The following is a 57,671-nucleotide window of genomic DNA, read 5'->3' as shown; positions in this document are numbered from 1 at the left end:
ATTCAAGCTGCTTCCGATGACGCTGATTATTACGCTGGCCATCACGTCTCATCCAGGGAGGACGTCGCGTGTGTATAAGGGACTTGTCGTCACGGGACTGATCTTCAGCATCGGCGGAGACGCGTTTCTGCTCATGTCCGGCGATAAGTGGTTTACGATGGGACTCGCTTCTTTCCTGACTGGGCATCTGTTCTATACGGTTGCGATGCTGACACGTCTGAGAAGCTCGTTGCTAGGTTGGCTGGCTGGCATTCCGATCGTATTGTATTGCATCTGGATGGCTAACAAGTTTCATACGGCCCTTATCGCTGACGATTCGAGGAGCGGATTATGGATTCCGGTTCTATGCTACATCATTGTAATTGGCCTCATGTTCTGGACGGCGATCCTAAGCGGGAATGCATATGCAGCCATCGGGGCTCTGCTCTTCGTTATTTCGGATTCGGTACTGGCGTGGAACAAGTTCGTGGAGTCTGTGCCGTCTGCCGGGCTGCTGATCATGTCCACCTATTTTGCCGCTCAGCTCTTCCTCGCAGGCAGCATCTCCGGCAGCTTGCTCCGAACAGATACAACGTCTGCTCCTGGTTTGAAGGCCAACATATAAAATCGATGCAGAGGGGCGCCAATCTGGCGTCCCTTTTACAATTTCATTACCAAACCTCAATAATCGCTTAATATGGGGGTGACACAGGACAAACAAAGCCTTGTTAAGATGAGTTGTCTTATTCCGTTACTAGGAGGAATCGACAACAATCTTTTAAACGAGGTGGTAGACTTGTTGTTCAGAAAATGGAGAAAACAGCAATGGTTACTGGTAGTATTGGCCATCGTTGTCATGTCAGGCGCGGTCGTACCGTCTGCTGGCGTTTCTGCCGCAGAGGGGACAGAAGCAGGCGATGGCAAGGTAACAATTGTAGATAAAGGATCGACGTGGAGCTACAACGATGAAGGCATCGACTATAGCGACGCTATGAAAAACGTAGCTTTCGACTATGCGGCGTGGAAGGTTGGCGTTGCGCCATTTGGCTATAAAGTATCCGGCGGCAAGACTACGAATGAGGTAGCCCCGACTTCGGTATTCGATAAGGTGGCTACGATTACGAGCTTCGGCGATGATGCATCGAAGAAGCATCTGACGTCGTATTTCAGCAAAATCATTCAAATTGAAGATGTGAATGCTTTTGCCAGCTATGAAGCGACGCTGGGCGTAGACGACGGCATCGTACTGTATGCCAATGGCGTGGAAGTGTACCGCGCGGGCATGGCAGAAGGCGAGGTCGGCTATGATACATTGGCGACATCGGGCAAGGACAAGCCAGTTGTCTATACGGCGGACCTGACGAGTGCGCTGAAGGCAGCGCTGCGCAATGGCGACAACAAGCTGACGGCAGAGGTGCATAACCAGAGCCTGAGCAGCTCTGATCTGTATTTTGACATGATGCTGACAGGGGTGAAGGGTTCGGTAACAGAGCCTGTAGAGCCGCTGGAAGTGGTGAAGAAAGGTGCAAGCTGGAGCTATAGCGACAAAGGTATCGATTATAGTGCGGCGATGAAAGATGCGGCATATGATTTCACTACGTGGGACATCGATCTGGCGCCATTCGGCTACAAAGTGAAGAGCAACGTCCCGACGAATGAGGTGGGACCGGATTCGATCTTCGATAAGGTCGCTACTATTATCAGCTATGGCGGGGATGCGAGCAAGAAGCATATCACGTCATATTTCAGCAAAAAAGTAACGATCGACGATGTGAGCCTGTACGACTCTTACGAGACCGTATTCGGCGTGGATGACGGTATGGTGTTCTATGTGAATGGGGTTGAAGTGTTCCGCGCCGGCTTGCCTGAAGGCGAGATTGGTTACGATACGGTGGCGACCACATCCAAGGATCTGCCGATTATTTATACGCCTGATCTGACGGATGCGCTGAAGGGTGCGCTTCGCGATGGCGAGAATGTGCTTGCTGTTGAAGTGCATAACCAAAGCCTGAGCAGCTCTGACTTGTATTTTGATATGATGATGACTGCGCTGCCTCCAGGCGAAGACGGGGGCGAAGGCGGCGGAGAACCGCCAGTAGAAGAGGGCAAGAACATTGCGTTATTGCCGAAGAACTCGGTCTGGAAGTATCTCGACAACGGCTCTGATCAAGGTACGGCTTGGAGAGCTGTGAGCTTCGATGATGCGGCATGGAATGCAGGGCCAGCGCCGCTGGGCTATCCGGTGAGCGATGCGACAACCCTTTTTGGCAGCATGAAGACGGTGGTCAGCTTCGGCGGAGACAGCTCCAAGAAGCACCGGACGACTTACTATCGGACAACGTTCCAAGTAGAGGATTTGACTTTGATTACGAAGCTGTTCGGTCAGTTTGGTGTTGATGATGGTGTCGTGCTGTATGCGAACGGAGTAGAAGTGTACCGTTTCAATATGCCGGAGGGCGAGCCGGACTACCAGACGCTGAGCGCTACGACGCTTGGCAGTCCTACGACAGAGACGGCTGATCTGACAGGGAGCATGCTGAGCGTGCTGAAGGAAGGCACGAATGTGCTAGCGGCTGAAGTTCACCAGCGCAGCGACAGCAGCTCCGACTTGTATTGGGATATGCAGCTGATCGGCAATCCAGTTGGCCTCACGCCGGAATCGTCCGGCGACCTAATTCCGACGGCGATCGCACTGACGTATAACGGTGATCCGAGCTCGGCTCAAGGCTTTGCTTGGTATACCGATTCCAGCATTACGGGCACCAAGCTGCAAGTAGCGGAAGCCTCGAAGGTAGCGGGCAACACGATGCCTGTAGCGGATACGATCACGTTTAATGGAACCTCGACGGAAATTTACGTCTTCCAATCCAGAGAGGACAAGAGCGCGGGCAAACGGATTTCGTATGCAAGCCACAAAGCGACAGCAACAGGACTTAAGCCGAATACAACGTACAGCTACCGCCTTGGAGACGGTCAAGAGGGGCATTGGAGCGAAATTCGGACATTCAAAACGGCGAATCCGAGCGCCGATGCATTTCAGTTCCTGTATATGACGGATACGCAAGGCACGACGTCATCCGATTATGTGACATGGAAGCATACGCTGGACGAGGCGATGAAGACGTTCCCGGCATCTGAATTTTTTACGCTGACGGGCGACTTGGTTGATCATGGGGACATTGAAGATCAATGGATGTGGCTTTTGAATACGCCGCAGGATACACTGCGCAGCCTGCCCTTTGTTCCGGCGCTTGGCAATCACGAGAGCAAGCTGAACAACAACTTCTGGTACCACTTTAATGTACCAAATGTGTCGTATACAGGTGCCAAGCCGGATGGTTCGGTCTACTCCTTCGAATACGGCGATGCTCAGTTCATGATTATTAATACGGAATATAACGAAGTCAATGGCGTTGATGTGGTGTACAAGAAGCAGGAAGAGTGGCTGAAAGCGGAGGCGGCGAAATCCAATAAGCCTTGGAAAATCGTCCTGTTCCACAAGTCGCCTTATTCCGTAGCGAGCCATACGAACGACTCCGATGTACTGTTCTTCCGCGACAAGCTGACGAAGCTGTTCGACGAGATCGGCATCGATGTGGTCCTGAGCGGCCATGATCACACGTATACGCGGACGTATCCAATGTACGACAATGCGCCGCAGAAGGATACGGTCAAGGATGCGGACGGCAGCATGCTGAATCCGCTGGGCACGATGTATCTGGTGAGCAATGCGGCGGGAGATAAGCGTTATACGCCGAAAGCAGGCCCGTTCCCGTTCGCGGAGAAATATGGGCAGCCGGGAACGGAGATGTTCACGGGCATTACTGTAACCGACAATGCCATGTCGTTCCAGGTGTATACCACAAGTGAGAGCGGCTCCACAGAGCTGTATGATGAATTCAGCATCAAGAAGACGACACCGCAGCCGAATAAGGTCCGCAATGCGACGATTAGCGCGATCAAAGACGGCAAGGCGACCTTGACGTGGAATGCGCCGCAAGGCAATACGGCAGTGGATGCTTACCGCATCTATGAAAAGACCGATAAGCTGGGTCCGAACTGGAATGCGCGTGTCGTCCCTGCTGGCGGCGCAAGCTCCTTCACTTATGAAGTGACGGGTCTGGACGCAACCGCCAAATATGAATTTGTCATCAAAGCGATGGTCGGCAAGAGCAATTCCGAGCCGGTTGTAGCAGTGGCCTCTTCTGGAAATGGCGGCAATAACGGCGGCGGTAATGGCGGCAACAACGGTGGAGATAACGGGAATGGCAATGAGGGCAATAACGGCGGCAACAACGGCGGCAGTGAAGGCTCTAATGGCGGTGAGTCTGGAGGCGGAGAAGGCAATGGGCCGGGAACGCCTGCCCCAACGGTCACAGATATCGCGAATCATTGGGCAAGCTCCTCCATTGAACGCGCGCTGAAGAGCGGGATTGTGACCGGTTATGGTGACGGTACGTTCCGTCCGGATCATGGGGCTTCACGTGCGGAGTTCGTTGCGATGCTGGTCCGCGCGCTGGAGCTTCCGGCAGCACAAGCAGGATCTGCATTTGCGGATCAGGAGCGCATTTCGGCTTGGTCGCACCAGGCCATTGCGCAGGCTGTGGAAGCGGGGCTGATCGGAGGTTATGACGACGGTACATTCCGTCCGTCGGGACGAGTGAAGCGCTCCGAGCTGGCAGTCATGATTGCCAGAGCAGCGGCACTTAAGATTGATCCAGCGGCGAAGCTGAGCTTCTCCGATGCAGGCGAAGTGCCGCAATGGGCAATTCCTTATGTAGCGGCAGTATATGAAGCGGGCCTGATGCAAGGCAAAGGCAACAACCGCTTCGACCCATCCGCGGGCATGACCAGAGCGGAAGCGGTAACGGTTCTCTTGAAGCTGCAAGAGCTCCAGGAGAAGAAGTAGTCTTCTTCGGGCGAATATTTATATGTAAGTAAAGACGAAGCCTCCCAATCAACTGACGGGAGGCTTCTTTGTTGTACTGTGGTTGAGCAATAACATCTAATTGCTGTGGATCGGCATAAATCCAGAATTAATGTCGTGACAAACACTTAAATACACCAACTCGGCGCAAACCCGGAAATAGTGGTGCGAGAAACGCTTAAATGCTCCGAATTGGCGAAAGTCCGGAAATAGTGATGCAAGAGACGCTTATTTGCTCCAAATGGGCGGAAATCCAGAAATAGTGTCGTGATAAACGCCTAATACTGCCGATATCTGCTGCGTGGCGGCTGGGAAGCTGAGTCTGGATATGCAAGTGAATGCACTCCACCAGACAGCGCCTGGCTCAACGAAGCCAATGACTCACGAATCATGAGGCCGACCCCAAAAGATCGCCTTCACAAGCCGAATACGGCATTGCGAGGCGATCCCTCAAGAAAACGCTATTGGCGTTAAGCCTTCTCTTCATACAAGCGGACAATCTCCACGATCGTCTTGACGGCCAGCTCCATATGATCGACCGAGACATATTCGTAGCGGCCGTGATAGTTCATACCGCCTGTGAAAATATTCGGCGTAGGCAGCCCCTTGAAGGAAAGCTGGGAGCCGTCCGTGCCGCCGCGAATCGGCTCGACGATCGGCGTGATGCCGAGATTGACCATCGCTTCATGCGCGATGTCGACGACTTCCTTCACCGGCTCAATTTTTTCGCCCATATTGTAGTACTGGTCCTTCATTTCCAGTTGAATGCGTCCCTCGCCATATTTGGCTTGCAGCTCTTTTACGATGCTGGTCAAGAGCTCTTTGCGTCCATTGAAGAGATCGCGGTCATGGTCGCGAACAATATATTTGAGCGATGCTTGCTCCACATCACCTTCCAGATTCATCAGGTGGAAGAAGCCCTCATAGCCGTCTGTATGCTCGGGCGCTTCGCCTGCCGGCAGCTTGCTGTTCAGCTCAATGGCGATTTTGATCGCGTTGATCATCTTATCCTTCGCCGTTCCGGGATGGACGTTTTTGCCCTGAATCGTAATTTTGGCTCCGGCGGCATTGAAGCTTTCATATTGCAGCTCGCCGAGAGGGCCGCCATCCATCGTATAGGCATAGGTAGCGCCGAAGGCATCGACGTCGAAGCGGTGCGCGCCGCGTCCAATCTCCTCATCAGGCGTAAAGGCAACGCGGATTTTGCCGTGCTTGATCTCCGGGTGGGCGATCAGATAGGCCATAGCCGTCATAATCTCAGTCATGCCGGCTTTATCATCGGCGCCGAGCAGCGTCGTGCCGTCGGTAGTGACGAGGGTTTGTCCCTTGTAGCCGGGCAGCTCAGGGAACTCCGACGGGGACAGGATGATGCCCTGTGCTTCATTCAGTACGATGTCGCCTCCGTCATAGTTCTCGACGACCTGCGGATTGACGCCTGCACCAGTCATGTCCGTCGCGGTATCGAGATGGGCCATGAAGCCGATCGTCTTCACGTCCTTATCCGTATTGGCAGGCAGTGTCGCCATGACGTAGCCGTTCTCGTCTACGGTCACATCGCTCATGCCAATCGCCTTCAGCTCCTCGACCAGCATGCGGCCAAGCGTCAGCTGCCCGGGCGTGGACGGGCATTGTTCATTGCTTTCATTCGACTGGGTATCGACTTTTACATATGTGAAAAACCGGGAAAGCAGCTCTTGTCTCATCGACATAGTTGTTTCATCTCCTATATTCATCTTCAAGCAAAGTATAATATAAAGCAGGGATCAAATGAAAGGCAACCGCATGGCAGCCGAAAGCGAGGAACATGATGACGAAAAGCAAGGAGTACACAAACGAGCCATTCGTTCAAATTGCACGGAAGCTGAATCCGGCAGGGGAGCTGCGTGAAAGCCGAACGTTGGCGGGAGGCGTGTCGGCCTCCACCACTTATATAGAAGTCGCAACAGAAGATGGCGCGATTAGCCGTTACGTCGTGCGCCAGCACGGCGAAGCGGATCGGAGAAGGGACCCCGACATTGCCAGACATGAATTCGAGCTGCTGCAATTGTTGAAGCAGCATGGCGTTCCGGTTGCGCAGCCCCTGCTTTATGATCAATCCTGCGGCATTCTTCCTGGTCCGTACATCGTTGCCGCATATATTGAAGGCCGCGCCGAACTTCAGCTCACCAGGCAAGCTGTGCCGTATGCCGAGCTGTTAGGCAGCCAGCTTGCGGCTATTCATCGAGCGGCGATCAGCCGCTCAGACCTCCCTTTTTTGGCAGACATGTATGCCGTTATTGCTGATAAGCTGCAAGCGACACCCGTACGGCTGGACGATTCGTTAAATGAAGGGAGCATTCGCGAGGCTCTCGATCAAGCGTGGCCGGATTTGCAACGGAACAGAGAGGTCATTCTGCACGGCGATTATTGGCCTGGGAATGTCCTATGGAAGGATGGCTCCATTGCCGCGATTCTCGACTGGGAGGACGCGGCTTGGGGCGACCCGATGTCGGATGTCGGCAATGCCAGGCTGGAGCTGCTCTGGGCGTACGGGGAAGAAGCGATGGAAGTCTTCACGCGGCAATATCGGGCGGAGATGCCTCACTTAGCGTACGAATGCTTGCCTTATTGGGATTTGTGCGCGGCGCTTCGGCCTGCATCCTGCTTGTCCGGCTGGGGATTGGAACCGGATGTGGAGCGCATCATGCGGGAGCGTCATACCGGCTTCGTCGCTCAGGCGCTGGCTAATCGGCATCATGAATAGGAGAGGGGAGACGATGCGATTCGGCTCCCCTTTCATGTGATGCTATGATCAAGCCTGCTCGCGCATTGTTTTATTGCGGGCGTAGATCATCCCGATCGTCCTCTCCAGCTCCGGCTCTCTCAGGCGCAGATCGCGGAGATTATGCTGCCTCGTGACCAAGCTGACGGCCTCGCCTAACGAGACGTCACTCCGATCGAATTGATACGTGACGTTATGGCCGGAATGCGCCACGACCTGAATTCGGGCATCCTCCAGAATAGCGTCATTCCCTCTATACTCTACTTCGAGCAAGGTTCCTCCGCCATATTGACGGCTGAACGATTGCAGTCCGCCATCATAGATGATCTGTCCTTCATCAATCATCATAAGGCGATCACAGACTTCCTCGATATCGTCCATATCATGCGTGGTCAGGATAACGGTTGTTTTTTTCTCCGCATTCAGTTCCTTCAGAAATCGTCTGATATTGGTTTTGGCGATGACATCGAGCCCGATGGTGGGCTCGTCCAGATACAGGATTTTGGGATCATGGAGCAGGGAAGCGGCAAGGTTCGCCCGCATTTTTTGCCCCAGACTGAGCTGCCTGATTGGTGTCCGATAGAAGCCCTTCATCTCCAGCAGCTCCACCATAAATTCCACATTGCGGCGAAAGACGGAGGGCTCGATACGGTACATGCGCTGAAACAGCCGGAACGTATCCTCCATAGGCAGATCCCAATACAGCTGCGAGCGCTGGCCGAATACGACGCCGATATGCATGGCGTTCCTCTTGCGGTCTCGGCTTGGTTCGATTCCGTTGGTCAGAATGCGGCCAGAGGTAGGCGTGAGCACACCGGACAACATCTTGACCGTCGTGGACTTGCCGGCCCCGTTCGGCCCTATGAAGCCGACGAGCTCCCCTTCTTCGATATGGAAGGAGAGGCCGGATACCGCAGTCTTCCACTCATATGCGCGGGAGAACAGGGATTGGGCAGAAGCGAGCCAGCCGCTCGCACGCGGGCGGTTCACTCGATAGGCTTTGGATACGTCATGAGCTTCGATCATCGTAAAGTCTCCTTTTCTAAGAACCTGTGCTGTGATAATGCTTGATTCCCCAGCGCCATAGCAGAATCGCGCCGGTGAACAGCACGGCTCCGACAGCTAGCGTCAAATATTGAAAGACGGGATGGAACAACAGGAAATCTTGTTTGTTCAAAAAATATTGCGCCGGATAAAAGTTAATAAAGGCATACGGCACGACCAACGTCAGCACGATCTGGATCGATGCCGGATAGATGGATACCGGGTAACGAATGAAGTCTTTAAAGTCGTATAGAAACAGCTGGGCAAGGCTTGTATTGCGCACCATTCAGAAGGACGGGATCGCGGTATAGATGAAGGCAGCGGCTTGAATCAGCATACCGCCAATAAGCGTGATGAACAGGAAAACAAAATCCCATAAGCCCAATGACAGATCCAAATGATAGATGCATATGCCAATGAACAGCAGTCCGAAGGCGACGTTGGAGAAGTAGGAGGCGGTGAATTCGCGGCTCATCAGATAGAGCAGCGGATTCATCGGCTTGGTTAACAGCTCGTCGAACTCACCGGATTGGACCTTGGCGGGCAGCTTGGTGAAGGGATGGAAGCAGAAGAACGCCGCCATGGAGTAGGAGGTCAAATTCAAGGCATACAGAAACATAACCTCGTATTGTCCCCAACCGGCTATCGATTCGAATCGATAGAGCAGCACCCAGATCAACGCGAATTCAGTGCTCCATACAATGCCGCGAGACAGAAAGGTCAGCAGAAAGGCTGCCCGGTATTCAGTCTTGGCCTTAATGTTGATACGAATGAAGGTCCAATACAGCGATGCGTATTCCATAGCTAGCCTCCTTGAACGAATATTTTGTGCTGAGCCCTGGACCATGCCCATTTCTCCAGCAGCAGGAGAAGGGCAATCCAGAAGCCCTGCAAGGCGATAATGCCGAGCGCTCCCGCCATGTCCGTCTTCCCGGCCAGGATAGCGATGGGCTCGAAAGTGACGAGTCGGAAGGGCAAGAATGTGCCTACGTGCAGCAGCCATTGCGGATAGAACCATAATGGAACGAAGGTGCCGGCGAACAGCTCATAGAAGGCCTTCATGAACCAATCGATATAATAGGCATTGCCTGTCCAGAAGCTGGTAAGGCCAAGCAAGTAATGGATATGGTAGATGATCACGATGCCGCAGATGACGCTAATGGCAAAAAGCAGCATTCGCAGAGGTGCGGCAGCAATCGTCGGGACGCTCATGAAGGCGAAGTAGATCACGCAGGCCGGAACGGCGCTGAACAGGAAGCGGAACATATTCTCTCCCCATTGGTCCGCAATCATATACGACTTGAAGGATACGGGCTTGATGAGATCGGTGCTGATCGAGCCGCTAATGACCTTGTCTCCAATGGTCGAGCCGATGCGGGAGTACGTCAGGGTGCCAACCAGCAGATTGATGAGGACGAAGAGCATCATATCGTCGTAGGTAATGCCGCCTATCGCTTCCTTTCCGCGGAATAAGCCTTGCCACACGCTCATCAGGACGAATAGCTTCAGGAACGAGCCAAGAGCAAGGATGACTGTGTTGCTGCGGTAAACGCTATTCATGCGGAACGCGGTCATGGCGAACATGGCAAACAAAGAGAAAGGTGCCATCATACAGGTAGTCCTCCCTTCCAAGTGGAAATTTTCTATAATATGGGTCTAATCATAGCCCAGCTCTATGCTATAGTGATAATTAATAATAGATATAGCAGCTATAATGGAGGGATATAGCAATGGTGAATTTGGAGCTGTACCGCATCTTTTATTACACAGCAAAAGCCGGGAGCATCTCCAAGGCGGCCCAGCAGCTGCATATGGCTCAGCCTAGTGCGAGTCTTGCCGTCAAGCAGTTGGAGGATTCGCTCCAGACGAACCTGTTCCACCGGACGCCACGGGGCGTGTCGCTTACCAGCGAAGGTCGGACCTTGTTCGCTTACATCGAGCAAGCTTATGAGCTCATTATGTCTGCGGAAAGCAAGCTGGACGAAGTAGCGAATATGGGTGGCGGGGAGATTCGCATCGCTGCCAGTGTGTCGGTTATTCAATATGTGCTGCTGCCCCATCTTGAACGGTTCCACCGGGAATACCCGACAATTAATATGAAGGTATCCCCCGGTAGTACCCAAGCTTGTCTGAAGATGCTGAAGGAAGGGAAAATCGATTTTAGCATCGTTCGACTGCCGATTGAAGACGAGTTGTTGACGACAACGAGTCTCCTGTCGATACAGGATTGTTTTGTCGCAGGCGAGAAGTACAGGCATTTGTCGGAATTGCCCATTTCGCTGAAGGAGTTGGCGGCGAACTATCCACTCGTTGTATTTCCTCCGCATATGACGTCACGCCAAACGATGAACCAGTTGATGGCCTCCTTTGGCGTTACGCTTGCCCCGAAGTATGAGATCGGCAGCTTGCATGTACTCATCGGACTTGCCCAGGCGAATTTGGGTCTCTCCTACGTGGTTAAGGAGTTCGTGAAGAAGGAGCTGGAGGAGGGCAGCCTGTTCGAGGTGAAGCTGGAAGAGCAGATCCCCCGCATTGAATTTGGCATCGTACGAATGAAGCATCTGGCGATTCCGGTCGCGGCCCAGCATTTTATTGACGGGATGCTGGAGGAGGCAGGCGAGAAGGCGGGAAACTAATCCAGCTTCGACATAGCCGACCGCATCGGCAAACAGCGATTAAACGCCCGTTAACATCCATTGTGACAGGCGTTTTTTTGTTATATGATAGGAGGGTGAATCGGGGGTAGTCCCGTTCATGCCTATTATGGATATGATAATGGAGGACAAGATGAATCCTAGAGATTTGAACTATAGAATGCCTGCGGAATGGGCGAAGCACGAGAGAACCTTTATGTCCTGGCCTGTGCAGGATTCGATGGTCTATCCGGAGCATTATGAGGAAGTAACGGCGGGGTACGCCGAAATTATAACGGCGATTGCCGAGTTTGAGCCGGTAACGGTTATCGTCAACCCGGATGATCTGGAGCGTGTAGGTGCTCGCTTCACGGGCAATGGCAATGTGGAGCTGCTGCCGATCCAGCACAATGACGCCTGGTTCCGCGACAACGGACCGACCTTCTTGCTGGGTGAACAAGAAGAGCTAGCTGGTGTCAATTGGGGCTTCAACGCTTGGGGCGGCAAGTATTCCCCATGGGATCTGGACGATGCGGTAGCGCCGCAAGTGCTGAAGCATGTCGGCGTTCGCCAGTTCGACGCACCGCTTGTCATGGAGGGCGGATCGATTCATGCAGACGGAGAGGGTACGCTGCTGACGACGGAGGAATGCCTCCTGAACGAGAACCGCAATCCGGAGCTGACTCGTGAGCAGATCGAAGCCCATGTGAAGCAATTCGTGAATGTGGATGAAATCATTTGGTTGAAGCGCGGTCTGAGCGGCGACGAGACAGACGGTCATGTCGACAATATCGCTTGCTTCGCAGCACCGGGCAAAGTCATTATCCAAGTATGCGACGAACCGTCGGATGAGAACTATGCGATCACGCAGGAGAATTTGCAAATTCTTCGCGATGCCGTCGATGCGAAGGGACGCAAGCTGGAGATCATTGTGATCCCGCAGCCTCCGTATACCGAATATGAAGGCCAGCGTCTGACGCTGAGCTACTTGAACTTCTATTTTGTGAATGACGGTATCATTCTGCCGGTATTCGGCGGCGCGGCCGAAGAGACGGACCGCAAGGCAGAGGAGATTCTTGCCGCAGCATTCCCTGACCGCAGAATCCGCAAGGTGAACGGCATGGCGATTATCGCCGAGGGCGGCAACGTTCACTGCACGACGCAACAAATGCCGGCAGGCCGGGCATAATCGAATAGGGAAGAGGAGGTAACACCATGAGAAAAGTAAAAGTAGCGGCTACCCAAATGAGCTGCTCTACCGATAGAGACGACAACATCCGCAAGGCGGACGCTTTGGTGCGTGAAGCAGCCAAACAAGGCGCACAGATTATCCTGCTTCAGGAGCTGTTCGAGACGCCGTACTTCTGTCAGAAGGAGAAGGCGGACTATTACGTGTACGCGACGGAGCTGGAAGAGAACGCAGCAATCAATCATTTCCGTCAAGTAGCGAAGGAATTGCAGGTTGTGCTTCCGATCAGCTTCTACGAGAAGAAGAACAACGCGCGTTACAACTCGCTGGCTGTCATTGACGCAGACGGCGAAGTACTGGGCAAATACCGTAAGAGCCATATTCCGGACGGTCCGGGCTATGAAGAGAAATTCTACTTCAACCCTGGCGATACAGGGTTCAAAGTATGGCATACACGTTATGGCAAAATCGGCATCGGCGTATGCTGGGATCAATGGTATCCGGAAGCTGCGCGCTGCATGGCACTCATGGGCGCCGAGATTCTGTTCTACCCAACGGCTATCGGCTCTGAGCCTCAGGATGGATCGATCGATTCCAAGGATCATTGGCAGATGTGCATGCTGGGTCACGCCGCATCCAATTTGATGCCTGTCATTGCCTCGAACCGCGTAGGCTTGGAATCCGATGAGGATTCCAGCATTACGTTCTATGGTTCGTCCTTTATCGCAGGACCACAAGGCAATAAAATTGCCGAAGCGGGCCGCAGCGAAGAGACGGTGCTGGTAGCGGAGTTTGATCTGGACCAACTGGAGACGCAGCGCATCGAGTGGGGCATCTTCCGTGACCGCCGTCCGGATCTGTACGGCATTATCGGATCCTATGACGGCGAGCTTCGCATCAAACAATAATGTTCATGAGAAACTTCCGGATATTCTCCGGAAGTTTTTTTGTTGATCTGGGGTCAGCGGGATTAGACATTTGAATATCATCAAGCAGATAGGAGTGAAAATCCATGGACTAGCGGGGTACCGAGGGTGCTTTGTCCGGTCTGACTCTCTCGTGCCTGCTTTCCTAAGAAGAATGAATTATTCCGGTTATTTACAAACCGCAAGAGGGTGCGATAAGCTGTGAGCAGACTTAGGAGCTTCGAACGGGAGAGTGAAGCGTTATGAAGATTAAAGTATTAATCGCGGATGATAATTCCTTTGTAAGAGAAGGCATGAAAATCATATTATCAACATTCGAAGAGTTCGAGGTTACTGCAACGGTACAGAATGGCCGGGAGGCTGTCGACTATTGCGAGTCCCATGAGGTGGATGTTGCGCTGCTTGATGTGCAGATGCCGGTCATGAGCGGAGTGGAGGCGACCAAGCTGATTACTGAGCGAACACGAACCAAAGCGCTAATACTAACGACCTTCGACGATGACCAGTTTATTCAGAATGCCATTCGCAATGGCGCGAAGGGTTATCTGTTGAAAAACAATGATCCAGAGCGAATTCGGGATGCGATTCGTACCGTGTACCACGGACATCATGTGCTGCAGGACGTCGTGCTGAACAAGCTGGCATCCGGCTTGATGACGGCAAGAGAGCAAGAGCAGGCGCCAGCGGCTGGAGAGAAAATCGACAAAACCCTGTTCACGGCAAGAGAGCTGGATATTTTGGCGCTTATTGCGAAGGGCTTGTCCAATAAGGAGATTTCCAAGCAGCTGTACATATCGGAAGGTACCGCAGCCAACCACATCACCTCCATCTTAAGCAAGACGGGACTGGAGCATCGGACACAGATTGCGATTTATTATTTGACGGGCGAGGGCAAATAAGTGAGGGAGCGCGAGATACGGCCGGAGAATTGGACGCTCATGTTCAAGCTGGTGTTGCTGCTCTACGTGACGGGTTCCATCTACCTGTCCGAGAGCGGGCTAACCGGGTGGTATACGGCTGCTGTTCTGCTCTATATCAGCCTGGATCTATTCACTCATATTATGCGCTCCGTCACGATGCAGGGGGTAGGCGCCGCGGTATCCATCCTGTTCATCATCGCCATCTCCTATGAGCTGAATCCGCTCCTGGCGCTGTTGTTACCCGTGAACCTGCATCGTCTTGCCGTACCTCTGCTGCGGCATCCTGCGCCTGTTCTGCTATTGATGCTGGCTCCGATTCTTCTGCTTCCCAAGGAGCTGTATACCAGCTATGGGCTGGCAGCAGCTTTAAGCTATCTCTTTCTCACAGTTCTGTCAGCATACACCGACAAGAGCAGGGCTTACCGCAGCATGCTGGAAGCGATGCGTGAGGAGCAATACCGACTGAAGAAGCAGCTTCAGGAGAGCATGGAGCACCGGAGACAGTCGGAATATATGTTCAAGCTGGAGGAGCGCAACCGGCTCTCGCAGGAAATTCATGACCGGATCGGCCACTCTATGACCGGAGCGCTGATCCAGATGGAAGCCGCGAAGCGGCTGTATGCGACAGATGCCGTAAGGTCGGCTGAGCTGCTTCAGAATGCCATACATATTTCCAAGGACGGCATTGAGCAGATTCGCCAGGTGCTCAAGAGCATGAAGCCGCTTAATGAGCAGCTCGGCATGAATCGGATGCGAGTGCTGGCGGATGAATTCGCCGCGACGCATGAGATGGAGACACAGCTGACCCATGAGGGGGATCTCGATCGGATTGAGCCGCTCCACTGGCGCATCCTTCAACAGAATGTAACCGAAGCGCTGACGAATACGGTCAAGTATGCCGAGGCTACAGTTGTATCGATTCATATCCAAGTGCTCCATACGATGATCAAAGCAAGCGTAAGCGATAATGGCGCAGGCGCGTCCAAGGTAATCAAAGGGCTTGGCATCGTGGGTATGGAGGAGCGGACGGCAGCCGTAAGCGGCAAGATTATTGTCGACGGATCCAAGGGCTTTGCCGTCACGACGCTTATTCCCTTAGCAAGCGCATGAATGGTTCATATGTGGACCATGAAGATTCTCATGGATAAAGGATGAACTTGTGCACTACTCAGGTTCGTCCCTTTTTTATATGATGAACGTAAGTTGAAAACGAAGCGGGAGGATAAGCGATGAACGTATTGCAACTGAAAAAGCTGACCAAAAAATACGGGGAATTCGCTGCAGTCGATCAATTGACGCTCGCAGTTCAAGAGGGTGAAATCTTCGGTCTGCTGGGCGCGAATGGAGCGGGGAAAAGCACAACGATTAACATGATTGCTTCACTCATTCCAATTACGAAAGGCGAGATCGAGCTACTGGGCAAAAACATCGCCAAAAACGGCAAGTTCGCGAAGTCTAATATCGGCATCGTGCCGCAGGAGCTGGCGATTTATGAGGATATGACGGCATATGAGAATGTTCATTTTTTTGCCGGACTATACGGACTAAGAGGCGCGGAGTTGAAGCGCAGAGCGGAGGAGGCGCTGGCGTTCACAGGCTTGAGCGACAAGCATCGCAGCTACCCGAGAGATTTCTCCGGCGGCATGAAGCGAAGGCTGAATATTGCCTGTGCGATTGCCCACCGTCCGAAGCTGATCATTATGGATGAGCCGACGGTTGGTATCGATCCCCAGTCCCGCAATTATATTCTGAATTCGGTGCGGAAGCTGAACGAGATGGGCAGCACCATTATCTACACCAGCCACTACATGGAGGAAGTCGAAGAGCTGTGTACCCGAATCGCCATTCTCGATCACGGCAAAGTGATCGCGGAGGGAACGAAGGCACAGCTGAAATCTATCATTACTGACCAGAAGGATATCCGCATCGACGTTCGTTCTATCGAGGGACTCGATACGGGTAAGCTGCGTGAGATTGCCGGTGTACGGGCTGTCATCGTCAATGACGAGCAGAATAGCGTAAGCATCAGTACCGATGCAGAAGTAAACAGTCTGAACCGCATTATTCAGGGGCTGCTCGCTGCGAACATCGAGATACGCTCGGTAGAGGAAAGCCAGCCGAGCCTGGAGACGGTATTCCTGACGCTGACGGGCAGAAGCCTGCGGGATTCATAACGGCGAAACGGGAGAGGAGGGACGAATTCATGAACATATGGCGGATAGCAGTCAAGGAGTTAATGACGTTTCGTGATGTGAGGATGCTTGTATTCATGCTGGCTACGCCTGTTCTGCTAATGCTGATTATGGGGTCGCTGTTGTCCAGCGCTTTTAACGCCAGCGTTGCGATCGGCGATATTCGAGTCATCTATTCGGATCATAGCGAGGATGGCGCGATCGGTGCGAATTGGGAGCTCTGGTTGAGCCAATACGGTACAGAGCATATGGTTTTCGAGAAGTTCGAGGGGAACGATTCGGAAGCGATGGAGGGGGTGCGAGACGGCAGCTACTCCGGATATGCAGCATTGAATCAATCCGGCGTTCACTATTATGGCAATAGCCGAAGCAGCGTGGAGAATAGCATGGTAAGCGGTATCCTGTCGGCATTTGCCGATCGCTATAAGCTGAGCCTTGCCGGGGCTGCGCCGGAACCGGAGAGCATGGTGCAAGGGAGCTATGTGAAGGAGACTTTGCTTCAAGGCTCACACATGCCGGGAGCGATGGACTATTTTGCGATTGCCGTTACAACAATGATTATCTTATATAGCGCTGCAACGGCAGGGAATCTTATTGACAGCGAGAGAACGCGCAATACGGCTATTCGTTTGTTAGCCTCTCCGATTTCCAAGGGCGAGATCTTTGTGGGCAAGATTTTGGGCACGATGGTGCTCCATGCAGCATTTGTCGCGCTAATTCTGCTGATCAGCAAATATATGTACGACGCGAATTGGGGCGACAATCTCCCTATGGTCTGGCTCGTGCTGCTCTCGGAGATCGCCTTTGCGCTAAGCTTGGGGCTTGGAATCAGCTATATCGTTAAAGGCAAGGCTTCCGGCATTGTCATTATGACGATCATCCAGTTGGCATGCTTCTTCGGCGGTTCGTATTACCGCATTGAAGATAACGGGGATTTTGTCAGCAAGCTGGCTCCCTATTCCCCGCTTACTTGGTCCAATGAAGCATTGATGGACATTATATACGGCGGCGAGACTGGAACGGCTTTAACCGCGTCTGCGCTTAATCTTGGCGTTGCCGCGGCGATGCTCCTTATAGCGGCTGTCATGATGAGAAGAAGGGAAGGGCTGTAGCAATGAGAGATACGATATGGTTGATTCGAAGAACGGCCCTGACTATGCTGCGGAGTTACAAGAGCTTGCTGCTGTATTTGCTCACGCCGGTCGTCGGCATCGGGCTTGCCTTTCTTATCTATAGCGGGCCAGGTGAAGTGTCGGTACGGATTGGCGTAGTGAACCAGGATGGCGAACAAGTGGTTGCGTCGGATGTCGTTCATTTTCTGGATGGCATCAGTCATGTGGAATGGAGTGACGTTCAGGAAGAAGAGGCGCGCGAGCTCGTGCTTGCGGGAGAACTGGATGCGGCAGTTATTCTGCCAAGCGGCTTCTCCGCAGGGGTTAAGGCTGGCAAGGCGGAATCCCCTATAGAGCTGGTCGCTCTTGAAGGTTCCGCGGCGGCATCTTATATCCGGTCCTATCTGGATTCTTACATGGGGAATCTGACGACAATCGGCATGATGGCTCAAAGCGGCGGAGATAGCTTTGATACGGTCTACGTCAAGTACAAGGCGGCGGAATTTGGGCTGCTGTCGGAAGAAGTGACAGACACATCGGCCCAGCGTGATATGGCAAACCGCGCGATCGGATACTTGATCATTTTCATGATGTTCTCGGCCGTCAATTTGTCGGCATTCATGATCAAGGAGAAGGAGGATCGTACGTACTTCAGGGTGTTGGCTTCTCCCGTCTCGGCCAAAGCTTACGTAACGTCCAATGTGGCCGTGAATATGCTTGTGCTGCTGGTGCAAATAGCGATTATGCTGGTTGTGATGATTGTCGGCTTTGGCATTGAGCCTGGCCTTCCAATTTGGCAGCTGGTTGTCGTCTTGCTAATGTTCGCTTGGGTTGCCGTTGCTTTGTCACTGGTTATCGTCGCTTTCGCAAATAATTCCATGTCGGCAAGCGCGATGCAGAATTCATTGATCATTACTTCATGCCTGCTAGCCGGCTGCATGTTCCCGATTGATGCGATGCCGCAAGCGATGCGCGTGATCGCAGATTTCTTGCCGCAGCGCTGGCTGCTGGATACGATAAGCAAGCTGCAGCAAGGTGCTGCGTTAGACGACTTGTCCATGAACCTGCTGACACTGCTTGCGTTCGCGGCGATGTTCTCTCTGCTAGCGATCTATAAGTTTGGCCACAACAAGCATGCCCGAACATATGTATAGGAAGCAATCATGGAAGCAACAGCTCCGATCCGCGTGGCCGAGTCCTTAACTTAACAGGAGCCATTGGCTTGCGATAAAGCGTATTTTCACCTACGGTCTCCTTTCATATTAGAAGAATGTCGTTTCGACATAAAGGCTCGTCATGATATACTGAGGGCATGACGACACTAGATACGGATTCCCAAGCACAATTGAATGAAAAGCGCTGTAGCATCTGCGGCAGCATGAAGCCGCTTGGCGAATTTCTTCGCAGAACGGGGCGAAGGCCCGGCAGACACGGACGCCGGGGGACCTGCCGGGCTTGCCGGAGCGGCAGAGCAGCTGCACTTCCTGAGACAGCAGCGGTAAGCCGGGCGGGAACGGATAGCTACGCCATTTCTGGAGATCATCGGGAGGTCGATCATCCGGTTGCTGCTCCTCCTGCCGCGAGCCATTCGGATGGAGTCGCTATGCCGCCTGCGCGCAAGAAGCGTCCCCGGAAGAGGCGACGGGCGGGCGCGGCTCAGAAGCGCCAAGCGGTTGCGGCTGCTCAGCCGGAGCCTGCGCCGCCTAAGCGGGAGAAGCAAAGCCCTACCGACGTTTCGTTCCTTCGACCGACAGCACAAGGGTTTATTAGGATGCGGGGAAAAACCGACAACGGACGGCGCTGGTATCAGGAGATCGAGCCCGAGCTTGCGCAAATCCTAGTGCGGGAAGGAGCAGCAGTCGTGGTGAATCGTCATACGATTCGCAGGCTGTACAGCAACAAAGAATTTCGCAAGCTCATCTTGACCCGTGACAACTATACGTGCCGATTCTGCGGGAGATACGGCGATACGATTGATCATGAGCTGCCTCGGGCGAAGGGCGGGCATACAACTCCCGCTAATTGTGTATGCGCCTGCTATGAATGCAACCAGCTAAAGGCGAACCGGGACGTAGATGAATTTATACGTACGCTGGATTAGTGGCGGCTATCTAGTTGACACTGAACGATACATTTGCCGAAGATCTCCTTGTCCAGGAGGTCTTTTTTGCAATAAATCGGATGGCGATGGATATCGTTAGCTATTGAAAAACGTACAGTAGAAGGAGACAATAGGGGTATGCTTTACTAGGCTAAAAGCGATAACTTAACATGCAACCTTATCGTGATAACGCTTTCATGCCGATGGATACAGTGCAGGCGCCGGGCGGCGAAGGTTACGCGGTGTCTGAAGCTATGATAAAATACTACATTAATATGACGTCATGCTATATAACATAGACATACTTAGAGAAGCGGCGGGGGATCATGATGGACAATTGGCTCGGAAGATCGCTAAAGCATAAGCTTTCATTATTAATCATTATATCGGTGCTGGTGCCGGTGCTCTCGCTGGGACTGTTCTCTTATTCCATTGCGGAGAAGCTGACTGAGGAGAAGGCGATCAACTCAGGCATGAATACGCTGACGCTGCTCGGGGCTTATTTGGATAATATGGTCCGAGATGCAGAGTTTTTATCGCTGTATATTTTGGGACATGAGGACGTTCAGAGTTATTTGCGTTTGCCGGAGACGGATGGACAGCTGCAGAGAAAGGTAGCGGCGCTTCTGATGACGATGGCGGTATCGAAGTCTTATATCGCGAATGCGATTGTGGAGCCCCAATCTGACAGAGCTGCCATCGCCTCGAAATCTGTAACGGAGTCCGGCTGGACCGATGTAACGGAGGAATTCCCGAATTATTATAATGAATACTCCAAGTGGTGGTCGCCGGTGCATCTCCAGACGACGTCTTCGGAAGGGACGAGAGATGTCATTACGATGTCGCGTCCGATTCGCAGCACGACCAAATATTCTACCATGGGTATGCTTAAAATAAGCTTGCTGCAAAGCGTGATATCCGATCATTTGAAACAAGCGGGACTGGAGGGCGGAGGCGTCGTCCTGCTGCTCGACAGCAGCAACCGGATTATGGCCGGACCCGATGGATTCAAGAAGAACGAGCTGCTGGAGACGTATTATCCGGGCATTAAGAGCTTCAAGTCGACCAGCAGTTGGATGGAATACGGCACGGGAGTCGACAAAAAGACCGTTCTCTATTATGACATGGAAAACGTGAATTGGCGGATCGTCGGCGTTATTCCGGCTCAGGCCTATAAGTCGCAGAACCAATATTTCCTGACGCTAACGGCGGTTGCGGTCAGTATCGCAATGCTGTTCGTCATTGCATTCGTGTTGTTCCTCATTCAGAAGGTGACGAAGCCGCTTTCGACGCTGGCAAAGTTCCTGAAGAAGTCGAGCCCGGACGAGCCGTTGCCTACACTTCCGGTCACGACGATCGATGAAGTGGGTCAGCTCATTATTAGCTATAACCGAATGAGCTCCAGAATCGAGAACTTGACGGACGAGGTCAAGAAGAACGAATCGCTGAAGAAGGAAGCAGACATGCTGGCGCTGCAAGCACAGATTAATCCCCACTTCCTGTACAATACACTGTCCTCCGTTCATTGGATGGCCTTAATGAAGGGAGAGGGACGGATTGCCGATATGGTCGGCTCTTTAAGCGACTTCTTGCGCTTTAGCTTGAATAGCGGGCAAGAATACTGCACAGTGAATCAGGAGATTTCGCATATCGATAATTATGTCAATATTCAATCGATCCGATACCCGGACAAGTTCCAATACGAAGCGGATATTCCATCGGAGCTGCTTGAGAAGCGCATGCTGAAGCTGCTTCTGCAGCCGCTTATCGAAAATGCGATGATCCATGGCATCTTGAAGCGAGATGGTCTTGGGCATATATCCGTTCGTGCAATGGCTGAAGACGAAATTATGACCTTTATCGTAGAAGATGACGGCATCGGCATGTCGGCCGAACGGGTCGAAGAGCTGCGCGATCGCATTGCAAGCCGCTTGGAATCCGAAGAGAAAATCGGTACAGGCGGAAGCTATGGCCTGCGGAACGTGCATAGCAGACTTATGCTTCATTATGGACCGGATGCCGGGTTGAAGATTGAGAGTGAGCAGGGCCGGGGTACGAAGATTACCTTCACGATCCCGACGACCTCTACGCAGCTTGAACAGGAACGGGAGAAGGAGCATGACAAGGGACGAGAACAATCAGATCACGACCGTCGTGACCAAGGGGAGGAGGGGCAAGCGTGAAGCTGTTGATCATAGACGATGAGATCATCATAAGGGAAGGCCTTAGCACTGTGATCAAGTGGGAGGAGAACGGCTTCACCTTGTTGCAACCTGCCGCTTCCGCCGAGGAAGCGCTAATGCGCATTCCGCTGGAGAAGCCTGATATTATTATGACGGACATTCGAATGACAGGTAAGACGGGGCTGGATCTTGCCCGGGAGGTGAAGCAGGACTTTCCGGATACGGAGATTGTCATCCTCTCCGGGTATGAGGAATTCGCTTATGCCCAGCAAGCGATGCGGGAAGGAATTAGCGATTATCTTTTGAAGACAAGCAGGCCTGGAGATATTATGGCGGCGGCGATGCGTGCCCAGAAGCGCATTATAGAGAAGCGGGCTGCGGAAGCTCATCAGACGGCGTTCCGCTCCAAGCTGCTGGAGCGAATGCTCGTCGGCGACTCCCCTGTAACCGATCAGGAGGTCGAGAACATCCTGCTCTATTATCCGGAGCTGCGTATGGCTTCGGAATGGGAATCACTTGAACTCTGGCTAGTCACCTCAGAGGTCAGCTTGACGGTGAGCGCAGAGGCAGAGCAGGCGCTTGGCGATTTGGGCGACAAGCTGCGCCAATCACTGGATTGCGCCATTCTGGATTGGAACGGAGGCTGGCTGTTCATCTTTCGTTCGAATCAGTCGGGGGCCATGAGGAAGGTCAAGGCCTCTGTCGAGCACGCTGAGCGTATTCTAGACTGCCGTTTGTTCGCAACTTCAGGCTCAATTGCGGCTAACGTCAGGGAACTGCGGGGAGCTCTGCGTTCTGCGGAGCAGGCTACCGCATTCCGGTTTCTTGCCGGCGATTCCAAGCTAATCCGCTACGATGATATAAAGAGTCGCAAAGGCATGCGCACCGTCTGCTCCCAGGAGGAGGAGGCGAGTCTGACGTCTGTGCTTCGTTCCAAGGATCGGAATAAGCTCGACGCTTGGATTCAAGGCACGCTAGCATATGTCAAGCAAGACCCCGAAGCGACACCCGGCTCCATGAAATCTTTCCTTCACTCCTTCCTGGTAGCAGGCTTCCGCTGGCTGGAGCGGGCGGCGGCTTCCGTCAGCCATTCTGTTCAAGAGCTGCATCAGCTTGAAAGTCTGGATCTGAATGAACTGGCTAAGCGGCCTGCCGAAGTGATGAGCGGTATCCTCTCTTCCATTATGAGTCAATATGATGAATTGTCCGGCGACCGCAATTCTGCTATAGCGAAGACGATCACTTACATTCGCGAGCATCTGGACCAAAGCCTAACCCTGTCGCAAGTTGCGGCATATGTTCACATGAATCCCAATTATTTCAGTGAGTTATTTAAACGTGAAACAGGGAAAAACTATATTGAGTTCGTCACCGAGGCCCGTATTGAGTGGGCGATCAGACTTCTAAGGGAAACGCCGGCGAAGGTGAGCGAGATCGCCAAGCGTGTAGGGTATGAGGATATGAAGCATTTCAACCGGATGTTCAAGCGGTATACAGGCGAGACGCCCTCCCATTTCCGCAATCGGGGACAATAGGTGAAATTTCACCCCCTACGATCTGAATTCTCCCCCCTACGACTTCCTCGGTGTCTTGACTATACTGAGATTACATTACCGAGGGGGGACTTACTCTAATGAAGAAGAGACTTACATTGGTTGTAACGCTTATCACGCTTATTTCCCTGCTTGTAGCCGCATGCGGCGGCTCGAACAACAACACCAATACTGGCGGCAGCAACAAGCCTGCTGACGGTGGCAGCAAAGAAAAAGTAAAGCTGACGATTTGGCATAACTTCGCGGGCGACGATCTTCGTGCTCAAGCTGTTCGCGGACTGATTGACGAGTACAAGAAAAACAACCCTAACGTTGAACTTGACGCGCAAGCGATTCCAGTTGACGGTTACCGCCAGCGTCTGAGCACAGTTGCAGCGGGCAATGAAATGCCAGACGTATTCTTCGTATATGCAGGCAGCCAGTCGCAAGAGTTCTTCGACGCAGGTTTGCTGCAACCGATTACACCTCTTGAAGAGAAATACCCAGAGTGGAAAGGCAACTTCATGGAAGGCGCATTCGATCGCTTCACGTTCGAGCCTAACCAAATCTACTCTGCTCCAATCGCACTTTCCGCTACATCGTTCCTGTACTACAACAAAGATCTGTTCGAACAACATAACGTAAAAGTGCCTACAACTTGGACGGAGCTGATGGCAGCTGTTAAAACGTTCAACGACAACAAAATTACGCCAATCGCACTTGGCAACAAAGCTCCTTGGGTAGCGCAATCCACAATTATCGGATCGCTGGCTGACCGTGTAACGGGTACGGACTGGTTCCTGAAAGCCGTTAAAGGCGAAGCTTCCTTCCAAGATCAAGTATTTGTTGACGCACTTGGCAAATTCAAAGAACTGGTAGACAACAAAGCATTCCAAGACGGTGCGAACAGCATCGACAACACGCAAGCTGAGCAATATTTCATCCAAGGCAAAGCAGCGATGATGATCAGCGGCGCATGGACACTTACGAACCTTGCAGCTTCCGCAACGGAAGAGCAAGTAGCACCTATCGAAGTAACGACTATTCCTGCAATTGAAGGCGGAGCAGGTCAAGCTGGAACAATCTCTGGTGGTCCAGGTGCCGGATTCGCACTGAGCAAGAACACGACTGGCGCAGCTAAAGACGCAGCTCTCGAATTGATCTACGCAATCAGCGGTCCAGACGGACAGAAAAAGATCGCTGAGAGCAACTCCATGATTATGTACAACATGGACCTTGAGCAATCCGATGTAAGCCCTCTTTACCTGAAAGCATTCAACGTAGTCAAAGAAGCTACAATCACACCTGTATATGACGCTTACCTCTCCGCAGAAGCGGCAGAATCGATCAACAACGGTTTGCAAGAAATCATGATGGGCGGCAAGCCAGAAGACGTAGCGAAAAAACTGCAGGATGCACAAGCTCGCTCGACACAATAATAATTAACCATTCGCGTAGCGTACCGGTAAGGTGCGCTACGCGATAAAGATTGAAGGAGGTTGTCGCCATGCTGTCATCATTGCGCACCCGAAGCTTCGTCGCTCTGGCGCTGCTTCCTGCAGTACTGATCTTCATCGTTTTCGCGATTATCCCGATCATCTGGTCCATGTATTACGGATTTTTTGATTGGAAAGGACTTGGCTCCGCCAAGTTTATCGGATTCAAGAACTATGAAATGATGCTGCAAGACCCTATTTTCTGGAGAGCTCTGAAGAACAACCTGATCCTGGTTGCTTCCGCCATTATCGGCCAGGTGCCGATTGCGCTGCTCCTCGCTTTGCTTCTATTGAAAAACTCTTTCTTTAACCGTATTATCCGCTCGGCGGTATTCATGCCAATGGTTCTGTCTACTGTCGTTGTCGGTCTGATCTGGGGTTACATCTATCACCCGCAAATTGGTATTCTGAATCAATTGCTGGAGACGCTTGGGCTAGATTCCTGGACACGGGCATGGTTGTCCGATCCAAAAATCAATATGTTCGCGGTATCTATTCCGATTAACTGGGCTAACATTGGTCCTTACCTGATTATCTTTATCGCAGCGCTTCAGAACATCTCCTCCGAGGTGAATGACGCCGCGAAAATCGACGGTGCAGTTGGATCTAAGAAATTGTTCTATGTGACGCTACCAATGATCTGGGATATGGTCGTTGTTGCGATCGTCCTTTGTATCTCGGGCAGCTTGAAAGCATTTGACCATGTTATTGTCATGACAGGCGGGGGGCCCGCGCAGTCAACGGAGCTTCTGGCAACCTACATGTACAACAACACCTTTACCGTGTATCGTTACGGCTATGGCTCCGCCGTATCCACCATGATCATTCTAATCAGCGCATTGCTTATTGGATTGAACTACATCATTACTAAAAGACGGAGCTAAGGCGGTCTGACGTCTAACTAGACCGATAAAGGAGTGAATCTTATGCAAGCATCGACAAAAATGCAGGCTGCGGGCGAAAAGCCGGCGGCGTGGAAGAAGCCGGTTGGCTTGGTCCTGAAAGTGCTGCTGCTTATATACTCGGGCATTACACTATACCCGCTGTACTGGCTCATCATAAGCGCGTTCAAGACGAATCAAGAGTTCTTCAATCGTCCTTATGCTTGGCCGCTGCAATGGCAAATTGATAATGTTGTTCGGGCATGGGATCTCGGCAATATGGGCAGAGCGATGCTCAACTCCGCGATCGTTACGATTGTCGCATTAGTGATGACGGTTGTCATCGGTACGCTTGCTGCGTATGCGTTGTCCCGATTCAAATTCAAATTCAATGGCTTGCTTAAGGGCATGTTCCTGCTTGGCATGCTGATTCCGATCCACAGTACGCTTGTACCGCTCTTTATTTTCATGAATAAAGTCGGTATCCTGGATACGTACTGGGCACTAATCATGCCGTACACAGCGTTCGAGCTTCCGATCGCCATCTTCCTTGGCATTGCGTATCTGTCTTCCATTCCAAGAGATATCGAGGAAGCCGCTATGATCGACGGCAACGGCTGGTGGGGCGTGTTCGGACGCATTATCTTCCCCCTATGTTTGCCGGTTATCTCGACCGTATCGATATTGGCATTCCTGCGATTCTGGAACGACTTCTCGTTCGCACTCGTCTTCATTAATACGCAAGCGCTCAAGACGCTGCCGCTTAGCTTGTCGCTATTCTCCGACGGCTTCGGCACTGACTATGCGCTGACGATGGGCGCCATGTTCATCGCGGTAATTCCGACAATCGTGATCTACCTGATTTTCCAAGAGCAGATCATGAAAGGCATGGTTGCAGGCTCGGTCAAAGGTTAATTCCTTTGCTGGGTCTTTTCCCGTTTGGACAAAAAATAACCGCTCCTTGTGAAATGGCGATCTCGCCACCACAAGGAGCGGTTCTATTTTGAACTACAACATGACTGGACAAACGGAGCAAGTAAATATGGTGGAGAAGCGGCAGCGCTCGCCTTTGTATACGGATTCCAACCTTAATTCATTGTTTAAGGAATCTGTATACAACAGCGATCGGAATCATATTTACTTGCGCAGTTTGCGGTTTCGTCATGATGTTTATCTTAAGCCAAGAACGCAGCCCCGCAAATCGCGGAGAACAGCAGGATGAAGACCGGATGCATGCGATAGCGGACCAGCATCATCCAGCCTGCGCCTACAATAAAGATACCGACAAGCAGCTGTTTATCCCATGCTGAGCCGTCCAGAGAGCCTACGCCGAGTCTATATACGGCAAACAGAATCAAAGCCGTGACGATAGGCTGCAGGCCGTATAGAATACGATTTAGCCAAGCCTGCTTATGCAGACGGTATAGCGCGGTCAGCAAGACGAGTGTCAGGATAGCGGAGGGAAGAATCAATCCGAATAAGGCTATGATAGCTCCGCTAATCCCGTGTGTCTGGTAGCCGATGAGTGTGCTTATATTAACGGCCGCGGGTCCTGGAGCCATGCCGGCTACTCCGATCAAATCCAGGAAGGCGTCACTGGACATCCACTGCCGTCTGGCGGCTTCATGCTCGATCATGGGGATAAGCGCATAGCCGCCTCCGAAGGATAAGAAGCCCAGCTTCAGGAAAAATAAAAACATGGACCACATGGGAGGCTCCGCTCCTTTCTTAGATGACTGGATTAAATGAAATACATATAAGCGGGATCTTCTTGTACGCTGTGTTTGGTTTTGTTGTTCATGGCGTCGCTATTCTGCCGGCTGCCCCGGAATACAGCATAGAAGATCCCGATAGCGATGCCCGCGACAATAATATAGACGGGAGCCAGTCCCAGCAGCAGGCTTATTAGAGCCAGCAGCAGCAAGATGAGCGTCGTGCGATCTTTGATGGCGGATTTGCCAATTCGGAAGGCCGAGAACAGGATTAGCGTCATCACACCCCATGTGATGCCCGACAAGGCGGCTTCTGCCTTAGCGGAAGGACCGATCTTGGCATAGATCGCGTATAAGGCCAGTACGATCAAGAAAGACGGCAGGATCGAGCCTGCGCCTGCTGCAAGAGCTCCCCGCCAATGGTTCATTCGATAGCCGAGCAGAATAGCGGCATTCACGCCAACCCCGCCAGGAGCGGCTGAGGCAAGCGATAAGGTATCGGTTAGCGTCTCGGTGCTCATCCAGTGGCGCTTATCGACGATCTCGCGCTCCAGGGCGGGAAAGATAGCATAGCCGCCTCCGAAGGAGACGGGCGATAGTTTAAGAAATGTCCAGAACAGGTTTAACATCGAGGGCTGAGTGTCTGGTTGCATAAGATCTGATTCCCCTTTGTATTGCTTATGAGTTCATCATAACGCACATCATTTTGTTAGGAAAGGAACAGTATTTTATGGATTGTATCATGCTTTCTTATACCCTTTATTCCTAGTGTGATAGTATTATTTCAAAATCATTCTCATTAATTGGAAAATAAAAATTTCCTCTTGAAACGGTAACGCAAAGTGTGTACGATACTAAAGTATAATTGAATAAGCTCATATAATTTTGGGGATATGGCCCATGAGTTTCTACCGGATGACCGATAATTTGTCCGACTATGAGTGAGTGCGGGAGCAAGACGATAGGATCGTCTTCGCGGACTCGCCATGCGTGTGCGAACCGGATTGCGATCCCGAAGGACAGGCTTCACTTGAGAGTAGACCAGCTCAAGTGGAGGCTGTCTTTTTTCTTTTTTCCGGAACAATAGAGGCAAGAAACGATTAACTGAAGTGGATCATGCAGCCAAGGGAGAGGACAGAGAAGATGAAAGAGCTTGAAGAACGTATACGCCGAGAAGGAGCGATCCTGTCGGACACAGTATTAAAGGTCGATTCGTTCTTGAACCACCAAGTAGATACGGAGCTGGCGCTTGCGACGGGGCGCGAATTTGCGCGCGTCTTCGGAGAAGAGCAGATTACGAAGGTGCTGACGATTGAGGCGAGCGGTATTCAATTCGCGATGGCAGCGGGCATTGCGTTGGGCGTGCCATTCGTCTATGCAAAGAAAAAAAAGGCGGTTACGCAGTCGGACAAGGTGTACGCCGCGCCGGTCCACTCCTTCACGCGCGGGGAAACGTATCAGGTGAGCGTGGATCAGCGTTACTTGAACGCTGGCGATCGAGTGCTGATCGTGGATGATTTCCTGGCGACGGGAGCGGCGCTGGTCGGTCTTGTTGATATTGTAAGAGAATCGGGAGCGGAGCTTGTGGGCGTAGGCTGCATTATCGAGAAGAGCTTCCAGGAGGGCCGCGGCTTGCTGGAAGCGAAAGGTGTGCGAATTCATTCTCTGGCGCGTATTGCGTCGATGAAGCCGGGCGAGGTTCATTTCATAGAGGAAACCAGGACCAGACAGCTTGAAGAGGAGAGAGCATAGCAGCATGTTAAGCAAACAAAGAGTTGTCACACTTGGCTTTCAGCATGTCCTTGCCATGTATGCGGGGGCTGTTGTCGTTCCCATTATTGTAGGCCAGGCACTCGGATTAACACCCACTCAAATGGCGTATCTCATTGCCGCTGACTTGTTCACTTGCGGGATTGCGACCATTCTTCAGGTATGGGGCGGCAAATATTTTGGCAGCCGTCTTCCGGTTGTATTAGGCTGTACGTTCACGGCGGTTGGTCCGATCATCGCGATTGGCTTGGCGTCGAATCTGGCGACTGTCTATGGCGCCATTATTATTTCAGGTATCTTTATGATTCTGGCAGCGCCTCTATATGGCAAAATCCTGCGTTTCTTCCCGACGGTAGTGACGGGCACCGTTGTTACGATTATCGGTCTGTCTCTGATCCCGGTAGCGATGAACAATGTGGCGGGCGGACAAGGCATGCCCGACTATGCAATGCCTAGAAACTTGCTGCTGGCGTTGATTACGCTGGTCGTCATTCTGGTCGTGAACCGTTTCGCAAAGGGCTTCCTGCGTGCAATCTCCGTCCTGGTCGGTCTTGTAGTAGGCACGGTGATTGCTTATTTCATGGGTATTGTCGATTTCGCCAACGTTGCAGATGCTTCTTGGTTCAGTGTCGTTCAGCCCTTCTATTTTGGCGTTCCGCAAATCAGCATCACAGCCATTATTACAATGATTCTCGTTAATATTGTCAGCATGGTTGAATCTACGGGCGTGTATCTGGCTGTTGGTAAAGCCACAGACCAGAAGGTGGAGAAGCAGCAAATCGTGAACGGCCTTCGCTCAGAGGGTGTGGCGATTACGCTTGGCGGTATCTTCAATGCCTTTCCTTACACAGCATTCTCGCAAAACGTCGGCTTGATTACGCTGACTAAGGTGAAGACGCGCGATGTGATCTTCGCAGCTGGCGGCATTATGGTCATTCTGGGCTTGCTGCCGAAGCTGGCGGCTATTACGACCATCATTCCAAACGCGGTGCTCGGCGGCGCGATGATCGTCATGTTCGGCTCAGTTGCGGTATCGGGGATGAACATCCTTGCAGGAATTAACCTGCGTGATGAGCGCAATCTGCTGATTGTAGCTTGCAGCATTGCGGTAGGCATGGGTTCGGCGACTGTGCCTCAAATCTTCAGCGAGCTTCCGCAGTTTGCGAAAATGATGCTGGAGAACGGAATCGTTACAGGCTCCGTTACAGCGATTCTGCTGAACCTGCTGCTTTCTTCCCGGACGAAGGAAGCGGAGCAGCCAGCGGATATGCAGGCCAGCGAAGCATAAGATATCCAGCTCTTAGAGCCATCATAAGACGTTGAGTCTTTCCTCCGTATGCGCGGAGGGAGGACTTTTTTTATGACATGCTTTTTTCCTCCGCAAACACTGACACACAGTTGTCAGTCTTGGTGTTCTACACTGAGATCAATCAAGAAACGTTAAGTTGAGAGGAAGATGAGCATGAGTGGTTCAAAGAAAAGTTCAAGTCTGGTGATAGCGGGGCTTCTGCTTTCGATCCTGATGGCGTCGATGGACAATACGATTGTCGCCACTGCAATGGGGACGATTGTCGGAGAGCTGGGAGGGCTGAATCATTTTGTCTGGGTGACGGCTGCTTATATGGTTGCGGAGATGGCGGGCATGCCCATCTTTGGCAAGCTGTCAGATATGTATGGGCGCAAACGGTTTTTTGTGTTCGGCATGATCGTTTTTATGATTGGCTCTATGTTATGCGGTACGGCAGGTTCTATTGTCGAGCTTAGCATTTATCGCGCGATTCAAGGGATTGGCGCCGGTGCGCTTGTGCCGATCACGTTCACCATTCTCCTTGACGCTGTAGCGCCGGAGAATCGCGGCAAGCTCATGGGACTGTTCGGTGCAGTATTCGGCATGTCGAGCATATTCGGGCCGCTTCTGGGCGCATTCATTACGGACTACGTAAGCTGGCAATGGATCTTCTATATGAATTTGCCGATTGGCGTGTTGTCATTCTTTCTGGTTGCCAAAGGGTATCAAGAATCGACTGTACGCAATGCAGGCCGAATCGACTGGTTCGGAGCGGTTACGCTCGTAGGAGCGATTGTCTGCCTGATGTTTGCGCTGGAGCTTGGAGGCAAGCTGCTGGCTTGGACCTCGCTGCCTATTATCGGATTGCTGGTTGGTTTCGCTGTACTCTTCATCCTCTTCATCATCGCTGAGCGGCGGGCAGAGGAGCCGATTATCTCCTTCAGTATGTTCAAGATTCGTTTGTTCGCAGCCAGTACAATCATTGCAGTGCTCAGCGGTGCGGCATTTATTGCGGCATCGGTATATCTGCCGATTTTCATTCAAGGTGTCTTGGGCGGGACGGCAACCAATTCCGGTCTGATGCTGCTGCCGATGATGGTAGGCACGGTCGTGACGGCGACTTTGGGCGGTTTTGTCATGGCGAAGCTGTCGTATCGGGTGATTCTGGTGTCTACGCTAGCGCTGTTGGTAGTAGGACTGGGCTTATTAACGACGATCACCATGGATTCTTCCAGACTTGTCGTAACGTTGTATATGATTATCGTAGGTCTTGGCATTGGCGCCTCCTTCTCGGTCTTAACGAATGCTGCCATTCATGGCATCGCCCCTGCTCACCGGGGAGCAGCTACAGCTACGCTTAACTTCCTCCGTTCATTCGGAATGATGATGGGGATTACGGTATTCGGCATCCTGCAAAGCCAGGTGATGACGAATCGATTGACGGCGGTGTTTCAAGGCGGGACTGAAGCGATGCCTCAGGGCATTGATCCGAAGGACCCGTATGTGCTCATGGAGCCGGCGCTGCGCAGCGCTATTCCGGAAGGCATTCTGGAGCGGTTGTTGTCGGGCGTGTCATCATCCATTACAGAAGTGTTCATGTGGGGGCTGATCCCGGCTTTGCTGGCTGTAGGAGCGGCATGCTTTATGGGCAGGGAAAAGCATGATCCGGCGGCGGAGTCTGAGGCTTATGCGGCAGCTCATTAGCATAAATTGAAACGAAGAGCCTGGCGCTCTTCGTTTTTTTTATAGATTCATTTCATAATTAATCGAAGGTTTGCATTATATTGGTGTATAGCTGTACGAACTATGATAAAATATGGTCAATCTACTAGAAGAGGTGATTCATGCGTGATCGGACGCAGCGGTAATCCAACATTAAGGGACAATACGTTTCCGAATTCCGGACAGGTATCCTCCGGACAGCGAATGACAATCGAAGGAACAGTGAACAAATCGTTTATCATGCTAGCGATCCTATTAGGCGCGGCATTCGTAACATGGTCGATGTACAATAATGGACAGAATGTGTTCGGGTTAATGATCGGCGGCGCGATTGCGGGCCTTGTTCTTGCCCTCATTGTATCGTTCAAACCAACAACGGCACCGATTCTGGTTCCTATCTATGCGGCTTGCGAAGGCTTGTTCCTGGGTGCGCTCTCCGCTAACTACCAATCGGTATATAACGGCATTACCCAGCAGGCTGCTCTGCTCACGATGTGCGTATTCATCGCTATGTTGGTTGCCTACCGGTTCAGATTGATTCAAGCGACGAAGAACTTCAGACTGGGCGTATTCGCAGCTACTGCAGGTATCGCACTTATGTACTTGCTGAGCTTCGTACTCGGATTCTTCGGTCTGTCCGTTCCGTACCTGCATGACAACAGCCTGATCGGCATCGGCATCTCGCTTGTTATCGTCGTGGTGGCTGCGCTGAATCTGGTGCTGGACTTTGACTTTATCGAGACGGGCGCGGAGCAAGGCGCACCGAAGTATATGGAGTGGTACGGCGCATTCGGTCTTATGGTTACATTGGTATGGCTCTACATTGAGATGCTGCGCCTTCTGTCCAAGCTGGCTAGCCGCGACTAAGCGTCAGGCAACGCAAGGCAAACGGTCAGTGGTAGAGCACGCATACATAAATAATCCAACTACAAAGAGATGACATCCTGTCATCTCTTTTTCTTTTTTACCTTCTACGAGGTTTATAAGGGAAGAAGAGCGGTTATGACAAAGGATAGAGATTGTCAGATGGGAAGCAAGGAGGCTGAAATGAAAAAAGTTTGGTTTGCAAGTATGGTTGTATTAATTTTAGGCTTGTTCGCGTCGGGCTGTGCTGCCAATTCTTCGAACATCAAGGAAGAGAGAACAGTATCTCTTTATGAAATGAGCGGCTTTTCCGCAGTTAAAGAAGGTTCTCAGCGAGTTGTGGCGGATACGGAGGAAATCGCGATGTGGCACAAGGCTATGACCGATTCTGTGCAACAACCGGGCATTGTGAATATGGCCGACCCCCACTACAAAGTGGACCTCGGTGAGCAGAGCTATTTTCTCTGGATTGAAAAGAATGGGGGAACCGTTATGAACGTGAAAGATACTCATACGATCCGTACACTAACCCCCAAGTATGCCAAGACCGTCTATGATGCAATCCAAGTCCATTATCCTGCGCAATCAAATAGCTAGAACGTAAACCTGGAGATGAATGACTCGTTTAAGAAGCAATGGCAGCCTTTGGTGGCTGCCATTTATATATTTTAGGCCAACAAAATAAAGGGGACAAGCATAATAATCGCCTATTGATAATAATAATCAATATCTATATAATGATAATGGTTATCATTCTCTATTAACTAGGAGGCAATACAAACATGAAGTATGGAAGTTGGAAAGTCGGGGTTGTTGCACTATTACTAGCGTTCGCAGTCGCATGCGGCAATCATACAGGAAATAACGGGGGAGCCTCGTCATCGCCATCGGTCGAGCCGTCGAGCGAGCCTACAAATAACGGGGCGGGCGAAGAGATAGAGAAACCAGCCGAAAGCCTGGTTGACGAGAGCAAGCTGAATGAGCTGCTTGCTCAATTCGAGAATCAATCCCCGTCGAAGGCAGTCACACTCTCTGTAGCGATCACGGAACTGTTCGACGCCATTGGCGTAGCGCCAGTCGGCGTGCCGACTTCCAGCAGCACGCTGCCTGCGGCATTCGATAGCGTACCGCGCATCGGTTCGTCGCATCAGCCAGACGTTGAGGCGATTGCGGGACTGCAGCCCGATGTGATCCTCGGACCTGCATCGATCAAGGAGAACTTGGAGAAGCAATTCGCAGCGGCGAAGCTTCCAACCGGCTATCTGCCGGCGGATTCCTTGGATGAGTTGAAGCTGTCGCTGTCCGCTCTTGGCCGATTGTTCCAGAAGGAAGATGCTGCAAAGGCGTACATAGAGAAATTCAACGCCGATGAGAAGGCGGCTATTGCAGCAGTCGAAGGCAAGGAAGCGCCTAGTGTGCTCATCTTGTTCGGCTCAGTGGAATCGCTTATGTTCATGAATGAGAATACATTTGTCGGCAGCTTGGTGAAAAATCTGGGCGGAGTCAATGTCGTTTCTGATGTACTGAAGCTGACAGAAACGTATACACCGCTTGATATGGAGAGCGTCGTGGAAGCAAACCCGGATATTATCCTGCTGGTTGCGCACGGCGATCCCAATGCGGTAACCAAAAAGTTCGAGGAAGATGTGAAGAGCAGCGGTGCTTGGGAGAAGCTGAATGCGTTCCAGAACGGCAAGCTGAAAGCACTGGACTATGGCTTGTTCGGCATCGCGTCTCTGCCAAAGGCTGTTGCTGCTTACAATGAGATGGCCGGCATTATGTATGAATAATGGCTAGGGATGCACAAGCCTATAGTATGGTCAAGAAGGGGAGGAACAAGACAGGGCTCATTGTCATCGTCGGCATCGTACTTGCCATTGCGATCCTGGCAGCGATTGGAATTGGCAGTGTGCGGTTCTCTCCTTTGGAATCCCTGATGACGCTAATCGGTCAAGGGGACGCGAGATCGAATACGATTTTATGGGATATTCGGATTCCTCGCGTGCTGCTCGCGCTTATTATCGGGGCGAATCTGGCCGCTTCAGGTGCATTGCTGCAGGCCGTGATGCTTAATCCGCTGGCAGATCCCGGACTTACCGGCGTCTCCAGCGGCGCTGCGGTAGCTGCACTCTTCATTATGCTGGTCGTACCCGGATATTCGTCCTTTATTCCGATTGCAGCCATTATCGGCGGAGGGTTCGCCGCGGTGATGGTCTATGCAATGGCATGGAAGCGTGTAGGCGGATTTACGCCCATTCGCATCATTTTATCCGGTGTAGCGATTAATGCGGTGTTTGGCGGGGTCATTGGATTATTGTCCATTCTGTACAGCGATCGCCTGCCTGCTGCTCTTCAGTGGCTGAACGGCAGCTTAAACGGCAAAGGTATGGGTGATGTTATGGTTATCTTGCCGTATTCCATTGTCGGCTGGATCGCTGCGTTATTCTGTGTGCGCAAAGCCAATGTACTGCGACTGGGGGAACAGACGGCGCATCACTTGGGACAAAATATGAACCAGGTCCGCTTCGTCCTCTCGCTCGTGGCCGTCTATCTGGCGGCGGTCTCCGTATCGACGGTCGGACTTGTAGGGTTCGTCGGACTGGTCGTGCCGCATATTGCCCGCTTGCTGATCGGCTCGGACTATCGCTTCAGCTTGCCGCTCGGACTTATGCTGGGAGCGATTGTGCTGCTTGTGGCGGATACGGCAGGGCGTGCATTGTTCAGTCCGCTGCAAATTCCGGCAGGCATCATCATGGCGATTGCCGGAGGACCCTATTTCCTGTATCTCATGCGTAGAGGAGGCGCTTAAGCATGCTTCAGGTAAATTCGCTGCAAATCGGATATGCGGATCGTACCGTCGTACGGGATTTCTCCTTGGAGGTAGAAGAGGGGGAAGTCGTCTCCATTATTGGCCCGAACGGATCGGGCAAGTCGACGATTCTGAAGGCGATTACGCGGGTCATTCCTTGTCAGGAAGGAAAAGTCTGCATTGCCGATCGGGAGCTGAGCACACTTAGCTCGAAGCAATTAGCCCAGATGATGTGCATGCTATGCCAATCCAACAGCAGTCCCTCCGATATGACAGTGGAGGAGCTAGTCAGCTATGGAAGATTGCCGCATAAGAAGTGGTACGAACGGCTTGGCGAGGAAGACCGGGAGATCGTGGAGTGGGCGCTCCACCATACAGGGATGCATGCGTACCGGGAGCGGCTGGTGGTATCCTTGTCCGGCGGTGAGGCGCAGCGCGCATGGCTTGCTATGGCGCTGGCTCAGCGCCCCAAAGTGCTGCTGCTGGATGAGCCGACCACTTACTTGGATATCGGACATCAACTGGAAGTATTGGAGCTGGTGCGCAAGCTGAACAAGGAGCTTAAACTGACTGTGGTGATGGTGCTGCATGATCTGAATCATGCCAGCGTATACAGCGACAAGGTATGTGTCCTGAAGGACGGCAAGACCTGTGTATATGGAAAGCCGCAGGATGTCTTTACGATGGATTTGATTCGCAGCGTCTACGGAGTCGAGACAGATATACAGAGATTCGGACAGGACGAGGCTCCGCGCATTCATATTTTAAGAAAAATCCAAGAAGAAAGCAGGGATCTCATTGAGAGCACTGGATATTGACGCTGTGAAAGAGCAGTATCTGCAATTCACCGACAGCTTGAAGACCGTCATGCTGAGTACAGTCGGCACTGACGGAAGTCCGTTCATCTCGTATGCGCCGTTCATCAAGCATGAAGGCAAGCTGTATATCTACATCAGCCGGATTGCCAATCATTACCGCTATATGGAGGAAAATCCGAACGTCGACGTCATGCTGATTGAGGATGAGAGCAATACGCCTAATCTGTTTGCCCGCCAGCGCGCACGGTTCGTTGCACGCGCCGTGAATTTGGGCGAGGCGGAGCCAGAGGATGTTTTCGTAAAGTTCAGTGAACGGTTCGGCAAAAACATGATCGGCATGCTGCGTGGTTTGGACTTCTCCCTGTTCGAGCTGACCTTGTCGGAGGGGCGTTATGTCGCGGGCTTCGGTCAAGCCTTTGATATTGATCTGGCGGGTGACCAGTTCGTACATGTCGCGCGTGATGGTCACCAGCAGTCCGGCAAGAAGTAGGTGAAGCCGCAATAGAAGTATAATCTCACTAGCATTCAGGAGGGAATGATATGTCTACAGTAGCGACAGTGCTGCCCGTATGGGAAGCGATCCAAAGCCGTTTTCATAAAATGGTGAAGGGACTGCCGGAAGAAGACCTGAGTTTGGCGATCGGACCTGCGTCCATCGGCTATATGCTCCGGCATAATGCGGAAGTGGAGTATATGTTCGCAGAATGGTTTTTTGGCCAAAAAATGCCGGAGGGCCTTGAGATTGCGACAAGCCGGGGACCTAGAGGCAGTGGAGAGAAGCCGTCGTTTGCGAATTTGGGCGAACTGGTCGCCTTGCTGGAGGCGTCCAACGCTTTTCTGATCAAGGCGATGGAGGAGCTGCCGGAGGAGAAATGGCAGGAGCCGGTTGAATCTCCAATGGGGCCATCGACGCCGATTGAAGCCATTGGCCGCCTGATGTATCATACTGGCATTCATGCTGGACAGATCTCGCTCATTCAGAAGAATGCGCCGGCAATCAATGCGCAGTAATCATCCATCATAGTTGTAATTAATGGAGTTCTATTGTACAAAAAGAGTAGGTGTCGAGTATGGCGGCGCGTACTCTTTTTTTATATGGACGCGCAGTGAACGAGCATAGGAGGGGTCAACATCTTAACCAGGGAAGAATGGTCGCAATATTGCATGGAGCACAGGGGCGCGAAAGAGGATTATCCCTTTGGTCCTGATCCGTTAGTGATGAAGGTTGGCGGCAAAATGTTCGCTTTGATCGGGGTGAACGATGGGGTTGTAAATATATCGCTGAAGTGCGAGCCGCATATGGCGGAGTTGCTGCGACTGGAGCATGAAGCGGTTAAGCCGGGGTACCATTTGAACAAGAAGCATTGGAATACCGTTACGATCGATGGAACGGTACCGCCGGACGAAGTGAGGTCGATGATCGACCATTCTTATGATTTGGTAGCCAAAAGTTTGACCAAAGCGCAGCGGGCGCTGCTTGCTGAAGGCGAGTCTTGGACATAGCAGTAATGAAAATCACCTTGTAAAAGGTGATTTTTTTCTTATAACAAAACGACATATACAACTAAAGTATATATACACATCGGAATAAACTGTGTAAAATAACTTGGAATTAAAAGTTATTTTTATTTATTGTCTGAATGGGAGGACTATTCATGCTGTATTGGAAAAAAGTATTGGCGAGCTTGACGGTATTGACCATGCTTATGACCCTGATTACGGGGGCGGCTTTTGCAGAGGGAACAAAAGGCTTCTCTGATCTGTCATCTGTGCCGTGGGCGCAGAAGGATATCGACAAGATGAATCTGCTGGAGGTTGTAGCGGGAGATGCCTCCGGCGCTTATAACCCGAATAATCCAGTTAGCCATCAAGAGGCAGTGTCGATGACGGTGCGTTTGCTTGGACTTGAGCAGGAAGAGGACGCTGCAGAGTCCATATTGCCGCTCGATGTAGATGCCTGGGCTCAAGCAAGCGTGCAGCTTGCCCTGGAGCACAAACTTCTGGTTGCTGCGGAAGAGATAGGCTCGCAGTGGGGCAAGACAGGTGCGACGAGAGAATGGACGGCAAAACTAATCGTTCATGCGCTGGAATGGAAATCCGATAAGACGTTATCATCCGTACAAAAAACAACGTTTTCGGATGCGAAGAATATTTCGGCATGGGCGGTCAAGCCGGTACATGCTGCCGTGAATGCCGGACTAATGAGCGGCTTCCCGGATGGTTCTTTCAAGCCGGGCACAACATTGACGAGAGCGCAGATGGCTGTATTGCTGAGCAATATGCTGCCGCAATTAATCGTTGGAGACGAAAGCGTAGGCGCGGGGTGGAATCTTGGCTCTGGAACGATCGTTACAATTGAAGGTCAAAAGCTGAGCTTGAAAAACCGCGAGGGCAAGCTGGAAAGCTATACGCTGGACAAAGCGGCGACAGTCTACAACTATGCGAATAAACAGGTGGCAATTTCCAGCTTGCAAGCTGGCGATCAAATCAGCCTGGTCCATAAGAAAGGCGCAGCTGCGTTCGTTGAGATCAAGAGTGGTACGCCGGGTACTGTAGGGGAGCAGGGGCCGCAAGGTCCGCAAGGTCCAGAGGGCCCTTCAGGCTCGTCAGGCTCGAAAGGTCCTAAAGGCGACACAGGAGCAACAGGTCCGGCAGGAGCGCAAGGACCGAAAGGCGATCCAGGAGCAACAGGTCCGGCAGGAGCGCAAGGACCGAAAGGCGACACGGGAGCAGCGGGTCCGGCAGGTACGCAAGGTCCGAAGGGTGACACAGGAGCAGCGGGCCCGGCAGGAGCGCAAGGTCCGAAGGGCGACACAGGAGCAGCGGGCCCGGCAGGAGCGCAAGGTCCGAAAGGCGATAAAGGCGCAGCGGGCCCGACAGGAGCGCAAGGTCCCAAGGGTGATAAAGGCGCAGCGGGCCCAGCAGGAGCGCAAGGGCCGAAGGGTGATCCAGGAGCAGCGGGTCCGGCAGGAGCAAAAGGTCCGAAGGGCGATCCAGGAGCAGCGGGTCCAGCAGGAGCGCAAGGACCGAAGGGCGATCCAGGAGCAGCGGGTCCAGCAGGAGCGCAAGGACCGAAGGGCGATCCAGGAGCGACAGGCTCGGCGGGAGTGCAAGGTCCGAAGGGTGATCCAGGAGCAGCGGGTCCAGCAGGAGCGCAAGGACCGAAGGGTGATCCAGGAGCAACAGGGCCTGCTGGCCAGCAAGGTCCGAAGGGTGACACAGGAGAGCAAGGTCCTACCGGTCCGATAGGTCCGGCAGGTCCACAAGGTGTACAGGGGGACCCAGGTCAGGACGGGGCAGGAATTACCTCGTATGCGTATGCTGATGCTTCATCAACAATCATTGCTGTTATACTAGGCGGGACTTCCGTTCCATTCCCGAATAACCAAGTCCTGAATGGTGTGACGATAAGCGGCGACAACACCAGATTTACAGTTGGAGAGACAGGCACTTATTTTATATCTTACAATGTAGAACTAACAGCTTCCTTATTGGTGAGCACTGGCATATACGTGAATGGTACTGCTATTCCAGGAAGCAGAATTGAACCTTCGACGAGTAAAAGCTCATTTTCAAAAACAATGATTGTTCCGCTTTCTGCAGGCAGTATTGTTGACTTGAAGCTTTACGGACTGCTCGGTGCGGCTGTACTGAATGGTAACGGCGGAGCCAGCATGACGATTATGAAAATAGCATAATAGCGAATCGAATTGAGCTGATCCATAGTAGCTGCTGTTGCTATGGATCAGCTCATTTTAGTTTTTTCCTTCGAGCGATACTCAAGATAGAGCCAAAATGATAGAATTTAGGATATACAGAACAGCTTGGCTTACGACAGGGGGGAACGGCGATTAAGGTTCAAATCGACATCAAGGATCAATATGATGAGACGATTGTAACGATACAAGCAAAAGATTGGACGGAAGAAATTGCGGAGCTGGTAAAGCGGATCAAGAGTCCGATGACCAAGAGGCTGGTCGGCGTACAGGATGAGCGTTCGGTTCTGCTGGAGCCAAGCGAGATTGACTATGTATATGCCGAGAACAGGAAGGTATTCGCCTCGATGAGCAGGCAGAGCATCGAGCTGAAGATGAAGCTCTATGAGATTGAGGAGTTGCTGATTCCTCATCAATTCTTGCGTTTCTCCAAATCGGTTATCGGCAATGTGGATCAGATCGCCAGATTCGAATTATCCTTCAACGGCAACCTATGCGTGCACTTCAAGACGGGCAGCAAAGAGTATGTGTCGCGTGCTTACGTGGCACAGCTTAAGCAGAAGCTCATATGGGGGGATAGCAAAGATGGCGAGTGAAATCTTCAAACGGATTATGCTGGGATTCGGTTGCTCGGCTATTATCATGTTGGCCATACTGACAGGCCTGATGATGAAGGATGCGGTCGTTCCTGCCAAGATTATATGGGAGAATCTGCTCGCAAGCATGGGTGTAGGAGCCTACTTCGGGGTTGCCTCCTTTATATTTCAATATGATCGCTGGAGCCCGCTCAAGCAGTTGGTCATTCACTTTCTATTGTCAGTTGCTTTGTACTTCCCCATATCGATTGGAGTGGGCTGGATTCCGTTGAAACCTCTGGCTATCGTGCTTGGACTGATCATGTTTATCGTGACATACTCCATCTTTTGGTTAGGCTTCCGCTACTACTTCAAGAAGCAGGCTGAAGCGCTCAATGCTTCAGTGCGAAAGGAGAGGTGAACGTCAAGCTCCATTGACGCTTACCTTATCCCCAACGCACCAAGTTGCTTCTCTCCATTCAATCCACCGTATCTTCATTATCCAGCAGGCGCCCATCATCATGCCATTGACCGTATATTTTGTTTTCCCGAGTGTTGGCAATTAACTTGTCTAACCTGCTTTCAAATAACGCCGGATCGTGCCTGACGCTTTGTATGGTGTCGATCCGGATTCTTTGGTACAGAGTCGGGAATGCCAAAAAGTTCTCGTACACTTGCAGCTCTTCTTTCAACCTTTCCTCAATAGCCCTATCTATTTGAAAAGAGTCCGGGCTCATATCAGGAAGCACCCTTCTTCCTTCATCCCTCATAAGTCCAAGCCGCTCCAGTCGTCGGACACGTTCCTTATTCAGCTCCGTCCATGAGCTTCTTTTGCTTCGGGGAGACAGCCTCTGCGCCAGCCCCATCTCTGCTATTTTCTTCTTGACTCCATCGATCCATCCGAAACACAAAGCTTCTTCGACGGCGTCCAAATAGAGCAATGTATCCTCGTTTGGCGTCATACTGACGATGACCCAACAACATGCTTCGGTCCGGGCATGTTCCTCCAACCAGGTTCTGAGCTCTGCTCTCGAAGCTACTGTAATGAGATTCTCCATTTCCATAATTGAACATATGACTCCCTTCCGGGTATGTGGGGGTACATTATTCCTCTCCAAACCTTTGGGTTTAAGGTTGTAATAGGGAACTCCATCATATCAAAGACGGCTGATCTTTTGTACCGATATAGCGGCTTGGCCGCCCCGCTAACATAAACATGCAAAAGCCGGCTTTTCTGCATTCAGAAAGACCGGCTTTTCTGCAAATAACGATGAATAACTTACGCTTGCCCTTGTCCTTGATACCAGTAGAGCGCATAGTCGGTCATGACGGATGGATGGCCGAGCTGGCGCAGCATGGACGAGACATTGCCCCTGTGATAAGTGGCGTGATTGACCACTTGCAGCACAATTTCCGATAAACGGGTGTTTCGCGTGCCGGCATACGGATTTTCGAGCAAAATGGTACGCTCCAGGTTGTCCTGCTCTTGGAGACGTGTTTTGAATTGTTCCGCTAGCTCGGTGAATAGTACCGTAAATTCATCTACAGAGCTGCGAAGAAGCTCTTGTTGTAGCGGAAGGCATGCTTCGAGAGCCTTGGACATACTGTCACCGTTCAGTACATGCAGCCAGCTTTTTTCAACGGTGTACATGTGGGAGAACACTTCTCCAATCGTAGGAAAGGCGCTGTTCACTTCCTCGCTCAGCACGGTGGAGGGTAGCTCCTTCATTCTTCCCAGGATCGTTCCGGTGGCCCATGCGTGATAGGTATACATTTCTAATGGATGATTTGTCATTCGTGTCTCTCCTTTTAACTCGTGATGGATTGGTTGGTGAATCTGTTCCCATTATAAAAAAAGTAGTATGACAACAGGGTGTCATACTACTTCATAAAGTTTTAAAGTATTTTTCAGCTGTTCTTTTAAGATGTCTCGCAGTGCCGGAGGTTCGAAAACCTCGGCGCCGCTGCCGAAGCTCAGCAGAATGGACCAGAGCCAGCGCGCTTCAAGCGGCCTCACCACAGGAATACGCATCGTCATGCTTCCGTCGGCATGAAACTCCTTATCGACCTGATGGAATTGATCCATCGCCTCTGCCAATGCCGTTGGACCCACCCGGATAACAACCTCCTCAATTCCATCCTTCGATGCTCCGTCCGTCGAGCCTTCGTCTTGCGGAACCTCGTGATGGGGCGGAAAGGAATCCTCTGTCCGAAGCAAATTCATCATGCGGGATAGCCGAAACTCGCGATAGTCCTGCCGTGTCCGGCAATACCCATAGATGTACCAGTTGCTATATTTGAAATGAAGCCTGATCGGTTCCATATCACGAGTGGTGCGTTCATTGTTGACATTGATGTAATCAAAACGGATGACATGGCACTCCGCAATGGCTGTGCGCAGATGAGGAAGCGCGTCGGGATCTGTCCGGCGGGTTTCAAAGTCCACGGCTAGACTTGGAGTTTGATGCTCCGTCCCAATTGTTTGCAGTCGTTCAATCGTGCCTCGCACGCGCTCGTCTTCGAATACGGAGGAGAGGCTGCTAAGCACGGTGATCAGGGAAGCGACATCATAAGCACCAAGCAAGCTTTTATCCATTTTGAAGCCTTCCATGATGCCGAATCCGCCTTTATTGCCCAGATAAGATATAACCGGAAAGCCGGCGGCGCAGATGACGTCGATATCTCGATAGATGGTTCTTGAAGAAACCTGAAACTCCTCAGCCAGCAAGGAGGCGGATAAAACTTCATGGTTCAACAGCTTATAGATGATGGAGATCAATCGTTCCAATTTCACATGTATCCCCGCCTGTCATTCCATTTTGTGTGAGTTGCCCCAATTATATCACTTAGCGGCTCTGTTCTTTGGGTTCAAACAAGTTCGGGTTTATTGGCTTGACGATACTTAAGCGGCGACAGGCCGGTAATATCTTTGAAGATGCGCCCGAAATGTGTCATGCTCTCAAATCCGACCTTCTCCGAGATATCAGCTACCTTCAGCGTGCTTCCCGTTAATAGCTGGCGCGCTTCCTTGATCCGCACATTGTTGAGATACTCTGTGAACGTAAAGCCAGTGTTCTCCCGAAACATTTTGCAGAAGTAAGAGGAGCTGATATAGAACTGGTTGGAGATGCTCTGGATCGTGTGAGTTTCATGATAATGCTGATTCAAGTAGTCGACGATTTCAAAGATTTTGCGATTCATAGGGTGGCTTCCGTTATGCTCGGCTGCGGGGAGTGTGGAAGTCTTGCGGTGAATAAAAATAAGCAGCTCGAACAGCAGTGTCTTCAAATAATAGTCATAGCCAAGAGGCTGCTTGGTAAATTCGGCAATCATCTTGTCGAAGAGTTTTTCGATCATGCTCTGTTCTTGACCGTTAAGGGGCATGAAGTTTTTGCCGCTCGAAAAGCTGGACAGCACATGAAAACTGTCATTGTAAGGAAACATATCCTCTAGAAATTCCTCTTGAAACAGGAGCGTAATGCGCTCGAATGATTCCTTGCTTGAATTGACGAGCTTATGAATCTCGTTCATGTTGATGATCAGCAAGGCGCCTCCGACCACCTGATAGCTTTTATCTTCGATGAAATAGCTGATATCGCCGGACACCAGATAAAAAATTTCATAACCGTTGTGATAATGGCGGGACGGCATGCTCGTATTTTCTTTTCGCTCGCGGCTAATATCGAATTGGGAAGCAGCATAGAAGTTTGTCTCAGACATGGCATTACCACCTTCATGCATAATAGCCAAACATTAATTTAAGAGAAGATATGTTGAAAAATAACGAAGTAGATAAGATGTGTGCAGATAATTCATACTATCACATGCTATATTGTTAGACAATAAGCCATAACAACAGCGGGTGATGCTAGCGGAGAGAGGTTCATGGATTGGATGGTTGAAAACTCAAGTTCGTTTGTTTGACATTTTGTGAAAAATGGGTTCAAAAAAACAAATCGGAGGGTGTCATGAAAAATCCAATAAAAAAACGCATGTTTCTGATGAGTGTACTTCTTTTGTTTGCCGTGTCCGCGGTATTGTCCGCTTGCGGCGATGCGGCCGGCTCGAACAAGGGCGGCAACAGCGGGGAGAAGAATAAGGACGGGGAGAAGGTCGAGATCGTATGGGTCATGGCTGCGGACCCGGATAAAAAGGATTGGCAGGACGCGGTTATTGCCAGCTTCGAGGAAAGCCATCCGAACGTGAAAGTACGGCTTGAGAACATTCCGTACGATCAATTCGATCAGAAGCTGACCACCTTGATCTCCAGCGGCAAAGCGCCGGATGTGTGGAATCCGAATCAGGCGGACAGCGGATTTGCGACATACATGAAGATGGGCGCACTGAAGGATTTGACGCCATATATCGAGAATGGCGCTCCAGAGCTGAAGACGATGGACCCGAATTTGCTCAATATCTACAAAATCGATGGCAAAAACTACGGCATTCCGCTCGTAAGCAATGCCACCTATCTCTACTATAACAAGGACTTATTCGATGCAGCTGGCCTTCCTTACCCGACTACGGACTGGGATGATCAATCCTGGAATTTCGATGCTATGCTGGAGACAGCCCAGAAGCTGTCCCATGACGTAGGCGACGCGCGCAAGCAAGTATTTGGCTTCTCCAGTGCGCTGAGCGCGAATGCCATGACATGGATGTTCGGTGGAGACTTGTTCAAACCGGAAGCGTATACAACCGGTGTGATGGGCGAGCCGGACTTGATGAAGCCGATTAATATCGAGGCTTTGCAGTTCAACGTGGATTTGATTAACAAATACAAGGTGGCTCCGGACGCAGAGACGGTAGCGGCATCCTCGCAGCTGGGCGACCCGTTCCTGACGGGCAAAGTCGGGATGTACATTACCGGCGGCTGGGGACTGGGCTCCTACAAGCAAGCGGAATTCAATTGGGGCGTTGCGGCGGTTCCTTATCATGAGGGACGCAAGGTCACGCTGTATGTCGACCCATGGAGCATCTCGGCAACGAGCAAGCATCCTGACGAGGCTTGGGAATTTGTCCGTCACCTGGCAGATCCTGCCGAGGGCGGTGGCGCCTACCGTTATATGAACGATGTGGGCAGAACGCCGGCAGACTCCAGTCTGTTCAGACTGTGGTATGACAAGATGGGTGCAGAGATCGGCATGGATTCAGAGGCGTTCAAGCAAGTTCACGAAGGCTCGATCAAGTACGGACGCGAGGCGGAAAACCATCTGATCGTCCAATTCAATACGATTCTCGAGACGATGAATCAGTCGCTCTATCAGGTATGGGGCGGCAAGAGAAGCGTGACCGACGGCTTGAATGTTTTGAATGATAACCTCCTGTCGTTGAAATTGGACCACTAGCAGCCAGAGCTTTAATTACATTACTGCCGGACGGGCGCCATGCTTGAAGCGGTGCCTGTCCGGACCATCGGAGGTATCCCATGAGAAAGCTTTCGCTGGCCATGAAGCGCGAGGAGAGATCGTTCTGGTTCTTTATAGCCCCTTGGTTTATCGGGTTTATATGCTTCACCGGGGGACCGATTCTCGCCTCGCTGCTGCTCAGCTTCACCGAATATAATGTCATTTCATCCCCGAAGTTTACGGGGACAAGCAACTACAGCCTTCTGTTCAGTGACCGGCTGTTTTACAAATCACTGTCCGTAACGCTGTATTATAGCGTGATGGCCGTGCCCTTTACGGTGATCACTTCCTTGATTATCGCAACACTGCTGAACAATAAAATCAAAGGGCAGTCGCTGCTCCGCACCCTGTATTATGCGCCAAGCATCATATCCGGGGTAGCTGTATCCTTCCTGTGGTCATGGCTGCTTAATCCGCAGTTCGGCGTGGTCAATTCTGTCCTGTATGATTGGTTCGGCATTCAGGGACCGGGTTGGTTCACGAGCCCGGATACGGTTGTGCCTTCGATGGTGCTGATGCAACTGACGGCATCGGGCAGCACGATGGTTATCTTTCTTGCTGCATTGCAGTCGCTGCCGAAGGATCTGTACGAGGCGGCATCCTTGGAGGGAGCAAGCCCTTTTGCGAAGTTCCGCAAAATTACGGTTCCGCTTATTTCGCCCGTTATCTTGTTCAATACCATTATCAGCATGATCGGTTCACTGCAGATCTTTACGGAAGCCTACGTGATTACTAAGGGAGGTCCGGACTGGAACTCCTATTTCTACGTGTATTATTTGTTCGACACAGCGTTCAAGCAATTCCGGATGGGTTATGCCTCCGCTCAGGCTTGGATTCTGTTCCTGCTCATATTCGCGCTCACGCTCGTATCGCTGTGGGGCTCCAAAAAATTTGTTCATTATGAATACGACTCAAAGTAAAGGAGGCGCCTCTATTGATGAAGTCTTCAAAATCACTCCGTCACGGCGACCTGCGTCCATTGGAGAAAGTCATCCTCTATGTCCTTCTTTACGGCGGCGTGCTATTGTTCGCTTTTCCGCTCTTCTGGATGCTGTCCACGTCCCTTAAGACGATTGGAGAGATCCACCGTGTGCCGATGACATGGATACCGGCCGTTCTACAGTGGAGCAACTACAAGCAAATTTTCATCGATGCGCCGCTAGCCCGCTTTCTCTGGAACTCCGTATGGTATTCGGCTGTCACGGTAGGTGCGGTGGTCTTCTCCTCCTCCATGGCGGCATTCGCGTTCGCGCGCTTGCGGGCGAGGGGCAGCTTGATCTTGTTCGGGCTGGTGCTAAGCACGATGATGATCCCGTCCCAGGTGACCTTGATTCCGCAATATTTGCTGTTCACCAAGATAGGCTGGACGGGTACGTATTTGCCGCTCGTCATTCCGGCCTTTACCGCCAGCTCCTTTACGATCTTCCTGATGCGCCAATTCTATCTCGGTATTACCAAAGAGCTGGATGAGGCGGTCAAAATCGACGGGGGAAGTCATTTCACTATGTATTTCCGCATAATCATTCCGCTGTCTATGCCGGCTTTTGCAACTGCGGCTATTCTGGAGCTCATATCCAGATGGAATGACCTGTTCGGGCCGCTGATTTATTTGAACGATATGACCAAATATCCGATTTCACTCGGTCTGGCCAACTTTACGGCCGCATATGGAGCTACGCCATGGCATCTATTGATGGCAGCTTCGCTGGTAGCCATATTACCGTTATTGCTGTTGTTCTTTTTTGCCCAAAAGTATTTCATACAAGGTATTGTCATATCCGGCTCCAAAGGCTAACTTGATTGGATTCATCTTTTAACTTTTATCACGTATTTATCGGAGGTAACCCATGAAGTTTGATTTTCATACCCATCACGATCGCTGCGGACACGCAGTAGGTTCGGTTAGAGACTATATTGAAGCGGCAATCGGACAAGGACTGGACATAATCGGTATTTCGGACCATACGCCATTCTTTGCATCCACGGAGGATCGTCCTTCCTTAACCGGAAGCATGGCGAAAAGCCAGTTTCCCGGTTATATCAAAGAAGTGCTGGAGCTAAAGGAAGAATACGAGGGGAAAATCGAGGTGCTGCTTGGTATAGAAGCAGATTTCCTGCCGCAGCATCTGGACTTATATCGTTCCGTTATGGCAACGTATCCATTTGATTATGTCATTGGTTCCGTTCATGAGTTTGCCGGAATCGGCATCTATGATTCAGAGTTTTGGGAAGGCTTGACCGCAGCACGCAAGCTGGAAGTGAAAAATTTATTCTATGACTATATCGCTCAGTCTGCGAAATGCGGGTTATACGATATTTTGGGTCATGTCGATTCATTGAACCGTTACTTCTACGGTTATCCGGAGCTGCGCACGGAGGCTGCCGACATCACGCTGAAGGCTATCGCTGATAGCGATGTCGTCATTGAAATCAATTCCTCAGACGATAATTGGGTGCCGGATGGATACTTCCTGGAACGGGCTTTTCATTATGGGGTCAAGGTGACATTCGGTTCCGATGCGCATGAGCCTGAGCGCGTAGGCGAGCATTTTGCCGCCATTGGCCAGCACTTGTACGATATCGGCTACCGGGAATGGGCTACATTCCGCAAGCGCGAGCGATTCATGGTTCCCATCGTTCGATGAGCGTGACGGGTAACCCTTGGGCCATCGATTATGTTGTGATTCTGATGCGGCTGTCGCTGGCTGTATTGCTCGGCGGTCTTATTGGCTTCGAGCGGGAGCAGCATAACCACGCGGCCGGACTTCGTACGCATATTCTGGTGTGCCTTGGTTCTGCCATGGTCATGCTGCTATCCATCTACGGCTTTGCCGAATTTGTCGGAGAGCCTAACGTGCGGATTGATCCCGCCCGGCTGGCGACAGCCGTCATTACCGGCGTCGGTTTCCTCGGTGCAGGCACCATCCTGTTCACGGGCAAGGCGATTACAGGACTGACGACGGCAGCTTCCTTATGGGTAGTAGCAGCGATCGGCCTGCAGATCGGCGCGGGGTTCTATGTCGGGGCGGTAGCTGGAACGGTGCTCGTGTTCATTACGTTATGGGTGTTCAACAAGATGGAGCATCGGTTTCTGAAAAGCAAGAAGGTTAGGAAGCTGACGATCCAGGCGGAAGCGGAGGAGCAACTGCTGGACATCGTCTCGGAAAAGCTGGCCAGCCGGTCGATTGTGACACAGAAGCTGACCATCAGGCGGATACAGCCGTCGCTGGATGCGCCGCAATGTCTGGAAGTGCAGCTTGATCTTGTGGTACCGCGATCGATAGAGCCGAAGGAAATGGTGGACGTGATAAAGGGGATTGGCGGCATCGTCGCCGTCAGCGTCGAATAGGACAAGATAGAGATATTAGGCAGGAGAATTATATAGGGCTGTCCCGATCGTCATTCCAGTTGACGAGGGGACAGCTTTTTTTGCGTGTTGCAGTCAGCTACATGCTCTTTTGGCAAATGACAGTCATTGATTTATGCATTTGATACACGGTTAGCTGCAGGTCATCCCGATTCCGTAGCGGGAAGGGGCAGAAGCTTGCATAATACAGCTATGACAACGGCGATTACGGAAAGGGAGAATATAGATGACGGATGTATTGAATGTCAGACAAGTGACGAAGAGATATGGAGGCAATCAAGCGCTTAAGGGAGTCGATCTGAGCGTCAAGGCAGGCAGCTGCTTCGGGTTGCTTGGGCCTAATGGAGCCGGCAAGTCTACGATGATGAAGCTGCTGACCGGTATCATCGGCGCCGATCAAGGAGTGATCGAGTTGTTCGGGCTGGATATCCGTAAGGATATGCCTTCTATCCATCGCTTGATCGGTTATGTGCCGCAGGATATTACCCTCTATGAGAAGCTTAGCGGAAAGCAGAATTTGACCTTTTTCGGGCAGATGCACGGCATAAGGGGCTCAGAGCTGAAGAAGCGAATTGCGCATGTGCTGGAAGCAGTCGGTCTGACGGACCGTGCGGGCGATGAAGTGTCCTCCTATTCGGGCGGCATGAAACGGCGCATTAATATTGCAGCCGCGCTGCTGCATGAGCCTAAGCTGGTTATTATGGATGAGCCGACAGTCGGCATCGATCCCCAGTCGCGGAATCATATCTTCGAGATGATCAGAAAGCTGCAAAGAGTAGGCGTAACCGTCTTATACTCCACGCACTACATGGAAGAAGTCGAAGCCTTATGCGATGAAGTCGCGATTATTGATCATGGCCGGATCGTATCCCAGGGCGGATTAAGGGAGCTGTTGGAGCTTCATGCGGTAAAGGCTGTGTATGCGGAAGCGGCAGGCGTCTCTGATCCGCCAGCTCTGAAGGGTGTAAGCAAGGCGACGCCTGAGGGCAATGGATGGGTACTGGAATGCGACAACCCGCTTGCGGTATTGTCCGCGCTGTCTGCCAAGTGGGCAGGCGAAGGAGTAGCGGTGAAGGCGCTGGAGCTGATGCAGCCTACGCTGGACAGCGTATTCCTGAAGCTGACGGGAACGACGCTTCGAGACTAGCCTGCTGATCAGCAAGCTGAACCCTATGGATAACGATATGGAAGGATGAAACGATATGATTAGAACGATTATACGCAAGGAAATTTTACTGACGCTTAAGGATAAAGGAGCTTTCTTCTGGCTGTTCGCGCTCCCGATTTTGTTTATTGTCATTTTCTCCTCGATCTTCGGAAGCGCGGGAAGCACGACATACAAGATTCCGTATTATGACGCGGACGGTTCGGCGGCATCTGGACAGTTTCTGGACAGACTGGGTGAGATCAAAGGTTTTGCGCTGGAAGCCTATGAAGGAGACTCGCTGGATGAGGGGATCAAAGAAATCAGAGACGGCTCCCGCAGCTATCTGCTTATTGTCCCTGAGGGCTATGGGCAGATGGTCGATGCCGGACAGCCTGCTGAGATCGAGCTGTACCGGGATGCGTTGGCTGATGAAGCGGTCGCGCCAGTCTTGGCGCTGCTGGATAGCGTATCTGCAAGCTACCATGACTACAAGCTGCGCAGCATACTTGCAGGCATGGGACAGAATGAGGAAGCGATCGATGCGATGATGCTGCCTGCCATCTCGATCAAAGAGGTGAAGGAGAACGCAACGAAAACGAATGCCGTGACGCAGATCGTTCCGGGCTATACCGTCATGTTCGTATTCTTCATTATGATTAATATGATTCAAAACCTGCTGAAGGATCGCCGTTCGGGTATGCTCTCCCGGCTGCAGGGCACGCCGATGAAGCCTATCCACTATCTCATCGGCATGTGGGTGCCGAACGTCCTTGTCGTATTGATTCAGTCGACGGTGCTTCTCACCTTTGGACGGCTTGTTTATGGCTTGCAGCTTGGCAATCCGCTGGCTATCGCCTTGATTGTGCTGGGCCTCGCTGTATGCGCTACTGGAATCGGCCTCATGCTGGCTCTGCTTGTCAGCAATGAGAATATGGGGATTGCGATGGTTCAAGTTATCGCCATGGGCGGCGCCATTGTAGGCGGCCTGTGGTTCCCGTACGAGTTTCTCCCGAAGGTCGTTCAGACGATCGGTCTGTTCACACCGCAATATTGGGCGCAGAAGGGCATGCAGGACGTCATGATCCGCGGCATGGATATTGGCGGTATCGGACTGACGCTGCTCATCCTGTTCGCCTTCGGACTTGCGGGGCTTGGCGTGGCGCTGCTCCGATTCAAGAAGTTTGCGCTTAAAACAACGTAGTTTATAGAGATGGATAATCTTTCAGCAAGAGCTGCCACGGCAGATCGGAAACGATCCTAGTGGCAGCTTTTTTATGGTGCATGGTTACCATTATTTCCATCTGCTATCCACTATCGAACCTTTTCCCGGCTATCGGGCTAATACAGAGAAAGGATGGATGGAGGGGGAAAGTCTATGAGGAACAAATGGTGGGTGATTGTACTGGTTTTCACCCTTCTGCTTGGGGCATGCAGCGGCGGAGGAGAAACTTTCGAACTGGCCGAAGTTTATGCGAATGCAGAAAGCACCGATCTCAGTGCTGAGGATGGCGGATTATCGGGATGGGATGTGACGCAGGCAGAGTTGCGGGAGCAGCGGGGGGAGCCAGTCTTTGAAGGGACGACTAGCAAAGGCGGGGATTTGCTGGAATATGAGGGGTATGAGTACTTTTTTTATAAGGGCAAGCTCCAGGGTTATTCGATCAAGCAAGGCGGCAAGACAGCTGAAGGAATTGGCATTGGCGACGGCCGTGACCGTATTGAGCCGCAATATGGCTCGCACTTTGCAGAGCGGACGCAGGATGGGCTGAACTTGTTAGGTTATTACGATAAGGAGAATGGCATCGTACTGGAATTTGTGCTCAAAGACGAGAAGGTGGAAACTGCGCTTGTGATGAGAGCAGGAGGGCAATGAATGAAGCAGAATTACGAGGAGTCGCACGAGCGTGCCGTCATACGAGCAGAGGCAACGCTTGGACAGCATTATATGACGATCCTTCTTGGGACATGGCTGCTGCTCGGTATCTTTGTGGATGGTTATGCTCATCGTCATGATGTGTTGGAGACTTTCTTCACGCCGTGGCATGCCATCCTGTATTCCGGATTTATCGCTTCCGCGTGCTGGATGTCCGGTATCGTATACCGCATTCGGGTACGGAACGGCGGCTCGTGGATGAGCTGTATTCCGAGAGGGTATGGAGCCGGGTTATGCGGAGTAGCGATTTTTCTATGCGGAGGGTTGATCGACATGGTATGGCACTCGATCTTCGGCATTGAGAAGGATACGGCGGCGTTGCTCAGCCCTTCACATCTGCTGCTGCTGGTCGGATCGCTTCTGTTGCTGTCCGCCCCGTATCAGGCAGCCGCGAGCGAGCAAGGCGAGCGTAATATCGGGTGGCGGTTGTTCTTTCCCTCGTTTCTGTCTATTACGCTGGCTGCGGCAGCAGCGGGGTTTTTCCTGATGTATACATGGATGTTTCATTATAATCTGCCCTCTGCCAAAAGTATCGAATGGTTACAGAGAGAATATGGGCTTTGGCTGATTACCATCAATAATGAACATCGAGGATTAAGCTATATCCTGATTAACACGCTGTTGTTCATGATTCCGTTGTTCCTGCTCATGAAGCGGTGGATCATGCCAATGGGAACGATGACCATGTTCCTTGTCACCATCAACGCGTTGAACAGCTCGCTGGACGGCTTCCGGCATTATCCCGTTATTCTGATTGCAGGGGCTGCAGGTATGGCGGGCGATTTGCTTTACCGCTGGCTTCGTCCTTATGAGCGTGCATGGGGTTACCGTGTGGTGGCGGGCGCTGTTCCTTTGATGCTTTGGAGTCTCTATTTTCTCTGGATGCATATGACGGCAGGCATCGGCTGGGAGGTCGAGCTGTGGACAGGAGCTATTGTGCAAGCGGTGTTGGCTGCCATTGCGGTAAGCCTGCTGGCCATATCGCCTTCGCCGAGGAATAGCAGATATGCATAAGAGGGCAAGCGGTATGATGATTTATTTCTTGTGCGCCATCATTCTGCTCATGGGCTGTTCCGTGCCTCCTATGTACAACAAGGATTATGAGCCTCCGTCGAAGGGGCTGCTGCCTTATCTTCAGAAAGGGTCCATGGCCAATTTTTCGAACCAAGGTTATTCCGTCCTGTTATATGATGCTGAAGAGAAAGGAACGGGAGAGCAAGTGAAGCTGCTGCAGGTGCTGAATTCGAATGGGGAGCGTGTGAGGGGCTTTTCAGAGGATATGACGAAGCTTATGCATCTCATCGTGGTAAGCAGGGATCTTCAGTTCTTCTCACATGTTCATCCCGATTACGAAGGGGAAGGCATCTTTCGTACAGAGCTTGATCTTCCTTATGGAGGAGATTTCCTGTTTGTAACCGAATTTATTCCAGATCAGAAAGGAATTACAGTTCATAAGCAATGGGTCAGAGGGGAAGGAGCGCCTCCCTCTATAATGGACTTGGCTGTGAGCGAGAGTTACCTGGAGACTGTGGGGCAAGTGGAGTTTCAGTTGTCTGTACATCCCAGCTTTAAGGAACTGCGAAGCGGAGAAATGGCGATGCTCGTGTTCTCTTATCGCGATGCGGATACAGGCGAGCCGATTGAACTGGAGCCGTATTTGGGAACAGGAGGACATTGCGTCATATTGGATGAGACGGCGAAGCAATATGTTCATGTACACGCGGTGGAAGGGATGAGCAGTTCTGGCAGCGTGATGTTTCATGCTGAATTTCCTGCTGCTGGCATCTATAAGCTATGGGGACAATTTCAACTAAAGGGTGAAGTGCTCGTTGTCCCTTTTGTGATTCAGGTCCGATAGAAACCGATTTAAAGATAGAAAAGACACATAGATAGGGGGTGGGCCTATGGAAGAACGACTTCTTCGGGCGTGGTTGGTTCGTATGTGCGAGGGGGACGAAGCAGCGTTCCAATCACTCTTCGAATCAACGCGCGCGCATACTTATAGTATGATCTATTACTTGGTTGGGAGTGAGAAGGAAGCGGAAGACGTCATGAGCGAGGTGTATATCGCTTTATTTCGATCTTTACCGCAGTACGATATCAGTAGGCCATTCCTTCCTTGGTTTAACGGGCTCATTATTCGTCAGGTCAGGAGTCAAAAGAGGAAGACATGGCGCAGCTTCAGGTTATTGGAGAAAGCGAAGACAGCCGGGCACGGGGGAGAGGGAGCCGTCGATCCTGAGCTGGAGGCCATTGATCATAAGGATGAAATCCTGCCGTATGTGAAGGGGCTTTCTCATAAGCTGCAGGAGGTTATTGTCCTTAGATATTATCAGGACTATTCGCTGGAGACGATTGCGGAGGTGCTGGATCTGCCGCTTGGAACAGTGAAGTCCAGGCATCATGCGGCATTGAAAAAACTGCGTTTGCGCATGGGAGAGCTGACGGATGAGAGGGGAGTGTCGATGTATGTCCATTGAAGAAAAGCTGCGCATGGAATATAAGCGGAAGTCGCGTGCCTTATCTGTGCCGAAGGAGCCTGCGGCCGAAGTCATGGCGGCATTCAGAGAAGTGTCGCAAGACAGCAAGAACGGGCGGCATCATAGCGGCAGTGAGAAATCTGCCCATCGACGCACCGCGTTTTGGCTGACCGCCATTCTATTGCTGTCCGGCTTTGCCTATGGCGGCGGTAAGCTGTTGTTCCAGAATCAGCTCGGACTGTGGAGCCTTCAATTGTTCTCGGGCGGGGAAGATATGCTGCTGGATGAGGCAGTATCCGAAGAAATATGGTCGTCGCTCCAGAACGTGAAGAGGCAGCTGCAGCCAGGCGAGGCGGCGATGGTTTATTTTGCAGCATTGGCTGAATCAGTCCATCCTCTATACCGCAATTACCCGCTCTTCGGCATTAAAGAGCCACTCTGGCTTCATGAGAGCCATGCGCAGGTCGTGAGCCGGATGCGCAAGGATGGTCTTCGAGTATCCGTGCCGCAGACGCTTCCGGAACAGTATGTTTTTGACGATGCGTTTCGGGGTGAGCCGTTAAGCGCCAATGCCGGACTGGAAGGCCAACCAATCATAAAGCAGCTGAAGGATGAGACTGACGCAAGCGGCAAGCGGGTAGCCTGGATGCGCATGAAAGAGAAAGAGCCGGCTTCGAGTCTGTATACGTTGACTTATGTCAACGAACAGGGGGATACGCTGCTGGTCACGGTCGAGGCGCTGGAGGAGCAGAGGGTGGATCAGAAATGGGTAGTGCCGAACTCCACGCAAGTGGAGGAACTGAATATGGGAGGGAATAAAGCATCCTATACGAGCGGGGAAGACGTTCCGTTCTCCGCCAGTCGATATTATCAAGAGTTAAACTGGTCGACCATCGATCCATCACATGCGAACAGGCAATATATTTACCGAGTAGGGTCAGAGTCGAAGGGGATCGGGAAAGCTGAGCTGCTTCGCTTGGCGGAGAGCTTCATGAATCAACACGCCGAGCTGCGCCAGGCAGCCTGACGAGCGAGAGCTGCGTTCGCCTGACCGCGCTTATCATGCTATGATGAAGCTTAATCCTATTGTGATGAAGGGCGGATAGAGGAATGACGAACATACAACTGGGCTCGCTTGTGCTCAATACGGAGCTGCTCGTCTATTTGGCTGCCGGAATCATAAGCGTATTCGCGCTTCGGATCGGAAGCAAAGGCTTAGATAAGGCTGAATTGGAGAAGGATATTTCGGTTGCGTGGAGCGCCGTTCTCATATGGATTGCCGTTTGGAAAGGAAGCCTGCTGCTAGTCGATCCTATGAGTGTAGTCAACCATCCGATGTCACTGCTGTTCTTCAGCGGCGGACGAATCGGTTTTTGGCTGGCATCGGCTGCTGCACTCGTATGGTGCGGCTACAAATACAAAAGGCATGGCATAGGTGGAGCCGCGGCAAGAATAGCGCTGCTCGCATCAGGATGGGTGAGCGGCTATGCGCTGGCCTTATTGTTTTTTGATCGGACCGCTTTCCATTATGGACATAGTATTAGTCTGCTGCTCGCCATATTCGTAGGGGTGCTGCTTCGCCGAATGGACCGTCTGGATCAATATCGGCAGAGCTGGACGGAGGATAGAGGTTCTGCCAAACGAATGTTGACGCAGGGAGTTGTAGCTCTTGGCATAATCGGTTTGCTGGGCTTCACGCTGCAGGGTCAAGTTCAGTCGGGCGTTATTGCCAAGCTGCTGGACGGCAGCGGAGAGGATGCTGCTGTCGGCGCACGAGAAGGGCAGATTGCGCCTCCATTCGAGCTTGCGAATCTGGAGGATGAAGCATTGTCCCTCGCTCAGAATAGAGGGAGCATTGTCATCGTCAACTTCTGGACGACTTGGTGCAAGGTCTGCAAGACGGAGATGCCGCATGTGCAGAAGCTGTATGAGCATTATGCCGCGCAAGGGGAGTCGGTGCAGCTGTTGTCGGTGAACGTGACGAGCCAGGAGGCGAGCGTCTCAGGCGTGGAGCGATATATGAAGGATTACGGCTACAGCTTCCCGTTAGCGCTAGATATGCAGGGTGAGGCGGCTGATCAGTACCGGGTGAAAGCTTTTCCGGCGACGTTCATTATTGATTCGGAAGGAGTCATACAGGAGAGGATGCTGGGGGCGATTAGCTTCTCCGATATGAAGAAGCGCGT

General features: G+C 51.7%; 53 protein-coding genes, 1 pseudogene and 1 riboswitch (2 of these 55 only partly in view). Of the genes and pseudogenes, 44 read left to right on the top strand and 10 right to left on the bottom strand.

The window, feature by feature from the left end; translation table 11 throughout:
* Both AC0YNW_RS24100 and AC0YNW_RS24095 read left to right on the top strand, forming a co-directional pair.
* Window positions 1-604: the 3' portion of a lysoplasmalogenase gene (locus AC0YNW_RS24100; protein ID WP_475834093.1), read on the top strand. It extends 89 nt beyond the left edge of the window; 604 of the gene's 693 nt are visible here — the last part of the coding sequence; its start codon lies off the left edge, out of view; the stop codon is at window positions 602-604.
* Window positions 605-778: 174 nt separating this feature from the next.
* The gene (locus AC0YNW_RS24095) at window positions 779-4,888 is read left to right on the top strand and encodes an S-layer homology domain-containing protein (protein ID WP_475834092.1); all 4,110 of its coding nucleotides are present in this window, start codon (window positions 779-781) and stop codon (window positions 4,886-4,888) included.
* Window positions 4,889-5,376: 488 nt separating this feature from the next.
* Here AC0YNW_RS24095 and pepT read toward each other — a convergent pair whose 3' ends face one another.
* Complete coding sequence (gene pepT / locus AC0YNW_RS24090) at window positions 5,377-6,609, bottom strand: peptidase T (RefSeq protein WP_475834128.1); 1,233 nt, start codon at window positions 6,607-6,609, stop codon at window positions 5,377-5,379.
* A 101-nt stretch (window positions 6,610-6,710) separates the two neighbouring features.
* On the opposite strand from pepT, the gene AC0YNW_RS24085 reads away from it, so the two are divergent.
* Window positions 6,711-7,649, top strand: a complete 939-nt coding sequence (locus tag AC0YNW_RS24085; RefSeq protein WP_475834091.1) for a phosphotransferase — start codon at window positions 6,711-6,713, stop codon at window positions 7,647-7,649.
* 48 nt (window positions 7,650-7,697) lie between these two features.
* Here the strand turns inward: AC0YNW_RS24085 and AC0YNW_RS24080 are convergent, their stop codons facing one another.
* The 3 genes and pseudogenes from AC0YNW_RS24080 to AC0YNW_RS24070 form a co-directional block, all read right to left on the bottom strand.
* A complete protein-coding gene (locus tag AC0YNW_RS24080; RefSeq protein WP_475834090.1) occupies window positions 7,698-8,693 on the bottom strand; it encodes an ABC transporter ATP-binding protein in 996 nt (331 codons plus the stop codon).
* Window positions 8,694-8,709: 16 nt separating this feature from the next.
* Window positions 8,710-9,513: pseudogene (locus tag AC0YNW_RS24075) on the bottom strand (ABC transporter permease).
* A 2-nt stretch (window positions 9,514-9,515) separates the two neighbouring features.
* Window positions 9,516-10,322, bottom strand: a complete 807-nt coding sequence (locus AC0YNW_RS24070) for an ABC transporter permease (protein WP_475834089.1) — start codon at window positions 10,320-10,322, stop codon at window positions 9,516-9,518.
* Between the two features lie 119 nt (window positions 10,323-10,441).
* Between AC0YNW_RS24070 and AC0YNW_RS24065 the strand changes: the two genes are divergently transcribed.
* From AC0YNW_RS24065 to AC0YNW_RS24000, 14 genes are all read left to right on the top strand, one after another.
* Window positions 10,442-11,347 carry a LysR family transcriptional regulator gene (locus AC0YNW_RS24065; RefSeq protein ID WP_475834088.1) on the top strand — a complete coding sequence of 302 codons (906 nt, stop codon included), beginning with the start codon at window positions 10,442-10,444 and terminating at the stop codon, window positions 11,345-11,347.
* Between the two features lie 151 nt (window positions 11,348-11,498).
* Complete coding sequence (locus tag AC0YNW_RS24060; protein ID WP_475834087.1) at window positions 11,499-12,533, top strand: agmatine deiminase family protein; 1,035 nt, start codon at window positions 11,499-11,501, stop codon at window positions 12,531-12,533.
* 26 nt (window positions 12,534-12,559) lie between these two features.
* Window positions 12,560-13,441 (top strand): N-carbamoylputrescine amidase, encoded by an 882-nt coding sequence (gene aguB, locus AC0YNW_RS24055; RefSeq protein ID WP_475834086.1) that lies wholly within the window; start codon window positions 12,560-12,562, stop codon window positions 13,439-13,441.
* A 260-nt stretch (window positions 13,442-13,701) separates the two neighbouring features.
* Window positions 13,702-14,358: a response regulator gene (locus tag AC0YNW_RS24050; protein WP_475834085.1), complete on the top strand. Its 657-nt coding sequence runs from the start codon at window positions 13,702-13,704 to the stop codon at window positions 14,356-14,358.
* Window positions 14,359-15,489, top strand: coding sequence for a sensor histidine kinase (locus AC0YNW_RS24045; protein WP_475834084.1), 1,131 nt, complete (start codon window positions 14,359-14,361; stop codon window positions 15,487-15,489). It abuts the gene before it with no gap.
* Window positions 15,490-15,608: 119 nt separating this feature from the next.
* Window positions 15,609-16,553 carry an ABC transporter ATP-binding protein gene (locus tag AC0YNW_RS24040; RefSeq protein ID WP_475834083.1) on the top strand — a complete coding sequence of 315 codons (945 nt, stop codon included), beginning with the start codon at window positions 15,609-15,611 and terminating at the stop codon, window positions 16,551-16,553.
* A 29-nt stretch (window positions 16,554-16,582) separates the two neighbouring features.
* Window positions 16,583-17,683: an ABC transporter permease gene (locus AC0YNW_RS24035; RefSeq protein ID WP_475834082.1), complete on the top strand. Its 1,101-nt coding sequence runs from the start codon at window positions 16,583-16,585 to the stop codon at window positions 17,681-17,683.
* 2 nt (window positions 17,684-17,685) lie between these two features.
* Entirely contained in the window at window positions 17,686-18,837 is a 1,152-nt protein-coding gene (locus tag AC0YNW_RS24030; RefSeq protein WP_475834081.1) for an ABC transporter permease, read from the top strand.
* Between the two features lie 158 nt (window positions 18,838-18,995).
* The gene (locus AC0YNW_RS24025; protein ID WP_387480130.1) at window positions 18,996-19,784 is read left to right on the top strand and encodes an HNH endonuclease; all 789 of its coding nucleotides are present in this window, start codon (window positions 18,996-18,998) and stop codon (window positions 19,782-19,784) included.
* Window positions 19,785-20,110: 326 nt separating this feature from the next.
* On the top strand, window positions 20,111-21,967 hold the full coding sequence (locus AC0YNW_RS24020; RefSeq protein ID WP_475834080.1) for a cache domain-containing sensor histidine kinase: 1,857 nt from the start codon (window positions 20,111-20,113) through the stop codon (window positions 21,965-21,967).
* Complete coding sequence (locus AC0YNW_RS24015; protein WP_475834079.1) at window positions 21,964-23,502, top strand: helix-turn-helix domain-containing protein; 1,539 nt, start codon at window positions 21,964-21,966, stop codon at window positions 23,500-23,502. Before AC0YNW_RS24020 ends, AC0YNW_RS24015 begins: the two co-directional genes overlap by 4 nt.
* A gap of 98 nt (window positions 23,503-23,600) precedes the next feature.
* Window positions 23,601-24,938 carry an extracellular solute-binding protein gene (locus tag AC0YNW_RS24010; protein WP_387480126.1) on the top strand — a complete coding sequence of 446 codons (1,338 nt, stop codon included), beginning with the start codon at window positions 23,601-23,603 and terminating at the stop codon, window positions 24,936-24,938.
* Window positions 24,939-25,006: 68 nt separating this feature from the next.
* Window positions 25,007-25,879, top strand: coding sequence for a carbohydrate ABC transporter permease (locus AC0YNW_RS24005; protein WP_119801828.1), 873 nt, complete (start codon window positions 25,007-25,009; stop codon window positions 25,877-25,879).
* Window positions 25,880-25,921: 42 nt separating this feature from the next.
* Entirely contained in the window at window positions 25,922-26,791 is an 870-nt protein-coding gene (locus tag AC0YNW_RS24000; RefSeq protein ID WP_387480125.1) for a carbohydrate ABC transporter permease, read from the top strand.
* Between the two features lie 260 nt (window positions 26,792-27,051).
* Here the strand turns inward: AC0YNW_RS24000 and AC0YNW_RS23995 are convergent, their stop codons facing one another.
* Together AC0YNW_RS23995 and AC0YNW_RS23990 are read right to left on the bottom strand one after the other, a co-directional pair.
* Entirely contained in the window at window positions 27,052-27,585 is a 534-nt protein-coding gene (locus AC0YNW_RS23995; RefSeq protein WP_475834078.1) for a chromate transporter, read from the bottom strand.
* Window positions 27,586-27,617: 32 nt separating this feature from the next.
* The gene (locus AC0YNW_RS23990) at window positions 27,618-28,241 is read right to left on the bottom strand and encodes a chromate transporter (protein WP_475834077.1); all 624 of its coding nucleotides are present in this window, start codon (window positions 28,239-28,241) and stop codon (window positions 27,618-27,620) included.
* 202 nt (window positions 28,242-28,443) lie between these two features.
* Window positions 28,444-28,546, top strand: a riboswitch (purine riboswitch).
* Between the two features lie 185 nt (window positions 28,547-28,731).
* Between AC0YNW_RS23990 and AC0YNW_RS23985 the strand changes: the two genes are divergently transcribed.
* The 14 genes from AC0YNW_RS23985 (at window position 28,732) to AC0YNW_RS23920 (ending at window position 41,571) form a co-directional block, all read left to right on the top strand.
* The gene (locus AC0YNW_RS23985; RefSeq protein WP_387480122.1) at window positions 28,732-29,340 is read left to right on the top strand and encodes a xanthine phosphoribosyltransferase; all 609 of its coding nucleotides are present in this window, start codon (window positions 28,732-28,734) and stop codon (window positions 29,338-29,340) included.
* A 4-nt stretch (window positions 29,341-29,344) separates the two neighbouring features.
* Window positions 29,345-30,646 carry a nucleobase:cation symporter-2 family protein gene (locus tag AC0YNW_RS23980; RefSeq protein WP_475834076.1) on the top strand — a complete coding sequence of 434 codons (1,302 nt, stop codon included), beginning with the start codon at window positions 29,345-29,347 and terminating at the stop codon, window positions 30,644-30,646.
* A 174-nt stretch (window positions 30,647-30,820) separates the two neighbouring features.
* Window positions 30,821-32,350 carry an MDR family MFS transporter gene (locus AC0YNW_RS23975; RefSeq protein ID WP_475834075.1) on the top strand — a complete coding sequence of 510 codons (1,530 nt, stop codon included), beginning with the start codon at window positions 30,821-30,823 and terminating at the stop codon, window positions 32,348-32,350.
* A gap of 144 nt (window positions 32,351-32,494) precedes the next feature.
* The gene (locus AC0YNW_RS23970; protein ID WP_387480119.1) at window positions 32,495-33,235 is read left to right on the top strand and encodes a Bax inhibitor-1/YccA family protein; all 741 of its coding nucleotides are present in this window, start codon (window positions 32,495-32,497) and stop codon (window positions 33,233-33,235) included.
* Window positions 33,236-33,415: 180 nt separating this feature from the next.
* On the top strand, window positions 33,416-33,829 hold the full coding sequence (locus AC0YNW_RS23965) for a YhfM domain-containing protein (RefSeq protein WP_475834074.1): 414 nt from the start codon (window positions 33,416-33,418) through the stop codon (window positions 33,827-33,829).
* Window positions 33,830-34,014: 185 nt separating this feature from the next.
* Window positions 34,015-35,022 carry a helical backbone metal receptor gene (locus AC0YNW_RS23960; protein ID WP_475834073.1) on the top strand — a complete coding sequence of 336 codons (1,008 nt, stop codon included), beginning with the start codon at window positions 34,015-34,017 and terminating at the stop codon, window positions 35,020-35,022.
* A complete protein-coding gene (locus AC0YNW_RS23955) occupies window positions 35,022-36,041 on the top strand; it encodes a FecCD family ABC transporter permease (protein WP_475834072.1) in 1,020 nt (339 codons plus the stop codon). The genes AC0YNW_RS23960 and AC0YNW_RS23955 overlap by 1 nt, the downstream gene beginning before the upstream one ends.
* 2 nt (window positions 36,042-36,043) lie before the next feature.
* Window positions 36,044-36,859 carry an ABC transporter ATP-binding protein gene (locus tag AC0YNW_RS23950; RefSeq protein WP_475834071.1) on the top strand — a complete coding sequence of 272 codons (816 nt, stop codon included), beginning with the start codon at window positions 36,044-36,046 and terminating at the stop codon, window positions 36,857-36,859.
* Window positions 36,840-37,349: a HugZ family pyridoxamine 5'-phosphate oxidase gene (locus AC0YNW_RS23945; protein WP_475834070.1), complete on the top strand. Its 510-nt coding sequence runs from the start codon at window positions 36,840-36,842 to the stop codon at window positions 37,347-37,349. Before AC0YNW_RS23950 ends, AC0YNW_RS23945 begins: the two co-directional genes overlap by 20 nt.
* A gap of 50 nt (window positions 37,350-37,399) precedes the next feature.
* Window positions 37,400-37,870, top strand: coding sequence for a DinB family protein (locus AC0YNW_RS23940; RefSeq protein WP_475834069.1), 471 nt, complete (start codon window positions 37,400-37,402; stop codon window positions 37,868-37,870).
* Between the two features lie 153 nt (window positions 37,871-38,023).
* Window positions 38,024-38,362: an MmcQ/YjbR family DNA-binding protein gene (locus tag AC0YNW_RS23935; protein ID WP_387480145.1), complete on the top strand. Its 339-nt coding sequence runs from the start codon at window positions 38,024-38,026 to the stop codon at window positions 38,360-38,362.
* Between the two features lie 152 nt (window positions 38,363-38,514).
* Entirely contained in the window at window positions 38,515-40,557 is a 2,043-nt protein-coding gene (locus AC0YNW_RS23930; protein WP_475834068.1) for a BclA C-terminal domain-containing protein, read from the top strand.
* Window positions 40,558-40,820: 263 nt separating this feature from the next.
* Window positions 40,821-41,171, top strand: a complete 351-nt coding sequence (locus AC0YNW_RS23925) for a LytTR family DNA-binding domain-containing protein (protein ID WP_475834067.1) — start codon at window positions 40,821-40,823, stop codon at window positions 41,169-41,171.
* On the top strand, window positions 41,161-41,571 hold the full coding sequence (locus tag AC0YNW_RS23920) for a DUF3021 domain-containing protein (RefSeq protein ID WP_475834066.1): 411 nt from the start codon (window positions 41,161-41,163) through the stop codon (window positions 41,569-41,571). The genes AC0YNW_RS23925 and AC0YNW_RS23920 overlap by 11 nt, the downstream gene beginning before the upstream one ends.
* Before the next feature lie 58 nt (window positions 41,572-41,629).
* Here AC0YNW_RS23920 and AC0YNW_RS23915 read toward each other — a convergent pair whose 3' ends face one another.
* The 4 genes from AC0YNW_RS23915 to AC0YNW_RS23900 form a co-directional block, all read right to left on the bottom strand.
* Window positions 41,630-42,214 carry a YdeI/OmpD-associated family protein gene (locus AC0YNW_RS23915; protein WP_475834065.1) on the bottom strand — a complete coding sequence of 195 codons (585 nt, stop codon included), beginning with the start codon at window positions 42,212-42,214 and terminating at the stop codon, window positions 41,630-41,632.
* A 215-nt stretch (window positions 42,215-42,429) separates the two neighbouring features.
* Entirely contained in the window at window positions 42,430-42,945 is a 516-nt protein-coding gene (locus AC0YNW_RS23910; RefSeq protein WP_475834064.1) for a DinB family protein, read from the bottom strand.
* A gap of 81 nt (window positions 42,946-43,026) precedes the next feature.
* Window positions 43,027-43,944: a helix-turn-helix transcriptional regulator gene (locus tag AC0YNW_RS23905; protein ID WP_475834063.1), complete on the bottom strand. Its 918-nt coding sequence runs from the start codon at window positions 43,942-43,944 to the stop codon at window positions 43,027-43,029.
* A gap of 74 nt (window positions 43,945-44,018) precedes the next feature.
* Window positions 44,019-44,870 (bottom strand): helix-turn-helix domain-containing protein, encoded by an 852-nt coding sequence (locus tag AC0YNW_RS23900; RefSeq protein ID WP_387479711.1) that lies wholly within the window; start codon window positions 44,868-44,870, stop codon window positions 44,019-44,021.
* Window positions 44,871-45,118: 248 nt separating this feature from the next.
* Here AC0YNW_RS23900 and AC0YNW_RS23895 point away from each other — a divergent pair, with 248 nt between their 5' ends.
* From AC0YNW_RS23895 to AC0YNW_RS23835, 13 genes are all read left to right on the top strand, one after another.
* On the top strand, window positions 45,119-46,498 hold the full coding sequence (locus AC0YNW_RS23895; RefSeq protein ID WP_475834062.1) for an ABC transporter substrate-binding protein: 1,380 nt from the start codon (window positions 45,119-45,121) through the stop codon (window positions 46,496-46,498).
* Between the two features lie 80 nt (window positions 46,499-46,578).
* On the top strand, window positions 46,579-47,478 hold the full coding sequence (locus AC0YNW_RS23890; protein ID WP_387479709.1) for a carbohydrate ABC transporter permease: 900 nt from the start codon (window positions 46,579-46,581) through the stop codon (window positions 47,476-47,478).
* A 17-nt stretch (window positions 47,479-47,495) separates the two neighbouring features.
* Window positions 47,496-48,353 (top strand): carbohydrate ABC transporter permease, encoded by an 858-nt coding sequence (locus AC0YNW_RS23885; protein WP_475834061.1) that lies wholly within the window; start codon window positions 47,496-47,498, stop codon window positions 48,351-48,353.
* Between the two features lie 52 nt (window positions 48,354-48,405).
* Window positions 48,406-49,203, top strand: coding sequence for a histidinol-phosphatase (locus AC0YNW_RS23880; protein ID WP_475834060.1), 798 nt, complete (start codon window positions 48,406-48,408; stop codon window positions 49,201-49,203).
* Window positions 49,200-49,907 (top strand): MgtC/SapB family protein, encoded by a 708-nt coding sequence (locus AC0YNW_RS23875; protein WP_387479725.1) that lies wholly within the window; start codon window positions 49,200-49,202, stop codon window positions 49,905-49,907. Before AC0YNW_RS23880 ends, AC0YNW_RS23875 begins: the two co-directional genes overlap by 4 nt.
* A gap of 244 nt (window positions 49,908-50,151) precedes the next feature.
* The gene (locus AC0YNW_RS23870; protein WP_475834059.1) at window positions 50,152-51,072 is read left to right on the top strand and encodes an ABC transporter ATP-binding protein; all 921 of its coding nucleotides are present in this window, start codon (window positions 50,152-50,154) and stop codon (window positions 51,070-51,072) included.
* Between the two features lie 55 nt (window positions 51,073-51,127).
* The gene (locus AC0YNW_RS23865; protein ID WP_475834058.1) at window positions 51,128-52,273 is read left to right on the top strand and encodes an ABC transporter permease; all 1,146 of its coding nucleotides are present in this window, start codon (window positions 51,128-51,130) and stop codon (window positions 52,271-52,273) included.
* 174 nt (window positions 52,274-52,447) lie between these two features.
* Window positions 52,448-52,945, top strand: a complete 498-nt coding sequence (locus AC0YNW_RS23860) for a hypothetical protein (protein ID WP_475834057.1) — start codon at window positions 52,448-52,450, stop codon at window positions 52,943-52,945.
* Window positions 52,946-54,019 carry a hypothetical protein gene (locus AC0YNW_RS23855; protein ID WP_475834056.1) on the top strand — a complete coding sequence of 358 codons (1,074 nt, stop codon included), beginning with the start codon at window positions 52,946-52,948 and terminating at the stop codon, window positions 54,017-54,019.
* 13 nt (window positions 54,020-54,032) lie between these two features.
* Entirely contained in the window at window positions 54,033-54,863 is an 831-nt protein-coding gene (locus AC0YNW_RS23850) for a hypothetical protein (protein ID WP_475834055.1), read from the top strand.
* Window positions 54,864-54,909: 46 nt separating this feature from the next.
* On the top strand, window positions 54,910-55,485 hold the full coding sequence (locus AC0YNW_RS23845; RefSeq protein ID WP_475834054.1) for a sigma-70 family RNA polymerase sigma factor: 576 nt from the start codon (window positions 54,910-54,912) through the stop codon (window positions 55,483-55,485).
* Window positions 55,475-56,512, top strand: a complete 1,038-nt coding sequence (locus AC0YNW_RS23840) for a hypothetical protein (RefSeq protein WP_475834053.1) — start codon at window positions 55,475-55,477, stop codon at window positions 56,510-56,512. The genes AC0YNW_RS23845 and AC0YNW_RS23840 overlap by 11 nt, the downstream gene beginning before the upstream one ends.
* 83 nt (window positions 56,513-56,595) lie before the next feature.
* Window positions 56,596-57,671 carry the 5' portion of a TlpA family protein disulfide reductase gene (locus AC0YNW_RS23835; protein ID WP_475834052.1) on the top strand. 25 nt of this gene lie beyond the right edge of the window, so the window shows 1,076 of its 1,101 coding nt (coding positions 1-1,076); it begins with the start codon at window positions 56,596-56,598; its stop codon lies off the right edge, out of view.

Source organism: Paenibacillus sp. J31R120, assembly GCF_056269225.1.
This window is presented reverse-complemented; position numbering and strand designations above follow the sequence as displayed.

Coding starts and splice junctions, on each gene's coding strand:
- AC0YNW_RS23860 (WP_475834057.1), top strand. CDS start 52,448: ATGAGGAACAAATGGTGGGTGATTGTACTGGTTTTCACCCTTCTGCTT.
- AC0YNW_RS24065 (WP_475834088.1), top strand. CDS start 10,442: ATGGTGAATTTGGAGCTGTACCGCATCTTTTATTACACAGCAAAAGCC.
- AC0YNW_RS23885 (WP_475834061.1), top strand. CDS start 47,496: ATGAAGTCTTCAAAATCACTCCGTCACGGCGACCTGCGTCCATTGGAG.
- AC0YNW_RS24035 (WP_475834082.1), top strand. CDS start 16,583: ATGAACATATGGCGGATAGCAGTCAAGGAGTTAATGACGTTTCGTGAT.
- AC0YNW_RS23975 (WP_475834075.1), top strand. CDS start 30,821: ATGAGTGGTTCAAAGAAAAGTTCAAGTCTGGTGATAGCGGGGCTTCTG.
- AC0YNW_RS23995 (WP_475834078.1), bottom strand. CDS start 27,585: ATGTGGTCCATGTTTTTATTTTTCCTGAAGCTGGGCTTCTTATCCTTC.
- AC0YNW_RS24040 (WP_475834083.1), top strand. CDS start 15,609: ATGAACGTATTGCAACTGAAAAAGCTGACCAAAAAATACGGGGAATTC.
- AC0YNW_RS24000 (WP_387480125.1), top strand. CDS start 25,922: ATGCAAGCATCGACAAAAATGCAGGCTGCGGGCGAAAAGCCGGCGGCG.
- AC0YNW_RS23845 (WP_475834054.1), top strand. CDS start 54,910: ATGGAAGAACGACTTCTTCGGGCGTGGTTGGTTCGTATGTGCGAGGGG.
- AC0YNW_RS24005 (WP_119801828.1), top strand. CDS start 25,007: ATGCTGTCATCATTGCGCACCCGAAGCTTCGTCGCTCTGGCGCTGCTT.
- AC0YNW_RS23920 (WP_475834066.1), top strand. CDS start 41,161: ATGGCGAGTGAAATCTTCAAACGGATTATGCTGGGATTCGGTTGCTCG.
- AC0YNW_RS23955 (WP_475834072.1), top strand. CDS start 35,022: ATGGCTAGGGATGCACAAGCCTATAGTATGGTCAAGAAGGGGAGGAAC.
- AC0YNW_RS23875 (WP_387479725.1), top strand. CDS start 49,200: ATGAGCGTGACGGGTAACCCTTGGGCCATCGATTATGTTGTGATTCTG.
- AC0YNW_RS24010 (WP_387480126.1), top strand. CDS start 23,601: ATGAAGAAGAGACTTACATTGGTTGTAACGCTTATCACGCTTATTTCC.
- AC0YNW_RS24070 (WP_475834089.1), bottom strand. CDS start 10,322: ATGATGGCACCTTTCTCTTTGTTTGCCATGTTCGCCATGACCGCGTTC.
- AC0YNW_RS23900 (WP_387479711.1), bottom strand. CDS start 44,870: ATGTCTGAGACAAACTTCTATGCTGCTTCCCAATTCGATATTAGCCGC.
- AC0YNW_RS23990 (WP_475834077.1), bottom strand. CDS start 28,241: ATGCAACCAGACACTCAGCCCTCGATGTTAAACCTGTTCTGGACATTT.
- AC0YNW_RS23870 (WP_475834059.1), top strand. CDS start 50,152: ATGACGGATGTATTGAATGTCAGACAAGTGACGAAGAGATATGGAGGC.
- AC0YNW_RS23865 (WP_475834058.1), top strand. CDS start 51,128: ATGATTAGAACGATTATACGCAAGGAAATTTTACTGACGCTTAAGGAT.
- AC0YNW_RS23850 (WP_475834055.1), top strand. CDS start 54,033: ATGATGATTTATTTCTTGTGCGCCATCATTCTGCTCATGGGCTGTTCC.
- AC0YNW_RS23925 (WP_475834067.1), top strand. CDS start 40,821: ATGACCAAGAGGCTGGTCGGCGTACAGGATGAGCGTTCGGTTCTGCTG.
- AC0YNW_RS24025 (WP_387480130.1), top strand. CDS start 18,996: ATGACGACACTAGATACGGATTCCCAAGCACAATTGAATGAAAAGCGC.
- AC0YNW_RS23950 (WP_475834071.1), top strand. CDS start 36,044: ATGCTTCAGGTAAATTCGCTGCAAATCGGATATGCGGATCGTACCGTC.
- AC0YNW_RS23880 (WP_475834060.1), top strand. CDS start 48,406: ATGAAGTTTGATTTTCATACCCATCACGATCGCTGCGGACACGCAGTA.
- AC0YNW_RS24020 (WP_475834080.1), top strand. CDS start 20,111: ATGATGGACAATTGGCTCGGAAGATCGCTAAAGCATAAGCTTTCATTA.
- AC0YNW_RS23915 (WP_475834065.1), bottom strand. CDS start 42,214: ATGGAAATGGAGAATCTCATTACAGTAGCTTCGAGAGCAGAGCTCAGA.
- AC0YNW_RS24050 (WP_475834085.1), top strand. CDS start 13,702: ATGAAGATTAAAGTATTAATCGCGGATGATAATTCCTTTGTAAGAGAA.
- AC0YNW_RS24085 (WP_475834091.1), top strand. CDS start 6,711: ATGATGACGAAAAGCAAGGAGTACACAAACGAGCCATTCGTTCAAATT.
- AC0YNW_RS23895 (WP_475834062.1), top strand. CDS start 45,119: ATGAAAAATCCAATAAAAAAACGCATGTTTCTGATGAGTGTACTTCTT.
- AC0YNW_RS24080 (WP_475834090.1), bottom strand. CDS start 8,693: ATGATCGAAGCTCATGACGTATCCAAAGCCTATCGAGTGAACCGCCCG.
- AC0YNW_RS23965 (WP_475834074.1), top strand. CDS start 33,416: ATGAAAAAAGTTTGGTTTGCAAGTATGGTTGTATTAATTTTAGGCTTG.
- AC0YNW_RS23935 (WP_387480145.1), top strand. CDS start 38,024: ATGGAGCACAGGGGCGCGAAAGAGGATTATCCCTTTGGTCCTGATCCG.
- AC0YNW_RS23980 (WP_475834076.1), top strand. CDS start 29,345: ATGTTAAGCAAACAAAGAGTTGTCACACTTGGCTTTCAGCATGTCCTT.
- AC0YNW_RS23940 (WP_475834069.1), top strand. CDS start 37,400: ATGTCTACAGTAGCGACAGTGCTGCCCGTATGGGAAGCGATCCAAAGC.
- AC0YNW_RS23930 (WP_475834068.1), top strand. CDS start 38,515: ATGCTGTATTGGAAAAAAGTATTGGCGAGCTTGACGGTATTGACCATG.
- aguB (WP_475834086.1), top strand. CDS start 12,560: ATGAGAAAAGTAAAAGTAGCGGCTACCCAAATGAGCTGCTCTACCGAT.
- AC0YNW_RS24060 (WP_475834087.1), top strand. CDS start 11,499: ATGAATCCTAGAGATTTGAACTATAGAATGCCTGCGGAATGGGCGAAG.
- AC0YNW_RS23960 (WP_475834073.1), top strand. CDS start 34,015: ATGAAGTATGGAAGTTGGAAAGTCGGGGTTGTTGCACTATTACTAGCG.
- AC0YNW_RS23985 (WP_387480122.1), top strand. CDS start 28,732: ATGAAAGAGCTTGAAGAACGTATACGCCGAGAAGGAGCGATCCTGTCG.
- pepT (WP_475834128.1), bottom strand. CDS start 6,609: ATGAGACAAGAGCTGCTTTCCCGGTTTTTCACATATGTAAAAGTCGAT.
- AC0YNW_RS23840 (WP_475834053.1), top strand. CDS start 55,475: ATGTCCATTGAAGAAAAGCTGCGCATGGAATATAAGCGGAAGTCGCGT.
- AC0YNW_RS23855 (WP_475834056.1), top strand. CDS start 52,946: ATGAAGCAGAATTACGAGGAGTCGCACGAGCGTGCCGTCATACGAGCA.
- AC0YNW_RS23890 (WP_387479709.1), top strand. CDS start 46,579: ATGAGAAAGCTTTCGCTGGCCATGAAGCGCGAGGAGAGATCGTTCTGG.
- AC0YNW_RS23910 (WP_475834064.1), bottom strand. CDS start 42,945: ATGACAAATCATCCATTAGAAATGTATACCTATCACGCATGGGCCACC.
- AC0YNW_RS24030 (WP_475834081.1), top strand. CDS start 17,686: ATGAGAGATACGATATGGTTGATTCGAAGAACGGCCCTGACTATGCTG.